Below are 55,286 nucleotides of genomic sequence, written 5' to 3'. Positions count from 1 at the left end.
CGTCGTCCTGGCCCTGGGTGTGGTCCTTCTCCAGGGTGGCGCGCATGGACTCGTACTCGCCGAACTCCTCGAGGATCTGCTCGGTGGTCCAGCCGAGAGCCTTCAGAAGGACGGTGACGGACTGCTTGCGCTTGCGGTCGATACGCACACCGACCATGTCGCGCTTGTCGATCTCCAGCTCCAGCCAGGCACCCCGGGACGGGATGACCTTGGCGGAGAAGATGTCCTTGTCGGACGTCTTGTCGATGGAGGAGTCGAAGTAGACACCCGGCGAACGGACCAGCTGCGACACCACGACACGCTCGGTGCCGTTGATGACGAAGGTGCCCTTGTTGGTCATGAGCGGGAAGTCGCCCATGAAGACCGTCTGGGACTTGATCTCGCCGGTCTCGTTGTTGGTGAACTCGGCCGTCACGAAGAGCGGGGCCGCGTACGTGAAGTCGCGGTCCTTGCACTCGTCGATGCTGTTCTTCGGAGGCTCGAAACGGTGGTCGCGGAAGGTCAGCGACATCGACCCGGAGAAGTCCTCGATCGGAGAGATCTCCTCGAAGATCTCCTCCAGACCGGACTTGGTGGGGACGTCCTGACCGGACTCCAGGGCGGCCTCGACGCGACCCTTCCAGGCGTCGTTGCCGAGCAGCCAGTCAAAGCTCTCGGTTTGCAGCGCGAGAAGGTTCGGAACCTCGAGGGGCTCCCTGATCTTTGCAAAGGAAATGCGCAGCGGGGCGGTGCTGGCGGCGTTGTTCGTATTCGCGATCGAGGCGTTGCGCGAGGCGGCCAAGAGGGGGTCCTTCCGAGGGCTCGGACTCACTACGCGCGTACCGGCTCCTCTCCTGCGCACAGAGACAGAAATCCCAGGTGGGGGATTGTCTGGTCGTCTGGCTCAAGGGAGGGCATGCCCCTGGTGACGGGCAGGGAACAGCTAACAGGCAGCGCAAAGGGTCAGTGTAGCCACTTGGCACACTGATGTCCAGTGCGGGTTTCTGGAGACCCTCGTAGTTCTCAACGCCCTCGGTCTGCTAGCCCTCAACGCACGGTGATACTGCCCTCTTTGCCGTCGATCCATGCCTCGGATTCGGATCCTTGTGACGACGCGTCCTGAGAATTGCGCGCTGCGTGCGGTTCGTCAAGGCCCCCCTGCGCGAACTCGGGCGCTGGAGACACGATGAAGATCACCATACCCCCCGGTCAAGCGGGTGCAAGGTAACCGTGGCCACGCTCCCAGGAACGCCGAAGAGCGACCACCCAGATGGATGATCGCTCTTCGGTGCGTCAGCGTTACAGCCCCGGAGGGACTGCTTCAGCCTTCACGTCCGGTCGTCGCCGACCGGGAGGTGTTACTTGACCTCGACGGAGGCGCCGGCGGCCTTGAGGGACTCGGCAGCCTTCTCGGCGGCGTCCTTGGCGACCTTCTCGAGGACGGGCTTCGGAGCGCCGTCGACGAGGTCCTTGGCCTCCTTCAGACCCAGGGAGGTCAGCTCACGCACGACCTTGATGACCTGGATCTTCTTCTCGCCGGCACCGGTGAGGATGACGTCGAACTCGTCCTGCTCCTCAGCGGCCTCGACGGCGGCCGTCGGGCCGACGGGGGCAGCGGCGACCGCGGCGGCGGCGGTGACGTCGAACTTCTCCTCGAACGCCTTCACGAACTCGGAGAGCTCGATGAGGGTGAGGTTCTCGAACTGCGCGAGCAGCTCTTCCTGGGACAGCTTCGTCGCCATGGTGGGCGATCCTTCCATTCAATTCGGCAGGTGCCGGATGTACATGTCGGCGGGCGTACGTTCGGCCCGCGTCGACCGCTACCTCAGGCAGCGGTCAAAGTGCGAGCCGAGTTACTCGGCACCGCCCTGCTCGGCCAGCTTGACGCGAAGCGCCTCCGCGGTGCGGACGAACTTCGACGGAAGCGCCTGGAAGAGCGAGGCAGCCTGAGACTGCTTGCCCTTCATGGCGCCCGCCAGCTTGGCGAGCAGAACCTCGCGGGACTCGAGGTCCGCAAGCTTCTTGATCTCGTCGGCGGACAGCGCCTTACCGTCAAGGACACCGCCCTTGATGACGAGGTTCGGGTTGTCCTTGGCGAAGTCACGAAGACCCTTCGCCGACGTCACCGGGTCACCAGTGATGAAGGCAACCGCCGTCGGACCGTTGAACAGGTCGTCGAGCGTCGAGATCCCGGCCTCGTTGGCCGCGATCTTGGTCAGCGTGTTCTTCACCACGGCGTACTGGGCGTCTTCACCGAGCGAACGACGCAGCGTCTTGAGCTGCGCCACGGTGAGACCCCGGTACTCGGTCAGCACAGCGGCGTTCGAGCTGCGGAACTGGTCCGCGAGCTCGGCTACCGCGGCAGCCTTGTCGGGCCTTGCCATAGAGCGTCGGCCTCCTTCCGGGTGATGAGGACCGCTCAGAAGGGGCTGGGACAACGAAACGCCCCGGCGCAGGCGCACGGGGCGTTGCTCGACCGAGCGAATTCCGTGGAAGGATTTCGATCCGGGAGCGTATCCACTGACACCTACGCGGGTCGTCCGCATTGCAGCGGATCCTTCGGCCACCGCCCCCTCTTGCGAGAGCACGGCAACGACCAGCGGTCTTTGGCTTCTCGAGGAGACTACGTGAACGGGGCGCCGTCAAGCAAATCCGCCCGTACGGGGCCCGGTACGGATCTCAGTTCCGGGCCTTCTTCAGCTCCTTGGCCATGTCCAGGGTGTCCGAGGTGGCCGGCGCCTTCACGGTCACGGGCTTGCCGAAGTCACGGAAGGTGAGGGTGAGGTCGAGCTCCCCGTGCCGTCCGAAGCCCTGCACCCGCAGCTGCCGCGTACGGTCCTCGGCGTCGACCCACAGGTCCATGGTGAGTTCGTCCACCCCCTGCTTCTCGTACTGGGCGAGGCTCTTCTCGGTCCGCTGCCGGACGCTCTTGTCCTCGTCCTCGTAGGAGGCGCGGATGTCGTCGACGGTGGCCGTGCCCGTGTAGTGGGTGGTGCGGACGCCGTCGACGGTCTCGGAGCCGGCCTTCTTCAGGTCGTCGGCCGCGGCGAGGAACCCGCCCTCGTGGGAGGGGTTGTCCCGGACCCGGTCCACCATCGTGCCGGTGTCGACCTTGATCCCGCTGGGGGTGTCGGAGCTGCCCGGCGCCCCGAACTTGATCCAGTGCTTGCCGTTCTCGTCGGCTTCGTCGCTGCCTACATACAGCATCCCGCCGACCAGCCGGAACTCACCCGTGCCCTGGTCGGGCCCGCTGAGCACGGTGGACTTCAGGCTCATGGCCGGCGGCTTGACGCCGATCGCCGCCTCCGCCTTGATACGGCCCTCCTCCGGCGTCCGCCCGGTCATGCGGTACCGCAGGGACACGGTCTCCTCCGCCTTCTCCGCGGCCCGGGTGACGGCGGCCGCGGCGACGGAGTCACCTCCGCTCTCCGTCCCGCCCGCCGCCCCACACCCCGCGACGAGCAGCACGGACAGCCCGAGGACACCCACGGAAGACCTCATCCAACTTCCCCCAGAACCCGATACAGCGAACACACGGTCTATTCACAGCAAGACCGTGAAGGTATCCCAGGGGATCGGGAGAGGTCCCGTGATTTACGAGCCGGTACCCGCCCCCTGCTGCTTCACCAGCTCCGAGAAGTCCGCGGTGTCACTCGCCGGAGGCACCTCGGCGGAGACCTCGGTGCCGTAGTCGGTGTAGTACGCGGTCTGAGCGTAGGCGCCCGCCGTGGTCTCGCCCTTCTCGACCTTCTTGACCAGCAGATCCCGGTCGTCGACCCAGATGTCGACCGTCTCGGTGGTGACGCCGGCCTGCTCCAGCGTCTTCCTCAGGTCGTCGAGCTGGCTCTGGCTGAGGTTGGAGTTCTTCTCGGCGAGGTCCGCCACCTCGACCGTCCCCGAGTAGTGCGTGGCCCGCTGCCCCCGCACCTTCTCCTCGCCGACCTCCCGCACGTCCCCGGAGGCCAGCAGCAGCTTCACCGACTGGTTCGGGGTGGTGTTCTGCATCTGGTCCTTCAGATACGCGCCGGAGCTGCCGCCGAGGCTCTCCAGGTCGTCGTACGCGTATCTGATCCAGTGCCTGCCGCCGGCCTGCTCCGCGAAGGTGTCGCCCATCCTCGCGTAGTAGGCGTCGGGCAGATAGCGGGCCTCCATCGACGTGGTGCCCATCTGGCGCATGGTGTCGGCCATGGTGCCGCCGGTGTACGTGATGGTGAGCGTGCCGGTGAGGCCGTCCCCCCAGCCGAGGGTGCCGTCGGCGGTCATCGCCATCACCGAGCCCATGGTCGTGGTCGACTCGACCTTCGCGGAGTCGGCGCCGTCGGTGGACTTCTCGGCGGTGCGCAGGGCCGCGATGGGGCTGAGTCGGGGGGTGCCGTCCCCGCCCTTCTCGGAGCCGCCGAAGCCGCCCGAACCCTCGGAGCCGTCGGAGCCGCCGCAGGCCGTCACCCCCGTCAGCAGAGCCGCCGCGACGATCGAGAGGCCCGCGTGGCGCAGATTCGTGCACTTCATTCGTCCCACCCCCATGGATTCCTGTCACTGAACGCTAACGCACAGCACTGACAGTCGTACGAAAAAGATACGTACGGCAAAAGGGACGAGCCCCGCACCTCGAAAGGTTGCGGGGCTCGTCACCGACTGAGGGTGAGCTGTCAGGCTCAGACCGCGGCCGGGTCCTCCTCGACGAGAAGGTTCCGGGTGCGGTTCGGGTCCACCAGGATGCCGGGGCCGATCGTGGTGCTGATCGCGGCCTTCTTGATGTAACGACCCTTGGCGGCGGACGGCTTCAGGCGGAGGATCTCCTCCAGGGCCGCGCCGTAGTTCTCCACCAGCTGGGTGTCGTCGAAGGACGACTTGCCGATGATGAAGTGCAGGTTCGAGTGCTTGTCGACGCGGAACTCGATCTTGCCGCCCTTGATCTCCGTGACGGCCTTGACCACGTCGGGGGTGACGGTGCCGGTCTTCGGGTTCGGCATCAGACCACGCGGACCGAGCACGCGGCCGAGGCGGCCGACCTTGCCCATGAGGTCCGGGGTGGCGACGACGGCGTCGAAGTCCAGACGGCCCTTCGCGACCTCGTCGATCAGTTCGTCGGAGCCGACGATGTCGGCGCCGGCGGCCTCCGCGGCCGCAGCACGGTCACCGGTCGCGAAGACCAGGACCCGGGCGGTCTTGCCGGTGCCGTGCGGCAGGTTCACGGTGCCACGGACCATCTGGTCGGCCTTGCGCGGGTCGACACCCAGGCGGAAGGCGACCTCGACGGTGCCGTCGAACTTGCTCGTGGAGGTCTCCTTGGCGAGACGGACGGCCTCGAGCGGGGCGTAGAGCTTCTCCCGGTCGATCTTGGCGTCCGCAGCGCGGAGGGACTTGCTGCGCTTGCTCACTACTGCTCCTGTGTGTCTTGAGGAGTCGTGGTATGGGCCGAGCAGGCCCTGCCACGGTGCTACGAAGGTGCTACGGGGCTGGTGATCAGCCTTCGACCGTGATGCCCATGGAGCGGGCGGTGCCGGCGATGATCTTCGACGCGGCGTCCAGGTCGTTGGCGTTCAGGTCGGGAAGCTTGGTCGTGGCGATCTCGCGGACCTGCGCCTCGGTGATCTTGGCGACCTTGGTCTTGTGCGGCTCGCCAGAGCCCTTCTCGACACCAGCGGCCTTGAGGATCATCTTCGCGGCCGGCGGCGTCTTGGTGATGAAGGTGAAGGAGCGGTCTTCGTAGACCGTGATCTCCACCGGGATCACCCAGCCACGCTGCGACTCGGTCGCGGCGTTGTAGGCCTTGCAGAACTCCATGATGTTGACGCCGTGCTGGCCGAGCGCGGGGCCGACCGGCGGCGCGGGGTTGGCCGCACCGGCGTTGATCTGGAGCTTGATGAGCCCCGTGACCTTCTTCTTCTTGGGAGGCATTGCTCTCTCCGGGTCCTAGTGAGAGTTTTCAGCCTCGTTCCGGATGATCCGGATGGAGGCATACCGCACAACGATAACGGGTATCCATGCGCGGCCAAAAACCGAGCAGGTCAGACAGGCTGTGAAAGCCTGTCTGACCTGATCGGAGGCTTGTGTTCCAGAGGAGGCTAGTTCTTCTGGATCTGGTCGAAGCTCAGCTCGACCGGGGTCTCGCGACCGAAGATCTCGACGAGGCCCTTGACCTTCTTCGAGTCGGCGTTGATCTCGTTGATCGTGGCCTGGAGCGTGGCGAACGGGCCGTCGGTGACGGTGACCGAGTCACCCACCTCGAAGTCCAGCACCTGAACCTCGACCTTGCGGGACGGAGCCGGCTTGCCCTCGGCCTCGGCGGCCTCACGCGCGGCCTTCTCCTCGGCCTCCGGGGCGAGCATCTTGACGATCTCGTCCAGGGTCAGCGGGTACGGGTCGTACGCGTTGCCCACGAAGCCGGTGACGCCGGGGGTGTTACGGACGACGCCCCAGGACTCGTTCGTCAGGTCCATGCGCACCAGCACGTAGCCGGGGAGCTTGTTCTGACGGATGGTCTTGCGGTCGCCGTTCTTGATCTGGACGACCTCTTCCTGCGGCACCTCGGCCGCGAAGATGTAGTCCTCGACGTTGAGCGAGACGGCGCGCTGCTCCAGGTTGGTCTTCACCCGGTTCTCGTAGCCGGCGTACGTGTGGATGACGTACCACTCGCCGGGGAGGGTGCGCAGCTCCTCGCGCAGGGCGACAACGGGGTCGACGGGCTCGGCCGGCTCTTCTTCCTCGGCCTCGTCGACGACGTCCTCGTTCTCGACGTCCTCGTCGGCTTCCTCGTCCTCGACGTGGAGTGCGGCTTCCTCCGCGGGTTCGCCCGCTTCGGCCTCGGCAGCCTCGAACTCGTCCACCTCGTCCGCACCCTCGACGATGTCGAGCTCGTCGTCCACGGACTCTTCCGGCTCGATGGCGTCGTTCAGGTTCTGGTCAGACACGGTGGCTGCTTCTTCCTGGATACATAGGGGTGGAACATGCGAAAGGGGCGCCGGATACCTCGGCGCCCTTCGCTCTAGGCTCAGCCAAAAACGTACTTGGCGGCGTGGCTGAGTCCATAGTCAATCACGGTCACCAGGCCGATCACGATGACGACGAAGACGATCACCACGGTCGTGTACGTCGTCAGCTGGTTCCGCGTCGGCCATACGACCTTGCGGAGCTCCGCAACGATCTGCCGATAGAAGAGCGCGAGACGCTTCAGCGGGCCCTTCTTGGCGCGCTTGCCGCCCTTGCGGGTCTTCTTCTGCGCCTCAGGCACCTCGTCCTGGGCATCAGGCGTGTCGATGGAGCCCACGGCATCCGCCATTCGTCCTCACCTGTTCCCGGGTCGTGGCCGTGCCGCGCCCGGTCTGAGCCGCACGGCGATGCATTGCTGGACGTACATGCGCTGCGCACACATCCTGGTGACGGAGTGTGTAGCAGGGCCGGAGGGACTTGAACCCCCAACCGCTGGTTTTGGAGACCAGTGCTCTACCAATTGAGCTACGACCCTTTGTGTGTTCCCCAACGTACCGCATCCGACCGGGTGCTCGGTGTGCACCTGTTGGGGCGCGGCTGTCGAAGGCCAACGACGTGTGAGTGTACGTGGTCTTGAGCGCCTCGTCGAACGGAAAGCGGCCTTGATCGTAATCACTCTGATGTTCAGTCGGCTGACCAGTCCGTGAAACCCGTGTGCCGGGGCGGTTTCCGGTCTGAAACCATGGGTGCCATGAGCGCTGCAACCCCTCCCACCGAGCGCCGGGTCTCCGCCCGCGTCGGCGCGATCTCCGAGTCCGCCACCCTTGCCGTGGACGCCAAGGCCAAGGCCCTGAAGGCCGCCGGACGTCCGGTGATCGGCTTCGGCGCGGGCGAGCCCGACTTCCCGACCCCGGACTATGTCGTCGAGGCGGCCGTCGAGGCCTGCAAGAACCCCAAGTACCACCGCTACACGCCGGCCGGTGGTCTCCCCGAGCTGAAGACCGCGATCGCCGCGAAGACGCTGCGTGATTCGGGCTACGAGGTGGACGCCTCGCAGATCCTGGTCACCAACGGCGGCAAGCAGGCGATCTACAACGCCTTCGCCGCGATCCTCGACCCGGGCGACGAGGTCATCGTCCCGGCGCCGTACTGGACCACCTACCCCGAGTCCATCCGGCTGGCCGGCGGTGTCCCGGTGGAGGTGGTGGCCGACGAGACGACCGGCTACCGGGTCTCGGTCGAGCAGCTGGAGGCGGCCCGCACGGAGAACACGAAGGTCGTGCTCTTCGTCTCCCCGTCCAACCCGACCGGCGCCGTCTACAACGCCGAGGACGCCGAAGCGATCGGCCGCTGGGCCGTCGAGCACGGCCTGTGGGTGATGACGGACGAGATCTACGAGCACCTCGTCTACGGCGACGCGAAGTTCACCTCGCTGCCGGGGATCCTCCCCGAGCTGCGCGACAAGTGCATCGTGGTCAACGGCGTCGCGAAGACGTACGCGATGACCGGCTGGCGGGTGGGCTGGATCATCGGCCCGAAGGATGTCGTCAAGGCCGCCACGAACCTCCAGTCGCACGCCACCTCGAACGTCTCCAACGTGGCGCAGATCGCCGCGCTGGCCGCCGTCTCCGGTGACCTGTCGGCCGTCGAGAAGATGCGCGAGGCCTTCGACCGGCGCCGCAAGACGATCGTGCGGATGCTGAACGAGATCGACGGCGTCCTCTGCCCGGAGCCCGAGGGCGCGTTCTACGCCTACCCCTCGGTGAAGGCGCTGCTCGGCAAGGAGATCCGCGGCAAGCGTCCGCAGGACTCGGTCGAGCTGGCCGCGCTGATCCTGGAGGAGGCCGAGGTCGCGGTGGTCCCGGGTGAGGCCTTCGGTACGCCGGGCTACCTGCGGCTGTCGTACGCGCTGGGCGACGAGGACCTCGTCGAGGGCGTGAGCCGCATCCAGAAGCTGCTGGCGGAGGCCAGGGACTGAGTTCGGACCACTCACGTGGGCAGTCTGCGGGCCGTCTCCCCTCGGGAGGCGGCCCGTTGCTTTGTGCGAGCAAGACCACGATCGGGGAAAGCGCTACCGGGACGACCGGAAGGTACGGCAGGATCCTGGAATGGAGCGTGTACGTGATGTCTCTGAGCTGCCGAAAGCCCATCTGCACCTGCACTTCACCGGATCGATGCGGGCCACCACCGTGCTGGAACTGGCCGACAAGTACGGCGTGCACCTGCCGGACGCGCTGAACGAGGCGCTGACCAGCGGGGAGCCACCCAAGCTTCGGGCCACGGACGAACGGGGCTGGTTCCGCTTCCAGCGCCTGTACGACGCGGCGCGCTCGTGCGTACGCGAGCCGGAGGACATCCAGCGGCTGGTGCGGGAGGCCGCGGAGGAGGACCTGAAGGACGGCTCGGGCTGGCTGGAGATCCAGGTGGACCCGACCTCGTACGCGCCCCGGCTGGGCGGGCTGATCCCGGCGCTGGAGATCATCCTGGACGCGGTGGAGACCGCCTCGCGCGACACCGGGCTCGGCATGCGGGTGCTGGTCGCGGCGAACCGGATGAAACACCCGCTGGACGCCCGCACCCTGGCCCGGCTGGCCGTGCGGTACGCGGACCGGGGGGTGGTCGGTTTCGGGCTGTCGAACGACGAACGCCGGGGCATGGCGAGGGACTTCGACCGGGCCTTCGCGATCGCCCGGGAGGGCGGGCTGCTGTCCGCCCCGCACGGCGGCGAGTTGACCGGCCCCTCGTCCGTCCGCGACTGCCTGGACGACCTGGACGCGAACCGGCTGGGGCACGGGGTGCGGGCGGCCGAGGATCCACGGCTGCTGAAGAGGCTCGCCGACCGGGGCGTGACCTGCGAGGTGTGCCCGGCGTCGAACGTGGCGCTGGGCGTGTACGAGAAGCCGGAGGACGTTCCGCTGCGGACGCTCTTCGAGGCCGGGGTGCCGTTGGCCCTGGGCGCCGACGACCCGCTGCTGTTCGGCGCACGCCTGGCGGCGCAGTACGACATCGCCCGCCGCCACCACGCCTTCACGGACGAGGAGTTGGCGGAGCTGGCCCGCCAGTCCGTACGGGCCTCGGCGGCGCCGGAGGACGTCAGGGCGAAGCTGCTGGCGGGCGTGGACGACTGGCTGGCGTAGCGCGGCGGGCGGAGGGGGCGGGCCGGCTAGAGCCCGGCGCCCACCATCACCGGCTCGTTGACCAGCGTGACCCCGAAGGCCTCGCGTACCCCGGCCACGACCTCGCGGGCCAGCGCCAGCAGGTCCTCCGTGGTGGCCGCGCCGCGGTTGGTGAGGGCGAGGGTGTGCTTGGTGGAGATCCGGGCGGGCCCGCTGCCGTACCCCTTGGTGAAGCCCGCCTTGTCGATCAGCCAGGCCGCGGAGGTCTTGGTGTGTCCCGCCCCCGCCGGGTAGGCGGGCGGCTCCGCGCCGTCGCCCAGCCGCTCCTTCACGCGCGCGTGGAACGCGGCGAAGTCGGCGTCGCTGAGGATCGGGTTGGTGAAGAAGGAGCCGGCCGACCAGGTGTCGTGGTCCTCCGGGTCGAGGACCATGCCCTTCCCGGCGCGCAGCTTCAGCACGGTCTCGCGGGCCTCGGCGAGCGGCACCCGGTCCCCGGGCCCCACGCCCAGCGCGCGTGCCGTCTCGGCGTACTTCAGGGGCGCCGACAGCCCGTCCGCGTCCTCGAGTGCGAAGCGGACGCGCAGGACGACATACCGCTCGGGGTCGGCCTTGAAGCGGCTGTGCCGGTAGGAGAAGGCGCACTCCTCGTTGGTGAGCGTGACCGTCCCGCCCGCCCGGCGGTCGTACGCGATCACCTCGGTGATCGTCGTGGAGACCTCCTGGCCGTAGGCCCCGACGTTCTGGATCGGGGTCGCGCCCGCCGAGCCGGGGATGCCGGCCAGGCACTCGACGCCGGCCAGCCCGGCCTCCACGGTGCGGGCGACCGCGTCGGTCCAGATCTCGCCCGCGGCCAGCTCCAGTCGTGTCCCGACGAGTTCGCAGCCGCGCGTGGCGATACGCAGGGCGGTGCCCTCGAAGCCCTTGTCGCCGATGACGAGGTTCGAGCCACCGCCGACGATCAGCAGCGGCGTACCGTCGGCGTCGGCCTCGCGTACGGCTGCGATCACCTCGGCGTCGGTCGTCGCGGTCACCAGCCTGGCGGCGGGACCGCCCAGCCGGAAGGTGGTCAGCGGGGCGAGCGGGGCATCGTGGAGTTCCTGCACGCGCCCCACCCTACGAGACACCACCGACAGCCCCGCCCGCCCGGCCCTCGACAGCCCGATCCCCCCCCTCGCCGGTCACGGCACGCGCGCGTACGGCCCCGCCGAGGTGGACGGGGCCGTACGCGCGCGTGCCGGACGGGTCCGGGCACTTCTCTGTGCCGTGTGTCTCAGCGGGCGGCGGGCTCCAGCACGGGCGCCGCCTCGGAGTTCGGCTCGGAGTCCGCCTCGGGACCCGCCTCGGAGTCCGTTCGCCGCCGGGCCGGTATCAGCAGGGTGGCGAACCCGGCGAGGGCCACCACCGCCGCGCCCGTGACCAGCGCGGGCCGCAGTCCGTCGACGAAGGTCTGGCCGGACTCGTAGCCGCCCTGCGCCGCGAAGATCGACGACATGATCGCGATGCCGAGGGCCCCGCCGACCTCCCGCAGCGCGTTGTTGGCGCCGGAGGCGATCCCCTGCTCCTGCGGTCGGACGCTGGACATCACCAGGTTGGAGGCCGGGGCGAAGAACAGCGCCATGCCGATGCCGCTGACGATCAGACCGGGCAGCTGGACGGCGTAGGAGGCGTCGACGGTCGCCACGGCGGCCATCCAGCCGAGACCGGCGGCCTGGAGGAAGAGTCCGGTGGCGACGACCGGCCGGCCTCCGACACGGTCGGAGAGGATGCCGGCGATCGGCGCGACGAGCATCGGCATACCGGTCCACGGCAGCATCCTGAGGCCCGCCTCGGTGGGCGAGTAACCGAGGACGCCCTGCATGTACTGGCTGAGCAGGAAGATCGAGCCGAACATCCCGAGGAACATCAGCAGGCTCGCGGCGTTGATCCCGGCGAAGGCGCGGGACCGGAAGAGGCGCATCGGCAGCATGGGGTTCTTGGCCCGCAGCCCGTGCAGGACGAACCCGACGAGCAGGACGGCGCCCGCGAACAGCCCGGTGAGCACGAGCGGGCTGGTCCAGCCGTCGGCCGGCCCGCGCACCAGGCCGTAGACGAGCCCGAAGAGGCCGCCGCTGGCGAGCAGGGTGCCGGGGAAGTCGAGCGGGGCACCGGTGCCGTAGGACTCGGCGAGGCGCAGCCGGGCGAGCGGCAGCAGGGCGAGGCCCAGCGGAACGTTCAGCCAGAAGATCCAGTGCCAGGACACGTGTTCGGTGAGGCTGCCACCGATGAGCGGCCCGGAGGCGACCGCGAGTCCGTTGACCGCGCCCCAGATGCCGTAGGCCATTCCGCGCTTGGCGGCGGGCACGGCCGCCGTGAGGAGGGTGAGCGTCAGCGGCATCATGACGGCCGCGCCGACACCCTGGACCGCGCGGGCGGCGATGAGGGAGTCGATGCCGGGGGCCATGGCCGCGGCGGCGGAGGCGGCGGTGAAGACGGTGAGCCCGACGAGGAACATCCGCCGGCGGCCGAACCGGTCGCCGAGCGCCGCGCCGAACATCAGGAGCACGGCGAAGGTGAGCGTGTAGGCGCTCACGGTCCATTCGAGGTCGCCCAGCCCGCCGCCGAGATCCTCGCGGATGGACGGCAGGGCGGTGGTGACGACGAGGTTGTCGAGGGCCGCCATGAACCCGGCGACGCTGGTGATGACGAGGGCCCAGACGGCTCCCCCGCGACGTGCGGTCTGCTCTGACATCGCTTCTGACATCGCTCCCCCAGCGGGTGGTCGAATTCCGGTTAGTAATTGATGACTAACTTTTGCGCCCATGAAAATGCGCCCTTCGATGGCACCGGCGACCCCGCCGCCCGCGCTATTTCTCCAGTCGGCCCTTGATCCGAGCCGAGGGATACATCCCTTCCCAGACCCGGTGTCCGGGCGCGAACCCCATGGCCACCAGGCAGTTGACGAGCATGCCGTACGCCATGAAGGTCGTCGTCTCGTTGACGTCGGCACCGAGGGGCAGATGGACGGTGTCCCAGAGCCGCATCCACCCGGCGCGCACGGCCTCCCCGAAGCCGTGGTCACCCTCCGCCTCCGCGGCGGCCACCGCGACATACGTCTGCATCTGCATCATCAGCTGTTCGGGCTGCTCCGCGATGACCCTGGTGTACGCGTTCGCCATGGCATGCAGGGCCTCTTCGCCCTCCAGCCCCCTGGCGGCCTCCGCGAACGTGCGGACGGTGTCGTCCATACAGCGCTCGGAGGCCGCGAGGAAGATCGCTTTCTTGCCCGCGAAGAGCCGGAAGAGATACGGCTGCGAGACACCCACCCGCCTGGCGATCGCCTCGGTGGAGGTGCCGTGATAGCCACCCCGGGCGAACTCGCTCGTCGCCGCGCGGATGACGCTCTCGCGCCTCTCGTCTGCGCTCATCCTGACCATGCGACCAAGTTAGTGCTCAATCACTAACTAAGTCAAGGCCCGTCAACGCGTAAGGGGCGCCTCCCCAGGGAGGGCGCCCCTTACGTCGTGCGTGCCGCCTCGGATCAGGCCAGCCGTACGACCGCCCGGGACATCCCGAGAACCTTCAGCCCGTCGCTGGTCACCGTCAGGTCGACCCGCACGGTGTTGTCGTCGAGCTTGGCGCCCACCTTGCCGGTGACCTCGATCACGGCGCCCTGGTCGTCGTTCGGGACGACGACGGGCTTCGTGAAGCGCACGCCGTAGTCGACGATCGCGCCCGGGTCGCCGATCCAGTCGGTGACGACGCGTACCGCCTCGGCCATGGTGAACATGCCGTGCGCGATGACGTCCGGCAGGCCCACCTCCTTGGCGAACTTCTCGTTCCAGTGGATGGGGTTGAAGTCCCCGGAGGCACCCGCGTACTGCACCAGCGTGGCGCGGTTCACCGGGAAGGACCGGGCCGGCAGTTCGGTGCCGACCTCGACGTCGTCGTAAGCGATCTTCGCCGTCATCGGTTCCTCACGCCTTCCCGTCCGTGGCGTCCACGGATTCCACGGATTCCGCCGCGCGGGCGACGAGCTTGGTCCAGGCGGTCACGACGTGCTCGCCGCTCTCGTCGCGGACCTCGCCGCGGATGTCCAGGATGTCGTTGCCGGCCATGGACCTGACCGCCTCGATGGTCGAGGTGACCGTGAGCCGGTCACCGGCGCGCACCGGGCGCCGGTAGGCGAACTTCTGGTCGCCGTGCACCACCCGGCTGTAGTCGAGGCCCAGCCGAGGGTCCTGGACGACCTGCCCCGCCGCCTTGAAGGTGATCGAGAACACGAAGGTCGGCGGCGCGATCACATCGGCGTACCCGAGCGCCTTGGCGGCGTCCGGGTCGGTGTACGCCGGGTTGGCGTCACCGACGGCCTCGGCGAACTCGCGGATCTTCTCCCGACCGACCTCGTAGGGATCGGTGGGCGGGTAGGTCCGCCCGACGAAGGACTGGTCGAGCGCCATGGCCTCGGCACCTCCTGGTTGCTCTGCTGCTCCGCTGTTCCGTTGCTCTGGTGCTGTACCGCTCAGCGTTGCTCTACTGACCGGTACGGGTCGCTCAACGACACGAGGCCGCCCCCGATCACTCGGGGACGGCCTCGCATACGAGCCTGATTTATCGCGTTTCGCGGTGCGCGGTGTGCGCGTTGCAACGCGGGCAGTGCTTCTTCATCTCCATTCGATCCGGGTTGTTACGCCGGTTCTTCTTGGTGATGTAGTTCCGCTCCTTGCACTCCACGCAGGCCAGCGTGATCTTCGGGCGGACGTCGGTGGCAGCCACAGGAGTGCTCCTTGACGAACGGATGGGACATATAACGCATGAAAGAGTAGCCGATCGAAGGACCGACCCCACAATCGGCTACCGTCAGTAGCGGTGACCGGACTTGAACCGGTGACACAGCGATTATGAGCCGCTTGCTCTACCGACTGAGCTACACCGCTTTGATGGGATCAGGTCCCGCCTTGCGACGGGAACCTCACCCACCAGAGCCCCAATACGGAATCGAACCGTAGACCTTCTCCTTACCATGGAGACGCTCTACCGACTGAGCTATTGGGGCGAGCGATGAAGACATTACACGGTCCGCAGCCGTTCACCCAAATCCGTTTCGCGAGGCCCTCCGGGACCGCCCGGAGGGCCGATTTCCCGAGGTCCCAGCGGCCTCCCGGGCCCCTCCCGCACGCCGGACCACACCGGTACGACTATTGCGCCCCTCCCCGCCGGCGCCGAAACGCCGTCCTAGGCTCGACTCACTCTGCGTGATCTTGCGTCCCCGCGACCGCGCGTCACCCACGTCCCCGCGCAGTCCCGAGCCGAGCCCCTGGAGCGCGATGCCCGACAGCCAGCCGCAGCCGCCCCCTTGGCCGTCGTCCTCGTCCGGCGCCATGGGAGGTTCGCCGGACCCGGCCGCCCTTCTGCTGAGCGGGGCGCGCCTGACGGACGGCCGGACCGTGGACGTACGGCTGGGCCGCGGGCGCATCGAGGCGGTCGGCACGGCGGGCAGCCTGACGACCGGCCCCGCCCGCGGCGGCACGCGCGTGGACCTCGGCGGCTACCTCCTGCTCCCCGCCCCCGCCGAGCCGCACGCGCACGCCGACACCGCGCTCACGGCCGATGCGGACGGCCCGGTCTCGTACGCCCCCGAGGACGTCCAGCGCCGTGCCACGGAGGCCGCGTTGCTGCAACTGGGCCACGGCGCGACGGCGCTGCGCGCCCATGTGCACGTGGGCGACGTCCAGGGCCTCGGCGCGCTGGCCGCCGTCCTGCAGGCCCGGCGTGCCCTGCGCGGGCTCGCCGAACTGACGGCGGTGGCGATGCCGCGGGTACTGACCGGGGCGGCCGGGGCGGACGGGCTCGCGATGCTGCGGGACGCGGTGAAGATGGGCGCATCCGTGGTGGGCGGCTGCCCGGACCTGGACCCCGATCCGATGGGCTACGTGGAGACCGTCCTGGAGGTCGCCTCCGAGCACGGCTGCCCCGTCGACCTGCACACCGACGCCGCCGACCCGGCCCGCCTCGCCCGCCTCGCCGCGATGGCCGGCGGTCTGCGCCCCGGCGTCACCCTGAGCCCCTGCGGCGGCCTCGACGACCTCCCCGCCGATACGGCCACCCGCACCGCCGACCAACTCGCCGCCGCCGGCGTGACGGTGGTCTGCCTCCCGCAGGGCGGCTGCGGCACCGCCGACCACCGGGACGCGGCGCCCGTACGGCTGTTGCGCGCGGCCGGGGTCCGGATCGCGGCGGGCAGTGGGGCGTTGCGGGACGTCTCCAACCCGGTCGGCCGCGGCGACCCCCTGGAGGCGGCCTACCTGCTCGCCTCCCGTCACGGCCTGCGTGCCGAGGACGCCTACGACGCCGTGAGCACGTCCGCGCGAGCCGCGCTGGGCCTCCCCGAGGTCCGCGTGGAGGCGGGCTTCCCGGCCGACCTCCTGGCCGTCCGCGGCGACCGATTGGCGGGCGCCCTGTCCCTGGCGTACAGCAGGATCGTGATCCACCAGGGCCGCGTGGTGGCCCGCACGAGCGCGGTCCGCGAGTACCGCAGCTCGACAGCCGCCCCGGAGTGGGGCCTGCCCAGACAGGGACGGGGACAACTGTCGTAGGACGGCGGGGCGGGCCGGGGAGTTGAGCCGGCACCCCCGGGTGAGGTCATGCGGCGGATGCGGCTGTCCGGGCGTACGGTCGGAACCATGCGCATTGTCATCGCTGGTGGTCATGGTCAGATCGCGTTGCGGCTGGAGCGCCTGCTCGCCGCGCGCGGGGTCGAGGTCGCGGGGATCATCCGCAAGGCGGAACAGGGCGACGACCTCAGGGCGGCGGGCGCCGAACCGGTCGTCCTGGACCTGGAGTCGGCGTCCGTCGAAGCGGTCGCGGAGCGGTTGCGGGGCGCGGACGCGGCGGTGTTCGCGGCGGGTGCCGGCCCGGGCAGCGAGGTGGGCCGCAAGAACACCGTGGACAAGGGCGCGGCGGTCCTGTTCGCGGACGCGGCGGTCCGGGCGGGCGTACGGCGCTTCGTGGTCGTGTCGTCCATGGGCGCGGATCCCGACCACCCGGGTGACGAGGTCTTCGACGTCTACCTGCGCGCCAAGGGCGAAGCGGACGCGTACGTGCAGGGTCTGGACTCCCTCGACTGGACGATCCTGCGCCCCGGCGCGCTCACGGACGACGTCGGCACCGGCCTGGTCCGCCTGGCGGCCCGCACGGGCCGCGGCTCCGTCCCACGCGACGACGTGGCCGCCGTGCTGGCCGAACTGCTGGACACCCCGGCGACGTCCGGCCTCACCCTGGAACTCATCAGCGGCTCGACGCCGGTGCCGGTGGCCGTCAAGGCGGTGGCGGGCAACTGAGGAAACCCGCACGCCGCAAGACGCCGTGGAGCGGCGGCACGCGAGAACGCTAGAAGAGGGGTAGCTGTCCCGGAAACTCCGGGACCACATACCCGTCCAACGACGGCTGGGCCGCGCCCAGTTGTGCCGTGCTGCGCGAGCCGGGGCAGGAGACGAGGTCCCCGGTCCCGCGCGCGCCCGGCGGGTCGTGCCGGGCGAACCGTCCGGCGACGACGGCGATCTCGCGACGGCATACGGGGCAGGTTCTACGACGACTGGACGCGCTGGACATGTCGTCAGTCTGCCCCAGTGGGCCACGCGGGTACCCCACGGCGGGACGCGCCCCGCTCACCGCGCGGAAGTGCGATCACCTCCCTAGCATCCGTACACGTGGCACATACCTTCGAGGAACTCGTGGAGAAGCAACGCGCGGCCGACGAGGCACACGCGAGGGTCGAAGCGCTGCGGGACACGTACGGCGCACCCACGGCCACCCCCTGGCCGGAGATCCAGACCGACACCTACGAAACCGCCTGGCGCGCCTGGCGCGACCTCGCCCGCGACGTACAGGCCGCGGTGACCGAACACGCCAAGGACGAGAACAGACCGCGCAACGACATCGAGGCAGAGGTGAAGAGAGCGGCGAAGACACCCTCGCCGGAGGTCTCCGAACCCCCGGATGACCCCGCCGAAGGGAAATGAAGCGGGCAGCCGCCACCCAGGTGTCTCCCTGTCCCCCTGTCCTCCTGCCCCCCCCTGTCCTCCGCACCCGAAGAAACCCCTCCGCTCTGCGTCTGCGCAGGTCGGAGGGGTTCCCTCTGTCAGTGTGACGCCACCAGGAGTCGAGCGGCCCCTGTCGGTGGCGTCGACCGCCGGACGGTGCCGCGGCTCAGCAGGTGCCGGCCCGCACGGACTGCCACGGCATGCCGCACGGGTTCAGCGACGGACCCGCAGGCTGGACGAACCGGTAGAGCGTGTGGTTCTCGCAGACCTGGACCTGTCGAAGATCCAGGCAGGCGTCGTTGTTGAAGGTGAGGGCCTGGGCCGAGCCGGACCCCATGAAGACGGCGACGCCGGCGACGCCGGTCGCGAGGGCAAGACCGATCTTGCGCATTGTTTCCCCCAAGGATTGGTAGGCGCATCGAAAGTGGCACCACCATCGTGCTGACCTGCCAGGTGGGTGCACAGGTCACGAACCGTTCACCGGTGACCGGTTGGGCTCCGGAACAACAGCGATCGCGCACTGCGCCACTTCGCCTCGACGTCGTCCGCGCCTCCATATGATCTTCGCCACGCGCCGTGGCATCCCCTGGCACAGTTCTGGAGTGCAACCGCGGCTCGTTGCGGAAAACCTGCGCCGCTCACCGGGGAACATGACGAAGGGCCCGTCACCTGCTGTGTAAGCAGGTAACGGGCCCTTCGTTCTCAGCGTGGCGGCGCCAGGATTCGAACCTGGGAAGGCTGAGCCGGCAGATTTACAGTCTGCTCCCTTTGGCCGCTCGGGCACACCGCCGGGTTTGCCACCTGTTCGAACCGCTTTTCGGCGGTGCTCCCTGGCAACGACGTAAACGATACCCGATGCCCAGGGGTGCTTCGCCACCTGATTCCTCCCCGCCCGGAGCGAGCGGGATGACTAGGCTTGTGCGGATGCGGCCCGGGATCACGCCGGGCTCGGCGGTCGCCCCCACGTACGCCGATACGCACCCGACACGCACCCCGATACAAGGAGCCACAGGACATGGCCGACTCCAGTTTCGACATCGTCTCGAAGGTCGAGCGGCAGGAGGTCGACAACGCCCTCAACCAGGCCGGCAAGGAAATCTCGCAGCGCTACGACTTCAAAGGCGTCGGCGCCTCGATCTCGTGGTCCGGTGACAAGATCCTGATGGAGGCGAACTCCGAGGACCGGGTCAACGCCGTCCTCGACGTCTTCCAGTCCAAGCTGATCAAGCGCGGGATCTCCCTCAAGGCGCTGGAGGCGGGCGAGCCCCAGCTCTCCGGCAAGGAGTACAAGCTCTTCGCGGAGATCAAGGAGGGCATCTCCCAGGACAACGCGAAGAAGGTCGCGAAGCTCATCCGCGACGAGGGCCCCAAGGGCGTGAAGGCCCAGGTGCAGGGCGAGGAACTGCGTGTCAGCTCCAAGAGCCGCGACGACCTCCAGACCGTCATCACCCTGCTCAAGGGCCAGGACTTCGACTTCGCTCTGCAGTTCGTGAACTACCGGTAGGCGGCCGGACGAACACGAGCCGGACGGACGCGAGCCGGACAGCTACGAGCAGGGGTGGGCGCCCGCGGGGTGCCCACCCTTCTCGTTCGGTCCGCCGCGGAGGCGCTCAGTCGCGTGAGTTGCCGAACAGCAGGCGATAGACGATCAGCAGCACCAGCGAACCGCCGATCGCCGCGGCCCAGGTCGCGCCGTCGTAGAAGTCCTTGGTGATGGGGTGGTCCAGCCAGCGGGCCGATATCCAGCCGCCGATGAACGCGCCCGCGACGCCGATGAGGGTCGTGCCGATGAAGCCGCCCGGGTCGCGGCCCGGCAGCAGGACCTTGGCAATGACTCCGGCCAACAACCCCAGGATGATCCAGCTGATGATGCTCATGTCCTGAACCTGCCCTTCCGTGCTGTGCCCGCGCTGTCCGGACACTGTGATGTCGCTCGCTGCGGACGGGCCGTGCTCGTTTCCGTCGCGCCCCGCGTCCCGCGTCGCACGCGGGTTCAGGTCGTGTCAATGAGGACGACGTCACCACGCCAGACGGTGGTTCCGTCGATCAGTAGGGTGCGGCTCATGACACAGTCCGGATCCCGCCCCGAGCTGCGGCGGACGCTCGGCCTCGGCGACGCCGTGCTCATCGGGCTCGGCTCGATGATCGGTGCCGGTGTCTTCGCGGCGCTCGCTCCCGCCGCGCAGGCCGCGGGCTCCGGGCTGCTGCTCGGACTCGCACTCGCCGCGCTGGTCGCGTACTGCAACGCCATGTCGTCGGCGCGACTCGCCGCCCTGTATCCGGCCTCGGGCGGCACGTACGTGTACGGGCGCGAGCGGCTCGGCGCGTTCTGGGGGTATCTGGCGGGCTGGTCGTTCGTGGTCGGGAAGACGGCCTCCTGTGCGGCGATGGCTCTGACGGTCGGTGCGTACGTCTGGCCGGCGCAGGCGCACGCGGTGGCGGTCGCGGCCGTGGTGGCGCTGACCGCGGTGAACTACGGCGGCGTCCAGAAGTCGGCCTGGCTGACGCGGGCGATCGTGGCGGTGGTCCTGGCGGTCCTCGCTTCCGTGGTGGTCGTGTGCCTCGGGTCCGGCGCGTCCGACGACGGGCGGCTGGATGTCGGGGTCTCCGGGGGTGTCGGCGGGGTGCTGACGGCCGCCGGTCTGCTGTTCTTCGCCTTCGCCGGGTACGCCCGCATCGCGACCCTGGGCGAGGAGGTGCGTGACCCGGCACGCACCATCCCCCGCGCCATCCCCCTGGCCCTGGGGATCGCTCTGGTCGTGTACGCGTGCGTGACGGTCGCTGTCCTCTCCGTGCTGGGGCCGGACGATCTCGGACGGGCGGGGGCGCCGCTGGCCGACGCGGTACGGGCGGCGGGGGTGCCCGGGCTCGTGCCCGTGGTGCGGATCGGGGCAGCGGTGGCGGCGCTGGGCTCGCTCCTGGCCCTCATCCTGGGCGTCTCGCGCACGACGCTGGCCATGGCCCGGGACCGGCATCTGCCCGGCGCCCTGGCCGCCGTGCACCCGCGCTTCCAGGTACCGCACCGGGCCGAGCTCACCGTGGGCGCGGTGGTCGCGGTCCTGGCCGCCACGGTCGACGTCCGGGGGGCGATCGGGTTCTCCTCCTTCGGTGTGCTGACGTACTACGCGGTGGCCAACGCGTCGGCCTGGACGCTCGATCCGGCCCCGGCGAAGCGGATGCTGCCCGCGGTGGGGCTCCTGGGCTGTGTGGTACTCGCGTTCGCGCTGCCGAGGACCTCGGTGGTCGTGGGGGCGGGAGTGCTGGCGGTGGGCGTGCTCGCTTACGGGGTACGACGGCGCCGGGCGGGCGCGCGGTAGCCGTACGACGGCGGCGGGCGGCGGGCGACCGGTTGCGGGTGACAGCGGGCGGGTGCCCGGGCAGAGGGTGCGCGACGGCAGGCCGGTACGCCGCTACGGCCTCGTCGCCCCGGTCGCCGCCGTGCGTATGCGGAACTCGGTCCAGGGGGTCGGTTCCAGGTCGTCGTTCAGGGTGCCGTACCAGCCCGTGCCGTCGAGCCAGGCGTACAGCCAGGCTGTGAGGCTGGGGGCGTCGACGAACCAGGCGTGGTCGGGGTCGCCGGGGTTCGGCTCGAAGAGCAGGACCGTCGCCTGCGGGGAGCGGCAGTCCACGCACGCGTACATCGCGCAGCCCCAGTGGGATATCGGCAGGACGCCCTCGGGCCAGGGCCAGTCGGGGTCTTCGCGACCGCTTGCGCGGTTGGCGAGGTACTGGGCGACGGCGGCTGGTTCACCGGCCGGAGAGCTGTCGAGCAGGGGCAGCAGGCCGTACTCCGGCCCGAATCCGCCGTCCCCTATACGCAGGTAGAGGTCGGCGAGCAGCGGCGGCAGGCGGAAGCCGAGTGCGGACTCGGCACGGGCCACGGTGGCCGCGTCCACGGGGTCGGGCAGCGAAGGCCGACCCCAGGGGCGGGTGGTGGCCGCCTCGGCCGCCACCCTTGCCCACAACTGCTCGTTCTCGGTCATGGGTTCATGATGCAGGCCGCCACTGACAACCGGCCCGGCCTGTGGACAACCCGCCGCTTGTGGACAACCGGCCAGCGGTGCGCCGCGTCGAGCGGCCGGCCGCCCCGGCTCCTGACGGGCTGTGGACGACGAGCCGATCGGGGCTCGGCCCGTCAGCGCGCCGCGAACGGCTGGTCCGTGGGCACGATTTCGCGGCCCAGCGGGAACAGCGAGACCGGAATCAGTTTGAAGTTCGCGATGCCGAACGGGATGCCGATGATGGTCAGGCAGAGGAGAAGGCCGGTGACGATGTGCCCGATGGCCAGCCACCAGCCGGCGAGGACCAGCCAGAGCACGTTGCCGAGGCAGGAGGGCGCACCCGCGTCACGGCGCTCGATCGTCGTGTAACCGAAGGGCCAGAGGGCGTAGACGCCGATGCGGAAAGCGGCGATGCCGAAGGGAATGCCGATGATCGTGATGCAGAGCAGCGCTCCCGCGGCCAGGTAGGCGAGGAACAGCCAGAATCCGCTCAGGATCAGCCAGATGACGTTCAGGATGGTCTTCACTGGTGGCGACCTGCCATTTTCTCGAGCCGGGCGATACGGTCCGCCATCGGCGGGTGCGTCGAGAACATCTTGGAGAGTCCCTGGCCCGGGCGGAAGGGATTCGCGATCATCATGTGGCTCGCGGTCTCGATGCGGGGCTCCGGGGGCAGTGGAAGCTGCTTGGTGCCCGTCTCCAGTTTGCGCAGCGCGCTCGCGAGGGCCAGTGGGTCGCCGGTGAGCTGCGCGCCCGAGGCGTCCGCCTCGTACTCACGGGAGCGGCTGATGGCGAGTTGGATGACGCTGGCGGCGAGCGGGCCGAGAATCATGATCAGGAGCATGCCGAGGATACCGGGACCGTCGTCGTCGTCCGAACGGCCGATGGGGATCAGCCAGGCGAAGTTGACCAGGAACATGATCACCGAGGCGAGCGCTCCGGCGACCGAGGAGATGAGGATGTCCCGGTTGTAGACGTGGCTGAGCTCGTGGCCGATGACGCCGCGCAGTTCGCGCTCGTCGAGGAGGCGCAGGATGCCGTCCGTGCAGCACACGGCGGCGTTGCGCGGGTTGCGGCCGGTGGCGAAGGCGTTGGGTGCCTCGGTCGGGGAGATGTACAGGCGAGGCATGGGCTGACGGGCCTGGGTGGAGAGCTCGCGGACCATCCGGTACAGCGCGGGAGCCTCGAACTCGCTCACCGGGCGGGCACGCATCGCGCGTAGAGCCAGTTTGTCGCTGTTCCAGTACGCGTACGCGTTGGTGCCGAGCGCGATCAGGACCGCGATGACCAGCCCCATGCGGCCGAAGAAGCTGCCGATGACGATGATGAGTGCGGACAGTCCCCCGAGGAGTACTGCGGTCCTGAGCCCGTTGTGCCGGCGGTGCACGGTACGCCCTCCAAGTCGTGCAGCAGGGGAACCCTTTGCTTGCGAATCTTGCTCTCGTCCGGTGGCACTGTGCCGTGGTGTCACATCCAGTGCACCTTCCCGTACTGGTCAACGCCAGGCGGGAGGCACTAGTTCCCTTGCGCCTGCGGGCAGGGGTGTGGGCCGTCCGGGTGGGGACGGGGGCATGCGCGCGCGTGCGGGCTCAGAAGAGGCCGGTGTCGGTGAAGCGCAGGACCAGCTGAGGTGCTCCGGAGAGGGCGATGCCGAGGGCCGCGGTGAGGGCGATCGCGGCGGTGAGCGGGGCGGGGACGCGGTGCTTCTCGGGCTCGCCCTCGGGGGCGCGGAAGAGCAGCGCCGTCCACTGGAGGTAGTAGTACAGGGCGATCACCACGTTGACGGCCATCACGACCGCGAGCCAGCCGAGGCCCGCGTCGACGGCTGCCGAGAACACGGTGACCTTCGCGAAGAGACCGATGATGCCTGGCGGCAGTCCGGCGAGGCAGAGCAGGAAGAAGGCCAGGAGCAGGGCTGCCGCCGGGTGCTTCGTGTAGAGGCCCCGGTAGTCCGTGATCCGGTTCGTCGCGCTGGTACGGCCCACCAGGGCGGCCACCGCGAAGGCGCCCAGGTTCACGACTGCGTACATGAGGGCGTAGGCGACGGTGGAGCCGATGGCGTGCTCGGTGTCGTCGGAGTACGCGGCGGCGGCGATCGGTACGAGGAGGTAGCCGGCCTGGCCCACGGAGGACCAGGCGAGCAGGCGTACGGCGCTGTACGCGCGCGTGGCTTGCTGGCGGAGGGCGCCGACATTGCCGACGGTCATGGTGAGGGCGGCCAGCACGGCCAGTGCGGGGCCCCAGACGTGGGCGTACGAGGGGAAGCCGATGACGGTGACGAGGATGAGTCCGGAGAAGCCGACCGCCTTGCCGACGACCGACAGGTAGGCGGCGATGGGCAGCGGGGCGCCGACGTAGGTGTCGGGGACCCAGAAGTGGAAGGGGACGGCGGCCGTCTTGAAGGCGAAGCCGATCAGGGTGAGGACCACGCCGGTCTGGGCCAGGGTGTCCAGCCGGCCGTCGACGTGCTGGATGCGGTCGGCGACCTGGGTGAGGTAGAGGGTTCCGGTCGTCGCGTACACGAAGCTGATGCCCAGGAGGCTGACGGTGGTCGCGGTGACGGACGACAGGAAGAACTTCAGGGCCGCTTCGGAGGACCTGCGGTCGCCGTGCCGGATGCCGACCAGGGCGAAGGCGGGCAGGGAGGCGACCTCCAGGGCGACGACGAGGGTGGCGAGGTCGCGGGAGGCGGGCAGCAGGGCGGCACCGGCGGCGGAGGACAGCAGCAGGAACCAGAACTCGCCTTCGGGAAGTCGCCCGCGCGCGTCCTTCAGGGCGGTGACCGACAGCAGGGCCGCCAGCAGCGCTCCCCCGAGCACCAGGAACTGGATGACGAGGGTGAAACGGTCTGCCGTGTAGCTGCACACGCGCGTGTCGCCGGTCAGGCAGAAGGTGGAGCGGTCGCCGCCCAGGAGGGGCAGGAGCAGGGCCGTGGCGGCGGCGAGTCCGGCCACCGACAGCCAGCCGAGGAGCGGCTTGCGGGCGTCGCCGACGAAGAGGTCGGCGACGAGGACCACGAGGGCGACGACCGCCGCGAGGGTGGGCGGCGCGATGGCCAGCCAGTCGACGGACTGGACCACCGACTCGGCCAGGGGCTGGGACACGGGCTGGGCCAAGGCGCTCATCGGGTGCCTCCTGCGAGGAGTTGTTGCACGGCCGGGTCGGTCAGCCCGAGGAGGGCCTTCGGCCACAGGCCGGCGACGACGGTGAGGGCGACGAGCGGGGCCCAGGCCGCGAACTCGTAGGTCTGCACGTCGGCGAGGCGCGGAGCGTCCTGCGGGACGACGCCCATGCAGACGCGGCGGACCACGGAGAGCAGGTACGCAGCCGTCAGCAGGGTGCCGAACGCGGCGATCGCCGCGAAGGTGAGGAACGCGGGCCGGCTGAGGTCGTCGGCGGGGTTGAAGGCGCCGAACAGGGCCAGCATCTCGCCCCAGAAGCCGGCGAGGCCCGGCAGGCCGAGGGAGGCGACGGCGGCGAAGGCGAGGAGGCCGCCGAGGCGGGGCGTCCTGCCGTACAGCGCGGCGCCGGTCTGCTCGGCGAGGGTGTCCAGATCGGTGGTGCCGGTGCGGTCCTTCAGCGCTCCGACCAGGAAGAAGAGGAGGCCGGTGATGAGGCCGTGGGCGATGTTGGCGAACAGGGCGCCGTTCACGCCGGTCGGGGTCATGGTCGCGATGCCGAGCAGGACGAAACCCATGTGACCGACGGAGGAGTAGGCGATGAGGCGTTTGAGGTCGCCCTTCGCGCCCCGCTTGGCGAGGGCCAGGCAGGCCAGGGATCCGTAGATGATCCCGACGACGGCGAAGGCGGCGAGGTAGGGCGCGAAGGTGCGGAAGCCGTCCGGCGCGACGGGCAGCAGGATCCGGACGAACCCGTACGTGCCCATCTTCAGCAGCACTCCCGCCAGCAGGACCGAACCGACGGTCGGGGCGGCGGTGTGGGCGTCGGGCAGCCAGCTGTGCAGCGGCCACATCGGGGTCTTGACGGCGAGCCCGATCCCGATCGCGAGAACGGCGATGACCTGCACGGACGTGGTGAGCGACCGGCCGTTGTCAGTGGCGAGTGCCACCATGTCGAAAGTGCCCGCCTTGATTCCGATCAGGAGCAGGCCGAGCAGCATGACCACGGATCCGAGCAGCGTGAACAGGATGAACTTCCAGGCGGCCTGGGTCCGGCCCGCGCCGCCCCAGCGGGCGATGAGGAAGTACATCGGGATCAGGACCATCTCGAAGGCGAGGAAGAACAGCAGCAGGTCGAGGACGGCGAAGGCCGCGAGGGTGCCGGACTCCAGGACGAGTACGAGCGCGACGAAGGCTTTCGGGGACGGGTCCGCGGTCTGCTGCGTCGGCGGCTGTTGCTGCCGCCTGAAGTAGGAGTACACCGCGCACAGGAAGGTCAGCAGCGCGGTCAGGACCAGCAGGGGGAGGGAGATGCCGTCGATGCCGAGGTGGATGCGCACGTCGAGTGCGGGGATCCAGCTGATGTCCGTGGTGGCCTGCATCTTCGACGGATGGTCGTGGTCGAAGCCGAGCGCGAGGACGATCGCGGCGACGAGCATGGCGCCGGTCACGGTCATGCCGTGGCGCAGCACGGCCTGCTCGGGTGACTTCCCCTTCAGCCCGGGCGGAGCCGGCAGCAGAGCGGCGGCGGCGCCGAGGAGTGGGCCGACCACGATGAATGCCAGAAGGAACTGCATCACGGACTCGTTGATATCGATCACGCCCGCTCACGCTCCCGAAGCGACGAGAAGGGCGGCGACCGCCAGGACGACGGTGCCGGCGAGCAGCGCGCTCACATAGGTCTGGACGTTGCCGGTCTGGGCGCGCCGTACGGCTGCCCCCAGCCAGCGGGGCAGGGCGCCCGCGCCGCGTACGTAGGTGTCGACGACCTCGCGGTCGAGGAACCGGACGAGACTCGCGCCGGCCTGGACCGGGCGGACGAACAGCGTCCGGTACACGGCGTCGAGGTGGAAGCCCACGGCCGCGTGGCGGTGCAGCGGGCCGAGCAGGAGACGCCCGGGGTCCGCCGGGTCGAGGGCGGAGGCCACGTCTCCGTAGGCCGGCGCGTGCGTGGCGATCGCCTCGGCCTCGACCAGTCCCGCGTCGCCCTCGGGGTGGGCGGCGACCGCGCCCAGGGGGACGCGGGCGGCGAGCCCGGCGAGATGGCGCCAGGCGGCGTATGTGACGAGCCCGCCGGCCAGGGCCACTCCCGTGCCCAGGACGGACGTGGTGAGGGTCGGGGCGAGGTCGTTGCCGTCGAACCAGTCGGGGAGGGTGCGGTAGGCGAGCCCGCCGAGGGCCAGGGACGGGATGGCCAGGACCCACAGCACCACGGTCATGGTCAGTGGCTGGCGGCCGTGGTCGGGGGCCTCGGCGCCCCGGCCGTGGAAGGTCAGCAGCCACAGGCGGGTCGCGTAGGCCGCCGTGAGGAGGGCGGTGAGCAGGCCGGCGACGAGGACGATCCAGCCCGTGGCACCGGGCGCGTGCTCGGTATGGCCCGCGGTGATGTGCTCGGCGGCGCCGAGCACCGACTCCTTGGAGAAGAAGCCGCTGAACGGCGGGATCGCGGCGAGCGCGAGAAGCGCCACGGTCATCGTCCAGTAGGCGTCGGGGACGCGGTCGCGCAGGTGGCTCATGCGGGACATGGCGGCCAGCGAGTTGGTGCCGGCGGCGTGGATGATCACGCCGGCCGCGAGGAAGAGCAGCGCCTTGAACGCGCCGTGCGAGAGGAGGTGGAAGACGGCGGCACCACGGTCGCCGACGGCGAGGGCACCGGTCATGTAGCCCAGCTGGCCGATCGTCGAATAGGCGAGGACGCGCTTGATGTCGTCCTGGGCGAGGGCGGCCAGGCCCGAGCCGACCATGGTGATGGCGGCCATCACGGCGAGGGTCACCATCGCGGCCGAGGACGCCTCGAAGACCGGGAGGAGACGGGCGATGAAGTAGACGCCGGCGGCGACCATCGTCGCGGCGTGGATCAGCGCGGAGACGGGGGTGGGGCCCGCCATCGCGTCCGGGAGCCAGGTGTGCAGGGGGAACTGCGCGGACTTGCCGGCCACGCCCGCGAGGAGCAGCAGGGCGATGAGCGTCGGGTGGTCGAGCCCGCCGTGGGCGACGGTGGCGAGGACCTTCGTGATCCGGAAGGACCCGGCGTCGGTGGCGAGGGCGAACAGGCCGATGAGGAAGGGGACGTCGCCGAGTTTGGTGACGAGGAAGGCCTTGATGGAGGCGGCGCGGGCTTCCGGGGTCTCCCAGTAGTGACCGACCAGGAAGTAGGAGCAGATGCCCATGACTTCCCAGCCGACCAGCAGCACGATCAGGTCGCCGGAGTAGACGACCAGGAACATCGCGGAGGTGAAGAGGGAGACGAGCGCGGCGTACGAGGGGTAGCGCGGGTCCTCGCGCAGGTAGCCGGTCGAGTAGATCTGCACGCAGGTGGCGACGAGGCCGACCACGACGGCGACGAGGGCGGCGAAGCCGTCGATGTACAGCGCCAGTTCGATCGGGATCGAGCCGGTGGGGGTCAGTTCGGTGGCCGCGGTGACGGAGCCGTCTCCGCCCTGGCGTACGGCGACGATCGCGGCCAGTACGAGCGCGGCGAGGGTCGGCAGGACGGCGAGCGGGCGCACGAAGCCGGGAGCGGTGCGGCCCAGGAGCAGTCCGGCGGCCGCGCCCAGGAACGGCAGGAGGGGGACGAGGACGGCGAGGGTGGTCGTGGTCACGCGCTGGCCTCAGCCTTCTCGGCGGCCGTTCCGGTCGCGGGGGTGTCGCTGTCGGGGCCGTCGGTCGCGGGGCTCTCGTGGCCTTCGGCGGTGTCGCGGAGGCGGTCGATGTCAGCGGTGCCTCGGTTGCGGTGGACGGCGAGGACGATCGCCAGGCCGATGCCGATCTCGGCGGCTGCGATGGCGATGGTGAACAGGGTCAGGGCCTGACCGGAGTGCAGGGTCTCCTCGGCGGTCCTGCTGAGCCAGACGTCGAAGGCGACCAGGTTGAGGTTGACGGCGTTGAGCATCAGCTCGACGGACATCAGAACGAGGATCGCGTTGCGGCGGGCGAGAACGCCGTACAGGCCGGTGCAGAACAGCAGGGCGGACAGGACGGCGGGATAGGCGAGGTGCATCAGCGGGTGCCTTCCTGCTCGGCCGGGTCTTCCCGGGCGTCCGGAACAGAGTGGGAACTCTCCGTGACGGATCGGGAACTCTTGGTGACGTCCCGGGAGTTCAGAGGGGGAGAGCTCGACTCCGCCTTCGCCCTGCGGGACAGGACGATCGCGCCGACCAGTGCCGCGAGGAGGAGGACGGAGAGGGCCTCGAAGGGCAGGACCCAGTTCTGGAACAGGCTCGCGCCGGTGACCTCGGTGGAGCCGGCGGCCGGACCGTCCAGATCGATCCAGGTGGCGCGGAAGGCGTCGACGACCACCCAGACGAGTGCGGCGACCGCGGCGACGGCCACCGTGAGAGCGGCCCAGCGGTTGCCGGAGTCCGCGTCCGGGGAGCGGCCGATGGGGGCCTTGGTGAGCATCAGACCGAAGAGGAGGAGCACGACGACGGAACCGACGTAGATGAGGACCTGCACCCAGGCGATGAACTCGGCGGTGAGCAGGAGGTACTCGACGGCGAGGCCGCCGAGGGCGACCACGAGCCACAGGGCGGCGTGCACCAGTTGCTTGGTGGTCACGGTGACGAGGGCGGCGCCGAAGGTGACCAGCCCGACGAGCAGGAAGGCGATCTCGACGCCGGTCGGGGAGAGGAAGCCGTGGTGTGCCTGGGCGAGGGTCACGATTCTCCTCCCTGGGGTGTGTTCGACTCGGGTGGCTGGGGGGCGTTCGACGTGGCCTGGGCCGCCGCCAGTTTCTCGGCCGCCTTGCGGGCGGCCACGAGTTCCTTCGGCTCCTCGGCGGCGGGGTCGAGGGCGGGTGGGGCCGGGACGGTCCACATCCACTCGCGGAGCTTGTCGCGTTCGTGGGTGAGTTCGTGGATGTCGGTCTCGGCGTACTCGAACTCCGGGGACCAGAACAGGGCGTCGAAAGGACAGACCTCGATGCAGATACCGCAGTACATACACAGGGAGAAGTCGATGGCGAAGCGGTCGAGGACGTTGCGGCTGCGCTCGCGGCCGCCCGGGGCGGCGGGCGGGACGGTCTCCTTGTGGGAGTCGATGTAGATGCACCAGTCGGGGCACTCACGGGCGCAGAGCATGCAGACCGTGCAGTTCTCCTCGAACAGGCCGATGACGCCACGGGTACGGGGCGGGAGTTCGGGCTGGGCGTCCGGGTACTGCTCGGTGACGGTCTTGCGCGTCATCGTGCGGAGGGTGACGGCCAGGCCCTTGGCGAGGCCACTACCGGGGATGGGGGCCATTACCGGATCACCACCTTGACGATGCCGGTGAGGGCGATCTGGGCGAGGGAAAGAGGGACGAGGAGGGTCCAGGAGAGCTTCTGAAGCTGGTCCTCGCGCAGGCGGGGGTAGGTGACGCGGAGCCAGATCACGAGGAAGGCGAGGACGGCAGCCTTGAGGAGGGTCCAGACCCAGCCGAGGCCGTCGGCGCCCCAGGGGCCGTGCCAGCCGCCCAGGAAGAGGACGGTGGTCAGACCGCACAGGACGACGATTCCGGCGTACTCGGCGAGGAGGAAGAGGGCGAAGCGCAGGCCGGTGTACTCGGTGTACGCACCGAAGATGATCTCCGAGTCGGCGACGGGCATGTCGAAGGGGGGCCGCTGCAGTTCGGCGAGGCCGGCGACGAAGAAGACGATCGCGCCGATGATCTGCCAGGGCAGCCACCACCACTCGAAGGCGTCGACGATGCCGGGCAGGGAGACCGTGCCTGCCGCCATCGCCACCGAGGCGGCGGTGAGCAGCATCGGGAGTTCGTAGGCGAGGAGCTGGGCGGCGGTGCGCAGGCCGCCGAGAAGGGAGAACTTGTTGGCACTGGCCCAGCCGGCCATGAGGGAGCCGAGCACGCCGACGCCCATCACCGCGAGCACGAAGAAGATGCCCGCGTCCACGACCTGGCCGACGGCGCCTTCGCCCGGGCCGATGGGGATGGCGAGGAGCACCAGGAGATACGGGAGGAGGGCCACGGCCGGCGCGAGCTGGAAGATACGGCGGTCCGCACCCGAGGGGACGATGTCCTCCTTCTGCACGAACTTGACGCCGTCCGCGACGAGCTGTGCCCAGCCGTGGAAGCCGCCCGCGTACATCGGCCCCAGGCGGCCCTGCATATGGGCCATCACCTTGTGCTCGGTCTGACCGACGATCAGGGGGAAGGTGAGGAAGACGACGAAGACGACCAGGAGTCGCAGGGCGACGTCGAGAGCGTCGTTCACTGCGGGCCTCCTGTGGGGTCCTCGGGGGCGGGGGGTTCCGCGCGGTCGGTACGGGCGGGCGTGCCGCGGTCGGGCGAGGGCTTCTCGACGGGGCCCGCCTGCTTGGGCGCGGCCGTCCCCGGGGGTACCTGCTCAGGGCCGGCCGAGCTCGGCTCCGGGCCGGGCTCCAGGGCCTGAGCCTGCTCCGGGGCCTGAGCCTGCTCCGGGTTCGGGTCCGACTCCGGGTCCCGGTCCCGGTGCGGGTCCTGAGCGGACTCCGGGTTCTGATCGGGCTCCGGGGCCGGCGTCCGGTCTGGTCCCGGCTTCTGGCCCGGCTCCGACTCGCGGCCTGGCTTCGGCTCCCGGCCCGGCTCCGACTCGCGGCCTGACTTCGGCTCCTGGCCCGGCTCCGACTCGCGGCCTGACTTCGGCTCCTGGCCCGATTCCGTCTCCCTGCCTGGCTTCGGCTCCTGCTCCCCGTTCGGTGCCGGTGCCGGTGCCGGTGCCTGGGCCGGTTCGGGGGCCTGCTCCCGCTTCGGTTTCTGTTGCTCGCTCGGCTCTGGGGTCCGCTGTGGCTCGGCGAACGCTGGGCGGGCGTGGTGCCACGGGGCGTCGGAGCTGCGGGGGGCCTTGGAGGGGCGGGCGGGGGTGTCGGGGGATGTCGTCGGGGCCTGGGTGTGCTGGGAGGCGGAGCCTTGGGAGGCGCTGCGCGTGCGGCGCGGTCCTGCCGGAGGTTGCGGGGTCGACTCGGGGGCCGTCGGTTCCGTCGGCGCGGCGGGCTCGGTTCCTGCGGCACCCGTGGACTCCGTGGCACCTGCCCGCTGTGACGCCGAGCCCGCGCTCGCGCTTCGGGCGCGGCGGGGTCCGGCAGGCGTCGCCGGAGCCGAGGGAGCCTCCGGGCCTGAAGGAGTCGCCGGAGCCGAGGAAGTCGTCGGAGCCGAGGAAGTCGAAGGAACCGGCGAGGTCGGAGAGGTTGGTGAGGCTGGTGGGGTCTCTGTGGTCGGGGGGGTCGGCTGGGTTGCTGAGCCCTCCGATGCCGTGCGGGCGCGGCGGACCAGGCGGTCGCCTGCCGCTCGTCCTGCCGCTGCTCGGGCCGGGCGGGCCGGGGCGGGCGGGAGTTGACCCTTCAGGGGGCCCCATTCGTTGGGGTCGGGGACGCCTGGGGGGAGCATCTGGCGGCGCTTGGGGCCGCCGTGCTCGGACTCTCCGGGCTCCTTCGCGCCGGGCCAGGCCTTGGCGACGCGGGCGGCGAGGACGAAGTCCTTGCGCAGGGGGTGGCCTTCGAAGGTCTCCGGGAGGAGGAGGTGGTTCAGGGCGGGGTGGCCCGCGAAGGTGACGCCGAACATCTCGTGCGTCTCGCGTTCGTGCCAGGCCGCGCCGGCGTAGACGTCGACGGCGGAGGCGAGGGTCGGTGCCTCGTGCGGGATCGTCGTGCGCAGCAGCAGGCGGCGCACGGGGGACAGTGCCACCACGTGCGCCGAGACGCGGAAGCCCGTGCCCGGTTCGTCGACCGCGCTCAGCCAGTCGAAGTAGGTGCAGGTCAGGCGGTCGCGGGCCACGCGCAGGGCGTCGGTCCAGGATGAGGGAGGGACATCGACCGTCAGGACGTCGTACGACTCCTCGGCCGTGGCCTGCGGACCGAAGAGCTCGTCGGCGGGGGCGGGGAGCCAGCCGATCGTGGTCATCGGCCCTCCCCCGACGGCGCGGCGGGGGACTCGGCGGCCGGGGGCCGCACCAGGCCGCTCTGCAGGGCGGCCGGCGAGGGGCGGGAGACGGCCGGGCGGGACGGGGTCGGGCCGTAGCGCTCGCGCAGGGACTCCCGGGCGATCTTCTCCTGGAGCTTGAGGATGCCCTGGAGAAGCGCCTCCGGGCGCGGCGGGCAGCCCGGCACGTACACGTCCACCGGAATGATCTGGTCGACGCCCTTCGTCACCGAGTACGAGTCCCAGTAGGGCCCGCCGCAGTTGCTGCACGCGCCGAAGGAGATGACGTACTTCGGCTCGGGCATCTGCTCGTAGAGACGCTTCAAGGCCGGGGCCATCTTGTCCGTGACCGTGCCGGAGACGACCATCAGGTCGGCCTGACGGGGGCCCGGCGCGAAGGGGATGACGCCGAGGCGGATGAAGTCGTGGCGGGCCATCGACGCGGCGATGAACTCGATCGCGCAGCAGGCCAGGCCGAAGTTGAAGACCCAGAGCGAGTAGCGGCGGCCCCAGTTCAGGATCACCTTCATCGGCTCGGGGGCCAGGCGGGCCAGGGTGCCCAGGCGCTTCGGCTCCGGCAGCGGTACGGGTTCCGAGAGCACCTGTTCCGACTGCTCCGACTGCTCCGCGTGCTCCGGGTGCTCCGGGTGCTCCGGGTGCTCCGACTCTTGCGGTTGTTCCGGGTGCTCCGGGTGTTCCGGCGCATTCACTTTCGGCGTCACGTCCATGTCAGGACGCCCTTCTTGTATGCGTACAGCAGGCCCACGGCCAGGAAGCCGAGGAAGATGAACATCTCCACGAGCGTGGCCGCGCCGTAGCCAGGGGCCGCGAAGACCGTCGCCCAGGGGAAGAGGAAGATCGAGTCGACGGCGAAGATCACGTAGAGGAAGGCGTAGACGTAGTAGCGGACCTGGGTGTGGGCCCAGCCCTCGCCCACGGGGTCGACGCCGCACTCGTACGTCAGGAGCTTCTCCGGGGTGGGGACCACCGGGCGCAACAGGCGCCCGGCGCCGAAGGCCACGGCGACGAACAGCACGCCGACGACGGCGAGCAGCCCGACGACGGAGTAGGACTGGAAATAGTCCGCCGCGAATTCCGCCGCGACATCGACGGTCCGTTCCCGCACGCCCGTCCCTCGCTCCCTGACCTCAGTCTCTTCGACGACAGGCCCGTTCGACGATCTGTACGCACGGGAGTCTAGGCCCTGATAAAGGGACGGTAAGCAGCCCGTCACGCCTCGTCTTGCGAGGCGGGGGTTTTCCCCCGGTCGAGGAAGGCAGCAGACCTCATGGCGCGGCGCCGTGCGGCGCGGCAGGCTAGCCCATATGACCGCTTCCGCCAGCCGATCCGCCTCCGACCCGAACACCTCCGACAAGGGGGGTTCCCACCCGGACGGCTTTCAGCCGGGCGGCTCCCACCCGAGAGCCGCTCCCCTCACGACCACCCTGCCGGGCACGGCCGGGCAGGACGCCGAGCGTCTGCCGCCGGCTCGTCTCGCCTACGACCCGCAGACGTGGAAGGAGATCGCGCACCTTCTGACGAACCTGCCGATGTCGTTGATCGGGTTCACCTATGTGATGACGGTGATCGTCACCGGCGCCGCGATGACGGTCACCGTGATCGGGTTCCCGCTGCTCGCGCTCGGGCTGGCCGGGGCACGGCTGCTGGGCCGGTTCGAGCGGGGGCGCGCGCGTCTGCTGCTCGGGGTGCGCATCGACGAGCCGAGCCCGTTGCCGCTGCGCAGGGCGGGCGGGCTCTTCCAGCGGTTGTGGCTGGTGCTGAAGGACCCGGTGGCCTGGCGCACGGTGCTGTACGACCTCATCCGGCTGCCCTGGGGAGTCCTGACGTTCAGCGTGGTCGTTCCCTCGCTGTTCGTGCTGTGGCCGGTGCTGCCGTTCGTGGCGCGGGGGCTGACCAACGCGGACCGGGCGATGGTGCGGGCCCTGTTGTCCCGTTCCGACGAGCTGGAGCGGCGGATCGCGGAGCTGGAGTCGGACCGGGGGGTCGTGGTCGACACGGCGGCCGCCGATCTGCGGCGCATCGAGCGTGATCTGCACGACGGGGCGCAGGCCCGGCTGGTCAATCTGGCGATGGGGCTGGGCCTGGCGAAGGAGAAGTTGCTGGAGGGGCAGGCCGACGACGTCGTGGCGGCGATGGTGGAGGAGGCGCACGGCGAGGTGAAGCTCGCGCTCCAGGAGCTGCGGGACCTGGCACGCGGAATCCATCCGGCCGTCCTGACCGACCGGGGCCTGGACGCGGCGCTGTCCTCCGTGGCCTCGCGCTGCACGGTGCCGGTGAAGGTGACCGCCGACCTGACGTCCCGGCCGGCGCAGGCCATCGAGGGCATCGCCTACTTCACCGTCTCCGAGCTGCTTCAGAACGTCAGCAAGCACAGCGCGGCGCGGTCGGCCTCGGTCGACGTGTGGCGGACCGACGACCGGCTGCTCATCCAGGTGTGGGACGACGGCCGGGGCGGGGCGCGGCTCGACGGCGGGTCGGGGATGCGGGGACTGGCGGAGCGGCTGGACGCCGTCGACGGGCTGTTCATCGTGGAGTCGCCGGTGGGAGGTCCCACGACGGTGACGGCGGAGTTGCCCTGGCGGAATCGCGGACAGAGCGGATAGCGGACCGGCGGACGGGCGGATGGCGGACGGGCGGACCGTGGACGGGGATGCGCGGTCGGTGGGGTGTGGGGGTAGGGAAAACCCCCCTTCCAAGACGCCGACGGACTCCATGGTCCACGCGCTCGCCGCCGAGCAGGGTGGGAGGTACGGATCGACAGCTGCGCGACGAGCAGGACGAGTAGAACGGACGACGCCGATGGCCACGCAGTACGGGCAGTACGGGCAGCCTGACCAGTACGGGCGGTACGGGCGCCATGACCAGTACGACCCGGAGTACGGGCACCGCGACGGCGGGCGCCGTCACCTGTTGCCGACGGGGCTGCGTGAGCCGCTCACGGCGCGCCACTGGCGGGAACTCGTCTATGTCCTGCTCGGCCTGCCCATCGGCATCGTGCTGTTCACCTTCATGATCACGATGCTGTCGCTGGGGGCCGGCCTGCTGGTGACGTTCCTCGGGATTCCGGTGCTGGCGGCGGGACTGGCCGCGGGCCGGGGCTTCGGAGCGCTGGAACGCGCCCGGGCGCGTGGGCTGCTCGGCCTGGAGGTCGCCGATCCCGAGCCGCTGCGGCCTCGGGGCAAGGGTGCGATGGCCTGGATGGCCGCCGTCCTCAGGAGCGGAACGTCGTGGCGGCAGGCGCTGTACGCGGTGGTGCAGTTTCCGTGGGCGGTGTTCTCCTTCTGCGTCGCGCTGACCGTGTGGTCGTTCGGCTGGACCATGCTGACGTACCCGCTGTGGTTCTGGATCTTCCCCATGTACGGCGGCCAGGGCGGGCTTCAGCTGTACGGCGACGAGCAGCACAGCGTCTACCTCGACAACCCCTTCGAGATCACCGTGACGGCGCTGGTGGGACTGTTGATCACGCTGTCCACGCCGTGGATCGTGCGGGCGCTGACGACGGTGGACCGGCTGCTGGTGCACGGGCTGCTCGGACCGTCGTCGCTGGGGGCGCGGGTGGTGGAGCTGGAGTCCGACCGGGGGGTCGTGGTGGACACGGCGTCCGCCGATCTGCGGCGCATCGAGCGCGATCTGCACGACGGGGCGCAGGCCCGGCTGGTGGCGCTGGCGATGGATCTGGGGCTGGCGAAGGAGAAGCTGCGGGAGGATCCGCGGGAGGCGGCGCGGATGGTGGACGAGGCGCACGGTGAGGTGAAGACGGCGTTGCAGGAACTGCGGGACCTGGCGCGCGGGATCCATCCGGCGGTGCTGACGGACCGGGGGCTGGACGCGGCGCTGTCGGCAGTGGCGTCGCGGTGCACGGTGCCGGTGCGGGTGGATGTGGATCTGGCGGAGCGGCCGGCGCCGGCGATCGAGGGGATCGCCTACTTCACCGTCTCGGAGTTGCTTCAGAACATCAGCAAGCACAGTGGGGCGCGGTCGGCCTCGGTCGATGTGTGGCGGGTGGAGGATCGGCTGATGCTGCAGGTGGGGGATGACGGGGTGGGCGGAGCGGATGCCTCCGGCGGGGGGTCGGGGTTGGCCGGGCTCGCGGGGCGGCTGGACGCGGTGGACGGGATTCTGGTGGTCGATTCGCCGGCGGGCGGGCCTACCCGGGTGACGGCGGAGTTGCCCTGGCGCGGGAACGGCGTCTGAGGGGCTGGTTTCCTCGCCCCCGCCGCCCTTGCCCTTCCCACCCCTGGGGGCTACCGCCCCCAGACCCCAGCCTGAGGACCCGGGCCACGGGGCGCGTCCCGGGCCCCCGGGCGCCGACCTCCCCAGCCCAGGCCCAGGGGCCGCGCCTCCCGGCCGAGCCCCCCGGGCCTTGGGCCTCCGGCCCAGACCCTGAAGCCTTCGGCCACACCTCGGGCCCCTAGGCCCCCAGCTCGGGCCCCCGGCCCCCGCTCAGCCCCAGACTCACGCGCGAGGCCTCCCCGGCCCAGACCTCCGGCCCCTGGGCCCCGGACCCCGACCCAGACCCACAGGCCAAGCCTCCCCAGCCCAGACCCCCGGACCCCGGACCCCGGCCCAGACCCAAGGGCGAAGCCTCCCCGGCCCAGACCCCGGACCCCCAAATCCCACCCAGACCCCCGAGCCCCAGACCACCCAGCCTCGGGCCCCCGAGCCCCCGGGCCCCCAGCCCCCGGCCCGGGTCCATACGCCGCAGGCTCCGAGTTTCCGCCCCCCGAATCCGGCCCTGAACGGGTCGGTCCCTCGTCTTCGCGCTCGCCCGGCCAGGGTCGCGCTCGCCCGGCCAGGGTTGTGCTCGGGTGGGTGGCTGTCGGCGTGCTGTTTCCGTGCGGTGGGGCCTTCCGAGGCCGAAACCGGGTGGGTCAAGGCCTGATTCGCGCCGTCCTCGTCGTGGTCGGGCTCCTCGGCGGGTACAGACGGGCCCGTTGCTGGAATGCTTGACTGGTTCTGCCAACGGGGTGGACGGCTGGGGGGCCGAGGATCGTGGAGGACAGGGTGCGGGTGGTCATCGCCGAGGATTCGGTGCTGTTGAGGGAGGGGCTGACCCGGTTGCTGACCGATCGGGGGCATGAGGTGGTGGCCGGGGTCGGGGACGCGGACGCTCTGGTCAAGACCATTACGGAGCTCGCCGACGAGGGCGCGTTGCCCGATGTCGTCGTCGCGGACGTGCGGATGCCGCCGACGCACACCGACGAGGGGGTGCGGGCCGCCGTACAGCTGCGCAAGGCGCACCCGGGGCTCGGGGTGCTGGTTTTGTCGCAGTACGTGGAGGAGAGGTACGCCACCGAACTGTTGGCCGGTTCCAGTCGTGGGGTCGGGTATCTGCTCAAGGACCGCGTGGCCGAGGTGCGGGAGTTCGTGGACGCCGTGGTGCGGGTCGCGCAGGGCGGTACCGCCCTGGATCCGGAGGTCGTCGCGCAGCTGCTCGGGCGGAGCAGGAAGCAGGATGTGCTGGCCGGGCTCACCCCGCGGGAGCGGGAGGTGCTGGGGCTGATGGCCGAGGGGCGGACGAACTCCGCGATCGCCCGGCAGCTGGTCGTCAGCGACGGGGCCGTCGAGAAGCATGTCAGCAACATCTTCCTGAAACTCGGCCTGTCACCGAGTGACGGGGATCACCGCCGCGTACTGGCGGTTCTCACCTATCTCAATTCCTAGCGAGATGGCACTGTGCCTTGCGTCGAGCGGGGGAACTCGGTGGAGGCGGGGAACAGGCGGTGGAGAACCGTGGTGTGATCCGGAGCGTCTACCGGATTCGCGCCGGGCGGCGGGAAATCATGAAAAGCGGGGGTGCCGGGCCGTCTCGGGACAACGACCGTCATACGAATGGCCGAGGTAAGGCGACCCTTACAGACGTAGGGTTGATCCGTGGAGGGCCTTCGGGAAGGCCCTCCGGGACAGCCACCTCGAGGGAGGTCCAGTTCAGTGACCAGTCAGGTCAGCAGCCCAGCGGAACAGGACGACGGAACCGACGGAACCGACGGGACCGTCGTGGGAGAGCAGCGCAAACCGGGTGGGACGAAGGACGTCCGTCGTCTCGACCGGGTGATCATCAGGTTCGCGGGCGACTCGGGTGACGGTATGCAGCTCACCGGCGACCGCTTCACCTCGGAGACCGCGTCGTTCGGCAACGACCTCTCCACCCTGCCGAACTTCCCCGCCGAGATCCGCGCGCCCGCCGGCACCCTCCCCGGCGTCTCCTCGTTCCAGCTGCACTTCGCCGACCACGACATCCTCACTCCGGGTGATGCGCCCAATGTGCTGGTCGCCATGAACCCGGCGGCGCTGAAGGCCAACATCGGCGATGTGCCGCGCGGTGCGGAGATCATCGTCAACACGGACGAGTTCACCAAACGGGCGATGCAGAAGGTGGGGTACGCGGCCTCGCCGCTGGAGGATGGCTCCCTCGACGGTTATCAGCTCCACCCGGTCCCGCTGACCACCCTGACCGTCGAGGCACTCAAGGAATTCGACCTCACCCGTAAAGAGGCCGAGCGCAGCAAGAACATGTTCGCGCTCGGCCTCTTGTCATGGATGTACCACCGGCCCACCGAGGGCACCGAGAAGTTCCTGAAGTCGAAGTTCGCGAAGAAGCCCGACATCGCGGCCGCCAACCTCACCGCTTTCCGTGCCGGGTGGAATTTCGGCGAGACGACCGAGGACTTCGCCGTCAGTTATGAGGTCGCCCCGGCCGCGAAAGCGTTCCCCGTCGGCACCTACCGGAACATCTCCGGGAATCTCGCTCTGGCGTACGGGCTGATCAGCGCGTCTCGGCAGGCCGATCTGCCGCTGTTCCTGGGGTCGTACCCGATCACGCCGGCCTCCGACATCCTGCACGAGCTCAGCCGGCACAAGAACTTCGGCGTGCGGACGTTCCAGGCCGAGGACGAGATCGCGGGGATCGGCGCGGCGCTGGGGGCGGCCTTCGGGGGGTCCCTCGCCGTCACCACCACCTCGGGGCCCGGGGTGGCGCTGAAGAGCGAGACCATCGGGCTCGCGGTCTCGATGGAGCTGCCGCTGCTGATCGTGGACATCCAGCGGGGCGGCCCTTCGACCGGCCTGCCGACCAAGACCGAGCAGGCCGACCTGTTGCAGGCCATGTTCGGGCGCAACGGCGAGGCGCCGGTGCCGATCGTGGCGCCCCGCACGCCCGCGGACTGTTTCGACGCGGCCCTGGAGGCGGCCCGGATCGCGCTCACCTACCGCACACCGGTGATGCTCCTGTCCGACGGCTACCTGGCCAACGGCTCCGAGCCCTGGCGGATCCCGGAGCTGGACGAGCTCCCGGACCTGACCGTGCAGTTCGCCCAGGGGCCCAACCACACCCTGGACGACGGCAGTGAGGTCTTCTGGCCGTACAAGCGCGACCCGCGGACGCTGGCCCGGCCGTGGGCGGTCCCGGGCACGCCGGGGCTCGAGCACCGCATCGGCGGGATCGAGAAGGAGGACGGGACCGGGAACATCTCCTACGCCCCGGCCAACCACGAGTTCATGGTCCGCGTCCGGCAGGCCAAGATCGACGGCATCGACGTCCCCGACCTCGAGGTCGACGACCCGCACGAGGCGAGCACCCTGGTGCTGGGCTGGGGGTCCACCTACGGGCCGATCACCGCCGCGGTCCGGCGGCTGCGCGCCGCGGGCGAGGCCGTCGCGCAGGCCCATCTGCGGCATCTGAACCCGTTCCCGCGCAACCTGGGCGCGGTGCTGGAGCGCTACGACAAGGTCGTCATCCCCGAGATGAACCTCGGCCAGCTCGCCACTCTCGTACGGGCGAAGTACCTGGTCGACGCCCGTTCGTACAACCAGGTCAACGGCATGCCGTTCAAGGCGGAGCAGCTTGCCGCGACGCTCAAGGAGGCCATCGATGGCTGAGACCTCGACGGAAGGCACGGGCACGATCGAGGCGCTCTCGCTCGTCCCCAAGGCCGTGGCCCGGCAGTCCATGAAGGACTTCAAGTCCGATCAGGAAGTGCGCTGGTGCCCCGGCTGCGGTGACTACGCGATCCTGGCGGCCGTCCAGGGCTTCATGCCGGAGCTGGGGCTGGCCAAGGAGAACATCGTCTTCGTGTCGGGCATCGGCTGCTCGTCGCGCTTCCCGTACTACATGAACACGTACGGCATGCACTCCATCCACGGGCGGGCGCCGGCCATCGCGACCGGCCTCGCCGCCTCCCGGCGCGATCTGAGCGTGTGGGTGGTCACCGGCGACGGCGACGCGCTGTCCATCGGCGGCAACCATCTGATCCACGCCTTGCGGCGGAACGTGAACCTGAAGATCCTGCTGTTCAACAACCGGATCTACGGGCTCACCAAGGGCCAGTACTCGCCCACCTCCGAGGTCGGCAAGATCACCAAGTCGACGCCGATGGGCTCGCTGGACGCGCCCTTCAACCCGGTGTCGCTGGCGCTCGGCGCGGAGGCGTCGTTCGTCGCACGGACCATCGACTCCGACCGCAAGCATCTGACGGAGGTGCTGCGCCAGGCGGCCGCCCACCCCGGCACGGCGCTGGTCGAGATCTACCAGAACTGCAACATCTTCAACGACGGCGCGTTCGAGGCGCTGAAGGACCGGCAGTCGGGCGAGGAGGCGGTGATCCGGCTCGAGCACGGGCAGCCGATCCGGTTCGGGGCGGACCGCGCGCGGGGCGTCGTGCGCGACCCGGCGAGCGGTGACCTGCGGGTCGTCACGGTGACCCCGGAGAACGAGGCGGACGTCCTGGTCCACGACGCGCACGCCGCGTCCCCGACCACCGCCTTCGCGCTGTCCCGGCTGGCCGACCCGGACACCCTGCACCACACGCCGATCGGTGTGCTGCGCTCGTTCGAACGGCAGGTCTACGACACCCAGCTGGCGGACCAGCTGGACGCGGCGATCGAGCAGCACGGCAAGGGCGACCTGGGGGCGCTGCTGGCGGGCGGCGACACCTGGACGGTCGTCGGCTGAGGCGGGAAACCGCTGGTCGAGGACCGGTTCACGAGGCCCGGGAGCGGAGTTCCCGGGCCTCGTCGTATGTCCGGCGGGCCTGCTCCACGTCCGGCATCCGGGTGTGCGTCCACAGGGCGAGCGCGCGCACCTGCTCGGCCGCCTCCCGGCCGAGGTCGGTCAGGGAGTAGTCGACGCGCGGCGGGATGACCGGCTTGGCGTCGCGGTGCACCAGGCCGTCGCGTTCGAGCGTCTGGAGGGTCTGGGTGAGCATCTTCTCGCTGACCGGCCGGCCTACCCCGCCGATCGCCCGGCGCAGCTCGCTGAACCGGTACGAGCGGTCGAGCAGCTCGATCAGCGCGAGGACACCCCAGCGGCTGGTGACATGTTCGAGGACGAGTCGGTGCGGGCACATGCCCTCCGCTTCGACCGTTCCCACCTGCATACTTACTGCCATGCCAGTACCTTACTTCAAAGTGGGTACTTTCGCTCGGTTAGTGCTTCTCCTAGGGTCGGTGCCAGACCCGCAGCCCCCACTAGGAGTTCTGAGCCATGAGCATCGTCGTCACCGGAGCCACCGGACACCTCGGCCGTCACGTCGTGGAGCAGTTGCTGGAGAAGGTTCCGGCGGAGCAGATCACGGCCGTCGTGCGCGACGAGGCCAAGGCCGCCGACCTCGCGGCCCGCGGCGTACGACTCGCCGTCGCCGACTACAACGCCCCCGAGACCTTCGGCAGCCTGTTCGCCTCCGGCGACAAGGTGCTGCTGATCTCGGGCAACGAGTTCGACAAGGGCCGCCCGGCACAGCACCAGGTCGTCATAGACGCCGCCAAGGCGGCCGGGGTCGCGCTCCTCGCGTACACCAGCGCGCCGGGCAGCCTGAGCGCGGCACTGGCGGACGACCACCGCACCACCGAGAAGGCGCTGCTCGCCTCCGGCCTGCCGTACACCCTGCTGCGCAACGGCTGGTACCACGAGAACTACACCGAGCAGCTCGCCCCGGTGCTGGAGCACAACGCCGTCGTCGCCGCCGCCGGTGAGGGCCGGGTCTCCTCCGCCTCCCGCGCCGACTACGCGGCCGCCGCCGTCGCCGTGCTGACCGGCGAGGGTCACGAGAACCAGACGTACGAGCTGGGCGGCGACGAGGCGTGGAGCTTCGCCGAGTACGCGGCCGAGCTGAGCCGGCAGACCGGCAAGGAGATCGTCTACAACTCCGTGCCCGGCGAAGTGCTCACCGGCATCCTGACCGGCGCCGGCCTGCCCGAGGGGTTCGCCACGATCCTGGTCGGGGTGGACGCGTCGATCGCGAAGGGTGAGCTGGTCGTCTCCAGTGGCGACCTGTCCCGGCTGGCGGGCCGCCCGACCACTCCGCTCGCCGATGCGATCACGGCCGCGCTCAAGGACTGACCCTCCCCCGAGGACCCTCACGCCGCACCGCGCCACCCCTGGATGTCATGACCGTATGGCGATACGGGCATGACAGACAGGGGTGCTCGGCGTTACCTTCGTCCACGCATGCCTGAACGTGAGAAGGAGGGGCCCCGTGGCCGGGACGTCGAAGAGTGAAGGCCGGACAGGCCTGCTGAACGGCCTCGCGGCGTACGGGATGTGGGGGCTGGTCCCCCTCTTCTGGCCCCTGCTCAAGCCCGCCGGGGCGACCGAGATCCTCGCCCATCGCATGGTGTGGTCCCTCGCCTTCGTCGCCGTCGCACTGCTCGTCGTACGGCGTTGGGCGTGGGCCGGTGAGCTGCTGCGGCAGCCGCGCAGGCTCGGGCTCGTCGTGATCGCCGCGGCCGTCATCACCGTGAACTGGGGCGTCTACATCTGGGCCGTGAACAGCGGCCACGTCGTCGAGGCGTCCCTCGGCTACTTCATCAACCCGCTGGTCACCATCGCCATGGGTGTGCTGATCCTCAAGGAACGGCTGCGGCCCGTGCAGTGGGCGGCGGTCGGCGTCGGCTTCTCGGCGGTACTGGTCCTGACCATCGGCTTCGGCCGCCCGCCGTGGATCTCCCTCACCCTCGCCTTCTCCTTCGCCACCTACGGGCTGGTGAAGAAGAAGGTCAACCTCGGCGGGGTCGAGTCGCTGGCCGCCGAGACCGCCGTCCAGTTCCTGCCCGCGCTGGGCTATCTGCTGTGGCTGTCCGCGCACGGCGGCCTCACCTTCGCGACCGAGGGCATCGGACACGCGGCTCTCCTTGCCTCCACCGGTCTCGTCACCGCGCTCCCCCTCGTCTGCTTCGGCGCGGCGGCGATCCGCGTGCCGCTGTCCACGCTGGGTCTGCTCCAGTACCTGGCGCCGGTCTTCCAGTTCCTGCTCGGCGTCCTCTACTTCGGCGAGGCCATGCCCCCCGAGCGCTGGGCCGGCTTCGCGATGGTGTGGCTGGCGCTGGTGCTGCTCACGGGCGACGCGCTGCGCACCTCACGCCGGGCGGCCCGCACGCTCGGCCCCGCGATCACCGAGAGCAAGCCGCCCGCGGTGGCTGGCGCGACCGACCCGGCCGCCGCGACCGCCGCGACCGGCGCCGTTCGGGAGGCGGAGAGCGTGGCCTCCGGCATACCCGGCGGTGCGGCCGTCGCCGCCGTCTCCGGCGCGCCCGGCGCCCCCGCTCCGGAGGCGGGAGTCCCTCCCCTCACCAAGCAGTAGACCGACGTCACCTCCGTCTCCACCTCCGTCACCGCCCGTCACCGCCGTCCGCAGGCATGGACGGTGGGCGGCGGGCGGCGGCGACGGGAGTCGCCGGGTGGCGTGGGATCGGAGCGCGACGGTCCGGTTCGACCGCCCCGGCGGAGTTCGGCGCGCGGGAGGCCCACCCGGTGCGGGCCTGCTAGAAGTGGCTGCATGACCGAGACATCTGGAGTACCCGAGGCCGGGCCCACACCCGTGCACTGGAAGCTCGTCGTCGACTCAGCCGACCCGCACGCGCAGGCCGATTTCTGGGCCGGAGCGCTGCACTACGAGGTCGAGGACAACAGCGCGCTCATCGAGCGGCTGCTGGAGCTCGGCGCGCTGCCGGGGGCGGCGACGCTGGAGTTCCACGGCCGCCCGGCCTTCCGGGACCTGATCGCCGTACGCCACCCCGACGACCCGTTCGACGCCGAGAGCGGGACCGGGCTCGGACGGCGGCTGCTGTTCCAGCGGGTCCCGGAGGCGAAGACCGTGAAGAACCGGCTCCACCTCGATCTGCATCCCGGTGCGGAGCTGCGCGCCACAGAGGTCGAACGGCTGACGGCGCTGGGGGCGAGCGTGCTGCGCGAGGTGAAGGAGCCGTCCGGGCAATGGGTGGTCATGGCGGATCCGGAGGGCAACGAGTTCTGCGTGCACTGAGGGACACCACGGGCTTCGCTATGTGAACCCGCTGTCCGGATAGCGCTCTTGACGGAGCGTTGGCCTCGGCTTCACCATCCAGTCACCCCATTCACTGTGGATTACCTGTGGGCGTCCAGGTGCTCGACGGTCGCCCACGGGTGTCCCGCTGGAATTCGGAGCCCCCCACCATGAAGCTCCCCGTTTCCGGGCGGGCGACGGTCACCGCCGTCGTCGCAGCCGTCACCCTGCTCGCCACCGGATCCATAGCCGGGGCGGCACCCACCCCCGAGCCCGGGGCGATCGCCGCCGCGCCCGACCTCCCGGTGGCCAACGTCAAGGCCCACCTGACCCAGCTGCAGTCCATCGCCACCGCCAACGGCGGCAACCGTGCGCACGGCCGCACCGGCTACAAGGCGTCGCTCGACTACGTGAAGGCCAAGCTGGACGCCGCCGGATACACCACCACCATCCAGCAGTTCACCTCCTCCGGCCGTACCGGCTACAACCTCGTCGCCGACTGGCCCGGCGGCGACACCGGCCAGGTGCTGATGGCCGGGTCCCATCTGGACTCCGTGACAGCGGGCGCCGGCATCAACGACAACGGCTCCGGCTCGGCGGCCGTCCTGGAGACGGCGCTCGCCGTGTCCAGAGCCGGCTACCACCCCACCAAGCACCTGCGGTTCGCCTGGTGGGGCGCGGAGGAGCTGGGCATGGTCGGGTCCCGGTACTACGTCAACAACCTCTCCTCGGCGAACCGGGCCCGCATCAGCGGCTACCTGAACTTCGACATGATCGGCTCGCCGAACCCCGGCTACTTCGTCTACGACGACGACCCGGCCATCGAGAAGACCTTCAAGGACTACTTCACCGGCCTCGGCATCCCGACGGAGATCGAGACCGAGGGCGACGGCCGCTCCGACCACGCTCCCTTCAAGAACGCGGGTGTGCCGGTGGGCGGCCTGTTCAGCGGCGCCGACTACCTCAAGACGGCGGCGCAGGCGGCCAAGTGGGGCGGCACGGCCGGGCGGGCCTTCGACCGCTGCTACCACTCCTCCTGCGACACCACGGCCAACATCGACGACACGGCCCTGGACCGCAACGCGGACGCGCTGGCGTACGCGGTCTGGACCCTGTCCTCCTGATCGGCCGGGTGGCCGCTACGCGCCCGACTTCCGGGCGCGTTCGGCCAGCCGGAGCATGCGCGCGCGGGCCGACTCCAGTTCCTCGACGTCGTCGGCGGCCGGGCCCTCCTCGGTGGTGAGCTCCGTCCACAGGCCGAGGAGTTCGGTCCCCAGGTTCAGTCCCTGCAAGGGGTCGCGTACGGCACGCCAGGCCGTCGCCGCGCTCTGCACGTTGCCGTACGCGGCCTCCGCGTCCCGGGTCCGGCGGTGGATGCGGGCCAGGTCGAGGGAGGTGTGGAAGGAGCGCAGCGGGTCGCCCGCCAAGTAGGCGATGTACGCGGTGAGTTCGCGCAGCCGGAGCACCTCGGGGTGCTCCGGTCCCAGCGTCGCGGACGCCTCCAGCACGGTCCGCTCGGCGAGTGCGGCCGCCGTGTCCGTACGGCCCGCCCGCACGGCCTCGTTGATCCGCGCGAGCGGTTCCGCGAGGAGGGCCGGGGGGCCGCCGTCGCCGTGGAGGGTACGGGGGTCGTCCCCGAGCACCGCCTCCGCGACGGCGTCGAAGCCCCGGGCGGGGGTGGGCTTGAAGCCGGGATCCGGTTCGAGGGCCGCGTCGGAGACGAGGTCGTCGGGGAGGAACGGGGTCGGCATGGAGCCGGACTTGGTGGTCGCCGTGGGGGCGGAGGCTGGCGTCGGGAGCGGCAGCGGGATCGGGGCCGAGGTGGGGACCGGGGTCGGGGTCGAGGCAGGGGACGAGGTGGGAACCGCGTCCTGGGTCGGCTGCGCGTCCATCTTCGGGGGCGGGCCGAACACGCCCGTCGGGGCGGTGACCGTACCGGGAGCCGGGGTGTCCCCCGCCGCGTACACGGGTGCCGGCGCCGGAGCCGACGGGGCTTCCCGCTCCGCTCCCCGCTCCGTTTCCTGCTCGGGCACCGCGCGCAACGGGAACGTCGGCGCCGCGTCCCGCACCGGTTCGGACACCGAGCGCAGCAAATGCGTGGGCTCATCGCGTCGCGGCCGAGCGGACTGTTCGTCTTCGACGGGCACCGGCGTGTCGGCGGGCGCGGGGCCCGCGGCCGACGCGGGCGGGTCGGCGGGCTCGGAGACTGGGGCGGGCGCGGGCGGGTCGGCCGAGGCAGCGACCGGCGCGGGCATGCCGACCGGCGCGGGCATGCCGACCGGGGCAGGCGTGGCGGCGGGCGCGGACGTGCCGGCCGGGGTGGGCATACCGGCCGGGGCGGCCGTGCCAGTGGGCTCGGGCATGCCGGTGGGCGCGGTGCTCCGCGTGTCCGGTGCTGTCTCCCCCCGTGCCACCACCAACGGCGTCGCGGCCGAAGGGTTCGCGGCCGGAGGCGTCCGCAGGGGGTCTGCCGTGAAGTGGCTGGAACCGTCCGGGTCCATGCGCAGGGCGACGACGTAACCGATGCGTTCGTCGTGGACCTTGGCGAGGACCGGGTGCCCGGTGGCAAGGGCGATGCGGTGGAGGTGGCTCAGGACGGCGCGCTGGATCTCCTCGCCGTCGGCCGCCACGACCGGTACACCGCCTATCGTCGCCGTCCCGCCCCCGCGGACATGGACATCGAGCGGGGCCACCACGACGGCCGTGGGGCCGGCGTACTTCTGTTCCCGCTTCTTCTCGCGGCTGAGTCGAGACATCGGTTCCTCACTCGGATGCGTCGTCACGATCCGGTCGTCCAGGCACGTGTACGTGGACACGTACTGTTGAGTCTCTCCGAGCGCTCCCGGTCCACGCGTCACCGCGACGTCACAGCCTCGTTCCAGGAACCCACGCCCCGCTCCCGGGGCAGCCCCGGGACCACCGTGATCAGGGGCGCCCCGGGGGACGGCGACGACTGGGAGGAACACGGGCCATGGGGACGACGGACGGGCAGCGGGGGCCGGAGATCTGGATCCGCGGGCCGGTGGCCGCACCGGATCCGGTACCGATGCCGTACGCCTCGACCGCCGCGCCCCGGCGCTTCTCCTGGGTCTGTACGCACGGCGGGGCCGGCGGCTCCACGCTCGCCGCGGTCTACGGTGGCCACGACTGCGGACGCGCGTGGCCCGGCGCCGGGGATCCCCCGTCCGTGTTGCTGGTCGCCCGCACCCACGCGGCCGGGCTGGACTCCGTCCTGCGGACCCTGGAGGTCTTCCGGCGCGGCGAGGCTCCGCGCGGGCTCGACCTGGACGCGGTGGTGCTCGTCGCGGACGCGCCGGGCCGGCTGCCCCGGCCGCTCGTCCAGCGGGTGAAGGTGATCGAGTCGGTCGTCGACGTGTACCGCGTCCCGTGGGTGACGGACTGGCGCCTCGGCGAACTGGGCGGGGCCCCGCCACGCGAGACGGAACCGCTGTCCCGGCTCACCGGGGCGCACTGACCAGGCGCGGGAGGACGGGGTGGGGTCCGGGCCGCTGCCGTGGCCGCCGGCCGTGGAGATCGCCGCGGCCGTGCGGGCGGGGCGGCTGTCTGCCGTGGACGTGACCGGCGAGGCGCTCGCGCGGATCGTGCGGGTCGACCGTTCGCTGTGCGCCTTCGCCGAGGTGTGGGAGGAGCGGGCGCGGGCGTGGGCGTGTGAGGTCGATGCCCGGGTCGCCGCGGGCGAGCGGCTGCCGCTGGCCGGGGTGCCGATCGGCGTGAAGGGGCGTCACGGGCTGCGCGCGGCGGGCCCGCTGGTCGCCGCCGGATGCGTGCCGGTGGGGGCCACGGCCGTACCGGGACCCGGCACCCCCTGGCAGACCTGGGGCGTCGGCGCCCACGGCCGGACCGTCAATCCCTGGCGCGCCGACCGTACGCCGGGTGGCTCCTCGGCCGGGTCCGCGGCGGCGGTGGCCGCCGGTCTGGTCCCTCTGGCGACCGGCAGCGACGGCGCGGGCTCGGTGCGGATCCCGGCCGCTTGGTGCGGCGTGATCGGCCTGAAGACCACGAACCGCCGGCCGCCGCCCGGGGAGGGATCGGCCTCGGCCGCCCGGGACCGTGCGGGGCTGGCGGCGCCCGGCGTACTCGTACACCACGCGGCGGACGCCGGGGCGTACTGGCAGGTCATGGCTCCGAGGGCGGGCCCCGTGCCCTCACCGGGTCGTGTCCCGCCGGTCGCCGTCTTCTCCGCCGACCTCGGCTTCGCCGATCCCGACCCGGAGCCGCTCGCCCTGGCCCGTGCCGCCGCCGGACGCCTCGCCGAGGCGGGTGTCGTACGGCTGCCGCTGTCCTCCGACGCACCGCTGGGGCTGGCGGACCCCGCGCCGGCCTGGCTCGCGTTGCGCACCCCGGGGGCGGACCTCCGCGCGGCCGAACACGTCCGGAACGTCAACGACGGTCTGCTGGCCGACCTCTTCTCCCGCGTCGACCTGCTGCTGACCCCGACGACGCCGAACGCCGCGCACGGTCACGAGGGGCCGGGCGACCGGTACTCGACCGCGCTCACCTGGGCGTTCAACCTGAGCGGGCATCCGGCGGTCAGCGTCCCGGCGGGGGTCGGCGCGGACGGTTGTCCCGTGGGGCTGCAGCTGGTCGCGGCACACGGCGGCGAGACGGCACTCCTGGCCACCGCCCGAGCCGCCCAAGCCGCCCAAGCTGTCCACGCCGAACACGCCGTCCACCCCTCGGCGTGCTACCCGACCTGGCCGTAGCCCTCCACCTCCGCCCTCCACCTCCGCCCTCCCTCTTCGACGAACGCCCGCAGATACTTGCGCACACATATAATGCAGGTGCAGACTATCGTCGTACGCCGACTACCTGGGGGATGGATCATGACCCGTCGCAGTTTCCTGTTCGTACTGGGCAGCAGCCGTCCGGACGGCAACACCGAGTTGCTGGCCCGCGCGGCCGCCGAGCAGTTGCCCTCCGACGTCGAGCAGACGTGGATCAGCCTGGCCCGGCACCCGCTGCCCGACTTCGAGGACCAGCGGCACGACAGCGACCACGTCCGCCCCACCGAGGGCAACACGGCGCTGCTGCTCGACGCCACACTCGCCGCGACGGACATCGTGATCGCGTCCCCGCTGTACTGGTACTCGGTCTCCGGCCAGACCAAGCGCTACCTGGACCACTGGTCGGGCTGGCTGCGCACCCCCGGCCTCGACTTCAAGGCGACGCTCGCCGGGCGCACCCTCTGGGGTGTCACCGCGCTCGCCGACGACCAGCCCGTGGTCGCCGATCCGCTCGTCGGGACGCTCAACAACTCGGCCGCGTACATGGGGATGTCCTTCGGCGGAGTGCTGCTCGGCAACGGCAGCAAGCCCGGTGACGTCCTCGGGGACACGGAGGCGCTGACCCGCGCGAAGACGTTCTTCGCGGGAGAGACGCCGGCGGCGCGCTTCCTGTGGGAAACCCGCTGAGACCTACGCCTGAGACCTACGACCGAGACCCACATCTGATGTCTGGGCCGCGTGCCGCCTGGGCCGTGCCGCCTACGCCGTGATGTCCCTGGTCGTGAAGCGTGCCCAGGCCGCCGAGCCGAAGACGGCCGCGTACAGGGCCTGGAGGCCGAGGTTCTTCTCCAGGTCGTCCCAGTAGACCGGCTCACGCATCAGGTCGGCGAAGGACAGCCAGTGGTGTGAGAAGAAGTACGGCTGCAAGGCGTGCAGTTGGGGGATCTGGTCGAGGATCTGGACCGTGATCAGCAGGCCCACCGTCGTCGCCATCGCCGCGATGCCGCTGCTGGTGAGGGTGGAGACGAACAGTCCGAGCGCCGCCACCCCGGTCAGGGAGGCGGCGACGACCAGGGCGATCAGCAGCGCCCGCAACAGCCCGTCGCCGAAGCCGATCCGGGTACCGGAGATCGTCGTCAGGTCGCCCAGCGGGAAGAGCAGCGCCCCGACCGTCAGCGCCGAGACGGCGACCACCAGCGTGGCCACCAGGCAGAAGATCATGACGGTCGCGTACTTGGCGAGCAGCAGGCGGGTGCGACCGGCCGGGGCGACCAGCAGATAGCGGAGCGTGCCCGCGTTCGCCTCGCCGGCGATCGAGTCGCCCGCGATGACACCGATCGCCATCGGCAGGAAGAACGGCAGGGTCACGGCGAGCGCGGTGAAGACCAGGAACAGCCCGTTGTTGGTCACCTGCGAGATGAAGGCCGGACCCTCGCCGCCGCCCCCTCCCCCGCCGGGTCCGCCGGACGAGTTGTCGCTCGTCTCGATCTTCACGGCGATCCCGACCAGCACCGGCACGGCCGCCAGCACGCCCAGCAGCGCGAGGGTGCGCCAGCGCCGGAAGGTGGTCAGCAGCTCGCTGCGGAGCAGCCCGAAGGTCCAGGTCCAGTTCGCCGTCCGCACCGACGCCGAGGTCGGCGTCAAGGACCGTTCCGGTTCCGGCGTCCGGTTCCGGTCGTCCACCGTGTCAGCCCGCGACATCGAATCCCTCCCCCGTGAGAGCCACGAACGCGTCCTCCAGGGAGGCCCGCTCGACGGCGAAGCCGCGGACGCGGACGCCCGCCGTCACCAGCGCGGCGTTCAGGTCGGCGAGATCCCGGTCCGGGGGCGGGGCCTCGGCGCTCACCCGGTCCTCGCCGAGGACGACATCGTCCGCCCCCTGCTCCTTCAGCACCCGGGCCGCGTCCGCCGGGTCCGGCGTCGTCACGACCAGTCGGCCGCGGGCCCCCGCGGCGAGGTCCGCCACCGGGCCCTGGACGAGCAGCCGGCCCTGGGCCATCACCGCCGCGTGCGTGCACACCTGCTCGATCTCGTCGAGCAGGTGCGAGGAGAGGAAGACGGTCGTGCCCTCCGCGGCCAGTTCCCGGATCAGCGAGCGGATCTCCCGCATGCCCTGCGGGTCCAGGCCGTTGGTCGGCTCGTCGAGGACGAGCAGCCGACGGGGCTGGAGCAGGGCGGCGGCAAGGCCCAGACGCTGCTTCATACCGAGGGAGTACGCCTTCGCCTTCTTGCCGGCGGCGGCCGTCAGGCCCACCCGCTCCAGCGTCGCCGAGACCCGCGCACGCCGGGTCCGCGGATCGGCGGTCGGGTCGGCGGCGTCGTAGCGGAGCAGGTTGTCGCGGCCGGAGAGGAAGCCGTAGAGAGCGGGGCCCTCGATGAGGGTCCCGACGTGGGGCAGTACGGCTCGCGCGGCCCGCGGCATGGGTAGCCCCAGGACGCGGGCCGAGCCGGCCGTGGGCTCGATGAGTCCCATCAGCATGCGGATGGTGGTGGTCTTGCCGGAGCCGTTGGGGCCGAGGAAGCCGAAGACGCTCCCCGCCGGAACGGTCAGGTCGAGGCCGTCCACGGCGAGCTGTCCGCCGCGATAGCGCTTGGTGAGGCCGCGGGTGTGGATGACGGCGCCGTCGTCCACAGGCACCCGTACGGGCTCCGGCACGAGCTCCGGAACCGACTCCGGCACGGTCTCCCGCGCTGACTCCGCCATCGGCTTCCCCCTCCGGCCTGACCGGCCTCCGGTGTTCGGAGGCCGGCCGCTGCCCTACGTCACCCGCGCCGCCACTTCACCACTTCACCACTCGACCGCTGCGCATGCTTGGGCCGTTCGGCCTACTTCGCCGCGTTCGCCGCCTTCACCAGGGCGTCCTTGGTGACCGCGCCGACGTAGACCTTGCCGTCGTCCGTCATCAGGGCGTTGATCAGGCGGGTGGAGAAGACGGTGCCGGAGCCGAACTTGCCGGTCACCTTGTCGCCGAACGAGCCGAGGAAGCCGCCGAGGTCGCCGCCGGCCTCCGCGCCCGAGGGCAGGCCCTCGCCACCGGAGTCGAAGACGGCGACGGACGTCCAGCCCTCGCCGAGAACGTTGAGTCCGTCGAGCCCGTCGAGGCCTTCCGCGCCCTCGACACCCTCGACGCCTTCGAGGTCCTTCGCGAGGTCGTCGGGCTTGCCCGAGTGCCCGGGGGCGCTCTCCCCAACCTTGTCGCCCTCGGTGACCTTCGCGCCCTTGGGGGCGGTGAAGTCGAAGGTGGACGCGGCGGGCTTGGCGAAGCTGACCTGGGTGAAGCCCGCGTCCACGACGGCGGCGCCGCCGCTCGCCGGGGTCAGCGTGAACTTCAGCGGCAGGCCCGTCTTCGCGTCCACGGCCACACTGATCGCGCCGACCGTGGAACCGGACTGCTTCGGCTTGACCAGCAGCTTGTAGGCGTCACGACCGGCGACCTGGACTGTGCCGTCGACGGTCACGGAGGTCGTGTCGTCGACCGCCTTCAGGGCGTCCTCGGTGAGCTCCTTGGGCGTGGCGGGGACCGGGGTCTCCGCCTTGCCGGAGCCCTTGTCGGCACCCTCGCCGGAGCTCTCGTCGGCGGTCGAGTGGTAGACCTCGTTGGAGGCGCTGTCGTACCCCCACACGTCCTTGCCGTTGTGGATGACGCTGTACTCGGCGGCGTTCTCCAGCAGCGAGAGCTTCTGCCGGTCCGGGCCGTCGGCGGCGACGCGCAGGGTGTGCGTGCCGGCGGCGAGCTCGGTGAGCTTGGTGGACGGGTCGGCGGACGAACCGTCGCCGCCCTGGGTGGCCCCCGAGAGGAGGCCGCTCTCCAGTCCGCCGAGGTCGGGCAGCCCGAGGTCGGTACTGATCTTCACCGTCCCGGACAGCTGCTGCACGTCCGAAGCGGCGATCTTGTCGAGGAGCTGCTGTGCGGTGATCTTCGGCAGGTCGGGGTCGCCGGAGTCGGCGAGCGCCGGGACCAGCCCGATCGTCGCCGCCGCCACACCGATCACGGTGACCGGGACGATGTACCGTGCGGCCTTGCGCCGTCCGAGGCGCAGGTCGTCGGCTTCCGCGCCGGTCGACTCCCCGCCGGTCGTGGTGTCGTCGGATGCCTTCGGTGCCATGTGTGCCTTACCTCCGTCGTCGGCGGCGGCTGGTCATCTCACGCCTGAACGTCCCCACCCCAAGCCGCCATTCTCACCCGAATCGGTGAGGAGTGGTGTTTTCCGTGGTTCCCATCTGACCAAATCAGCCAGGGGGAAGCGTCAACCCGAGGGCTCAACTCCACATACGCCTGCGGTATGACACGAAGGTGACTAGGCGGCATCCGACCCGTAGGGGTCCCCGGGGTCAGCCCGCCCGGTGGACCACCGCGTCGCAGAGTTCCATCAGCGCCGCCTTCGCGTCGCACTCCCGCAGCGGCGCCAACGCGGACCGCGCTTCCTTCGCGTACCGCACGGTGTCCCGGCGGGCCTGCTCCAGCGCCGGGTGGGCCCGGAGCGCCTCCAGCGCCTCGGTGTGCCGGGCGTCGTCGGTCAGGTCGGAGTCCAGCAGCTCGCACAGGGCGATGTCCTCGGGCAGCGACAGCCGCGCCGCCCGCTCCCGCAGGCGCAGCACGGGCAGCGTGGGAACGCCCTCGCGCAGGTCCGTCCCCGGCGTCTTGCCCGACTCGTGCGAGTCGGAGGCGATGTCCAGGACGTCGTCCGCCAGCTGGAAGGCGACGCCGAGTCGCTCGCCGTACTGCGTGAGCACGTCGACGACCGTCTCGTCGGCGCCGGACATCATCGCCCCGAAACGGCAGGCCACCGCCACCAGCGAGCCGGTCTTGCCGCCGAGCACGTCGAGGTAGTGGTCGACCGGGTCCCGCCCGTCCGTCGGCCCCGCGGTCTCCAGGATCTGCCCGGTGACCAGCCGCTCGAACGCCTCCGCCTGCACCCGCACCGCCTCGGGCCCGAGGTCGGCCAGGATGTGGGAGGCACGCGCGAAGAGGAAGTCACCCGTGAGGACGGCGACGGAGTTCCCCCAGCGGCTGTTCGCGCTGGACACCCCGCGGCGCACGGCCGCCTCGTCCATCACGTCGTCGTGGTACAGCGTGGCCAGGTGGGTCAGCTCCACCACGACGGCCGAGGGCACCACACCCGGCGCGTACGGGTCACCGAACTGCGACGCGAGCACCACGAGCAGCGGCCGGAACCGCTTCCCGCCCGCGCGCACGAGATGCTGG

56 protein-coding genes and 4 tRNA genes (2 of these 60 cut by a window edge) are annotated in these 55,286 nt (G+C 70.7%); 19 read left to right on the top strand and 41 right to left on the bottom strand.

Features of this window, described 5'->3' with window-relative positions; translation table 11 throughout:
* The 10 genes from rpoB to ACFVYS_RS07750 all read right to left on the bottom strand — a co-directional run.
* A protein-coding gene (gene rpoB, locus ACFVYS_RS07795; protein ID WP_389499837.1) for a DNA-directed RNA polymerase subunit beta crosses the window boundary here: on the bottom strand, positions 1-781 show its 5' end (the start). It extends 2,705 nt beyond the left edge of the window; the window shows 781 of its 3,486 coding nt (coding positions 1-781); the start codon lies at positions 779-781; the stop codon falls past the left edge of the window.
* A gap of 556 nt (positions 782-1,337) precedes the next feature.
* The gene (rplL, locus tag ACFVYS_RS07790; protein WP_389499835.1) at positions 1,338-1,721 is read right to left on the bottom strand and encodes a 50S ribosomal protein L7/L12; all 384 of its coding nucleotides are present in this window, start codon (positions 1,719-1,721) and stop codon (positions 1,338-1,340) included.
* Positions 1,722-1,832: 111 nt separating this feature from the next.
* Positions 1,833-2,363, bottom strand: a complete 531-nt coding sequence (rplJ, locus tag ACFVYS_RS07785; RefSeq protein WP_020132671.1) for a 50S ribosomal protein L10 — start codon at positions 2,361-2,363, stop codon at positions 1,833-1,835.
* Between the two features lie 295 nt (positions 2,364-2,658).
* Positions 2,659-3,480 (bottom strand): LppX_LprAFG lipoprotein, encoded by an 822-nt coding sequence (locus ACFVYS_RS07780; protein ID WP_389499833.1) that lies wholly within the window; start codon positions 3,478-3,480, stop codon positions 2,659-2,661.
* Positions 3,481-3,573: 93 nt separating this feature from the next.
* Entirely contained in the window at positions 3,574-4,488 is a 915-nt protein-coding gene (locus ACFVYS_RS07775; protein ID WP_389499831.1) for a hypothetical protein, read from the bottom strand.
* Positions 4,489-4,634: 146 nt separating this feature from the next.
* A complete protein-coding gene (gene rplA, locus ACFVYS_RS07770) occupies positions 4,635-5,360 on the bottom strand; it encodes a 50S ribosomal protein L1 (protein ID WP_389499829.1) in 726 nt (241 codons plus the stop codon).
* 85 nt (positions 5,361-5,445) lie between these two features.
* Positions 5,446-5,880 (bottom strand): 50S ribosomal protein L11, encoded by a 435-nt coding sequence (rplK, locus tag ACFVYS_RS07765; protein WP_020132675.1) that lies wholly within the window; start codon positions 5,878-5,880, stop codon positions 5,446-5,448.
* 167 nt (positions 5,881-6,047) lie between these two features.
* Positions 6,048-6,893, bottom strand: a complete 846-nt coding sequence (gene nusG, locus ACFVYS_RS07760; protein WP_389499827.1) for a transcription termination/antitermination protein NusG — start codon at positions 6,891-6,893, stop codon at positions 6,048-6,050.
* 80 nt (positions 6,894-6,973) lie between these two features.
* A complete protein-coding gene (gene secE, locus ACFVYS_RS07755) occupies positions 6,974-7,261 on the bottom strand; it encodes a preprotein translocase subunit SecE (protein WP_389499825.1) in 288 nt (95 codons plus the stop codon).
* A 113-nt stretch (positions 7,262-7,374) separates the two neighbouring features.
* Positions 7,375-7,447: transfer RNA gene (locus tag ACFVYS_RS07750), tRNA-Trp, on the bottom strand.
* Positions 7,448-7,663: 216 nt separating this feature from the next.
* Between ACFVYS_RS07750 and ACFVYS_RS07745 the strand changes: the two genes are divergently transcribed.
* Both ACFVYS_RS07745 and ACFVYS_RS07740 read left to right on the top strand, forming a co-directional pair.
* Positions 7,664-8,890, top strand: a complete 1,227-nt coding sequence (locus ACFVYS_RS07745; protein ID WP_389499823.1) for a pyridoxal phosphate-dependent aminotransferase — start codon at positions 7,664-7,666, stop codon at positions 8,888-8,890.
* 130 nt (positions 8,891-9,020) lie between these two features.
* Complete coding sequence (locus ACFVYS_RS07740; protein WP_389499821.1) at positions 9,021-10,049, top strand: adenosine deaminase; 1,029 nt, start codon at positions 9,021-9,023, stop codon at positions 10,047-10,049.
* 26 nt (positions 10,050-10,075) lie between these two features.
* Here ACFVYS_RS07740 and ACFVYS_RS07735 read toward each other — a convergent pair whose 3' ends face one another.
* The 8 genes from ACFVYS_RS07735 to ACFVYS_RS07700 form a co-directional block, all read right to left on the bottom strand.
* Positions 10,076-11,131 (bottom strand): UDP-N-acetylmuramate dehydrogenase, encoded by a 1,056-nt coding sequence (locus tag ACFVYS_RS07735; protein WP_389499819.1) that lies wholly within the window; start codon positions 11,129-11,131, stop codon positions 10,076-10,078.
* Between the two features lie 167 nt (positions 11,132-11,298).
* A complete protein-coding gene (locus ACFVYS_RS07730; RefSeq protein WP_389499817.1) occupies positions 11,299-12,756 on the bottom strand; it encodes a DHA2 family efflux MFS transporter permease subunit in 1,458 nt (485 codons plus the stop codon).
* 115 nt (positions 12,757-12,871) lie between these two features.
* Positions 12,872-13,441: a TetR/AcrR family transcriptional regulator gene (locus tag ACFVYS_RS07725; protein ID WP_389499815.1), complete on the bottom strand. Its 570-nt coding sequence runs from the start codon at positions 13,439-13,441 to the stop codon at positions 12,872-12,874.
* Between the two features lie 104 nt (positions 13,442-13,545).
* Positions 13,546-13,974, bottom strand: a complete 429-nt coding sequence (locus ACFVYS_RS07720; protein ID WP_389499813.1) for a MaoC family dehydratase — start codon at positions 13,972-13,974, stop codon at positions 13,546-13,548.
* A 7-nt stretch (positions 13,975-13,981) separates the two neighbouring features.
* On the bottom strand, positions 13,982-14,464 hold the full coding sequence (locus ACFVYS_RS07715; protein WP_389499811.1) for a MaoC family dehydratase N-terminal domain-containing protein: 483 nt from the start codon (positions 14,462-14,464) through the stop codon (positions 13,982-13,984).
* Positions 14,465-14,615: 151 nt separating this feature from the next.
* Positions 14,616-14,780 (bottom strand): 50S ribosomal protein L33, encoded by a 165-nt coding sequence (rpmG, locus tag ACFVYS_RS07710; protein WP_018834916.1) that lies wholly within the window; start codon positions 14,778-14,780, stop codon positions 14,616-14,618.
* An 88-nt stretch (positions 14,781-14,868) separates the two neighbouring features.
* Positions 14,869-14,941 (bottom strand) — tRNA-Met (locus tag ACFVYS_RS07705).
* 46 nt (positions 14,942-14,987) lie between these two features.
* A tRNA-Thr gene (locus ACFVYS_RS07700) sits at positions 14,988-15,060 on the bottom strand.
* Between the two features lie 271 nt (positions 15,061-15,331).
* On the opposite strand from ACFVYS_RS07700, the gene ACFVYS_RS07695 reads away from it, so the two are divergent.
* Together ACFVYS_RS07695 and ACFVYS_RS07690 are read left to right on the top strand one after the other, a co-directional pair.
* Positions 15,332-16,600, top strand: coding sequence for a hydrolase (locus ACFVYS_RS07695; protein ID WP_389499810.1), 1,269 nt, complete (start codon positions 15,332-15,334; stop codon positions 16,598-16,600).
* Between the two features lie 87 nt (positions 16,601-16,687).
* On the top strand, positions 16,688-17,344 hold the full coding sequence (locus ACFVYS_RS07690) for an SDR family oxidoreductase (RefSeq protein WP_389499808.1): 657 nt from the start codon (positions 16,688-16,690) through the stop codon (positions 17,342-17,344).
* A gap of 49 nt (positions 17,345-17,393) precedes the next feature.
* On the opposite strand, the gene ACFVYS_RS07685 is transcribed toward ACFVYS_RS07690, so the two are convergent.
* On the bottom strand, positions 17,394-17,615 hold the full coding sequence (locus tag ACFVYS_RS07685) for a hypothetical protein (protein ID WP_078616067.1): 222 nt from the start codon (positions 17,613-17,615) through the stop codon (positions 17,394-17,396).
* Between the two features lie 98 nt (positions 17,616-17,713).
* On the opposite strand from ACFVYS_RS07685, the gene ACFVYS_RS07680 reads away from it, so the two are divergent.
* On the top strand, positions 17,714-18,025 hold the full coding sequence (locus tag ACFVYS_RS07680) for a hypothetical protein (protein ID WP_389499806.1): 312 nt from the start codon (positions 17,714-17,716) through the stop codon (positions 18,023-18,025).
* Between the two features lie 187 nt (positions 18,026-18,212).
* Here the strand turns inward: ACFVYS_RS07680 and ACFVYS_RS07675 are convergent, their stop codons facing one another.
* Both ACFVYS_RS07675 and ACFVYS_RS07670 read right to left on the bottom strand, forming a co-directional pair.
* Positions 18,213-18,437, bottom strand: coding sequence for a hypothetical protein (locus ACFVYS_RS07675; protein WP_389499804.1), 225 nt, complete (start codon positions 18,435-18,437; stop codon positions 18,213-18,215).
* A gap of 317 nt (positions 18,438-18,754) precedes the next feature.
* A tRNA-Tyr gene (locus ACFVYS_RS07670) sits at positions 18,755-18,836 on the bottom strand.
* 225 nt (positions 18,837-19,061) lie between these two features.
* Between ACFVYS_RS07670 and ACFVYS_RS07665 the strand changes: the two genes are divergently transcribed.
* Positions 19,062-19,550 carry a YajQ family cyclic di-GMP-binding protein gene (locus ACFVYS_RS07665; RefSeq protein ID WP_020132689.1) on the top strand — a complete coding sequence of 163 codons (489 nt, stop codon included), beginning with the start codon at positions 19,062-19,064 and terminating at the stop codon, positions 19,548-19,550.
* A 106-nt stretch (positions 19,551-19,656) separates the two neighbouring features.
* Here ACFVYS_RS07665 and ACFVYS_RS07660 read toward each other — a convergent pair whose 3' ends face one another.
* Positions 19,657-19,923 (bottom strand): GlsB/YeaQ/YmgE family stress response membrane protein, encoded by a 267-nt coding sequence (locus ACFVYS_RS07660; protein ID WP_020132690.1) that lies wholly within the window; start codon positions 19,921-19,923, stop codon positions 19,657-19,659.
* Between the two features lie 186 nt (positions 19,924-20,109).
* Between ACFVYS_RS07660 and ACFVYS_RS07655 the strand changes: the two genes are divergently transcribed.
* Entirely contained in the window at positions 20,110-21,363 is a 1,254-nt protein-coding gene (locus ACFVYS_RS07655; RefSeq protein ID WP_389499802.1) for an APC family permease, read from the top strand.
* A gap of 93 nt (positions 21,364-21,456) precedes the next feature.
* Here ACFVYS_RS07655 and ACFVYS_RS07650 read toward each other — a convergent pair whose 3' ends face one another.
* The 13 genes from ACFVYS_RS07650 to ACFVYS_RS07590 all read right to left on the bottom strand — a co-directional run bounded on the left by ACFVYS_RS07650 (position 21,457) and on the right by ACFVYS_RS07590 (position 34,182).
* Positions 21,457-22,029, bottom strand: a complete 573-nt coding sequence (locus ACFVYS_RS07650; RefSeq protein ID WP_389499800.1) for an SMI1/KNR4 family protein — start codon at positions 22,027-22,029, stop codon at positions 21,457-21,459.
* A gap of 152 nt (positions 22,030-22,181) precedes the next feature.
* A complete protein-coding gene (locus tag ACFVYS_RS07645; protein WP_351757594.1) occupies positions 22,182-22,574 on the bottom strand; it encodes a YccF domain-containing protein in 393 nt (130 codons plus the stop codon).
* The gene (gene htpX, locus ACFVYS_RS07640; RefSeq protein ID WP_020130197.1) at positions 22,571-23,434 is read right to left on the bottom strand and encodes a zinc metalloprotease HtpX; all 864 of its coding nucleotides are present in this window, start codon (positions 23,432-23,434) and stop codon (positions 22,571-22,573) included. Before htpX ends, ACFVYS_RS07645 begins: the two co-directional genes overlap by 4 nt.
* Positions 23,435-23,636: 202 nt before the next feature.
* Positions 23,637-25,172, bottom strand: coding sequence for an NADH-quinone oxidoreductase subunit N (locus ACFVYS_RS07635; RefSeq protein WP_389499798.1), 1,536 nt, complete (start codon positions 25,170-25,172; stop codon positions 23,637-23,639).
* On the bottom strand, positions 25,169-26,767 hold the full coding sequence (locus ACFVYS_RS07630) for a NuoM family protein (RefSeq protein WP_389499796.1): 1,599 nt from the start codon (positions 26,765-26,767) through the stop codon (positions 25,169-25,171). Before ACFVYS_RS07630 ends, ACFVYS_RS07635 begins: the two co-directional genes overlap by 4 nt.
* A 6-nt stretch (positions 26,768-26,773) precedes the next feature.
* Positions 26,774-28,768 (bottom strand): NADH-quinone oxidoreductase subunit L, encoded by a 1,995-nt coding sequence (locus ACFVYS_RS07625; protein WP_389499794.1) that lies wholly within the window; start codon positions 28,766-28,768, stop codon positions 26,774-26,776.
* Positions 28,765-29,166 (bottom strand): NADH-quinone oxidoreductase subunit NuoK, encoded by a 402-nt coding sequence (gene nuoK, locus ACFVYS_RS07620; protein WP_362568075.1) that lies wholly within the window; start codon positions 29,164-29,166, stop codon positions 28,765-28,767. Before nuoK ends, ACFVYS_RS07625 begins: the two co-directional genes overlap by 4 nt.
* The gene (locus ACFVYS_RS07615) at positions 29,166-29,825 is read right to left on the bottom strand and encodes an NADH-quinone oxidoreductase subunit J (protein ID WP_389499792.1); all 660 of its coding nucleotides are present in this window, start codon (positions 29,823-29,825) and stop codon (positions 29,166-29,168) included. The genes nuoK and ACFVYS_RS07615 overlap by 1 nt, the downstream gene beginning before the upstream one ends.
* The gene (locus ACFVYS_RS07610) at positions 29,822-30,406 is read right to left on the bottom strand and encodes a NuoI/complex I 23 kDa subunit family protein (RefSeq protein WP_389499790.1); all 585 of its coding nucleotides are present in this window, start codon (positions 30,404-30,406) and stop codon (positions 29,822-29,824) included. Before ACFVYS_RS07610 ends, ACFVYS_RS07615 begins: the two co-directional genes overlap by 4 nt.
* Positions 30,406-31,374, bottom strand: coding sequence for an NADH-quinone oxidoreductase subunit H (locus tag ACFVYS_RS07605; RefSeq protein WP_389499788.1), 969 nt, complete (start codon positions 31,372-31,374; stop codon positions 30,406-30,408). Before ACFVYS_RS07605 ends, ACFVYS_RS07610 begins: the two co-directional genes overlap by 1 nt.
* The gene (locus tag ACFVYS_RS07600; RefSeq protein ID WP_389499786.1) at positions 31,371-33,038 is read right to left on the bottom strand and encodes an NADH-quinone oxidoreductase subunit C; all 1,668 of its coding nucleotides are present in this window, start codon (positions 33,036-33,038) and stop codon (positions 31,371-31,373) included. Before ACFVYS_RS07600 ends, ACFVYS_RS07605 begins: the two co-directional genes overlap by 4 nt.
* Complete coding sequence (locus ACFVYS_RS07595; protein ID WP_389499784.1) at positions 33,035-33,784, bottom strand: NADH-quinone oxidoreductase subunit B; 750 nt, start codon at positions 33,782-33,784, stop codon at positions 33,035-33,037. Before ACFVYS_RS07595 ends, ACFVYS_RS07600 begins: the two co-directional genes overlap by 4 nt.
* On the bottom strand, positions 33,775-34,182 hold the full coding sequence (locus tag ACFVYS_RS07590; RefSeq protein ID WP_020130187.1) for an NADH-quinone oxidoreductase subunit A: 408 nt from the start codon (positions 34,180-34,182) through the stop codon (positions 33,775-33,777). The genes ACFVYS_RS07595 and ACFVYS_RS07590 overlap by 10 nt, the downstream gene beginning before the upstream one ends.
* A 319-nt stretch (positions 34,183-34,501) precedes the next feature.
* Here ACFVYS_RS07590 and ACFVYS_RS07585 point away from each other — a divergent pair, with 319 nt between their 5' ends.
* The 5 genes from ACFVYS_RS07585 (at position 34,502) to ACFVYS_RS07565 (ending at position 42,027) form a co-directional block, all read left to right on the top strand.
* Complete coding sequence (locus ACFVYS_RS07585) at positions 34,502-35,680, top strand: sensor histidine kinase (protein ID WP_389499930.1); 1,179 nt, start codon at positions 34,502-34,504, stop codon at positions 35,678-35,680.
* A 196-nt stretch (positions 35,681-35,876) separates the two neighbouring features.
* On the top strand, positions 35,877-37,271 hold the full coding sequence (locus ACFVYS_RS07580; RefSeq protein ID WP_389499782.1) for a sensor histidine kinase: 1,395 nt from the start codon (positions 35,877-35,879) through the stop codon (positions 37,269-37,271).
* Between the two features lie 810 nt (positions 37,272-38,081).
* Complete coding sequence (locus ACFVYS_RS07575) at positions 38,082-38,741, top strand: LuxR C-terminal-related transcriptional regulator (RefSeq protein ID WP_389499929.1); 660 nt, start codon at positions 38,082-38,084, stop codon at positions 38,739-38,741.
* A gap of 267 nt (positions 38,742-39,008) precedes the next feature.
* Entirely contained in the window at positions 39,009-40,955 is a 1,947-nt protein-coding gene (locus ACFVYS_RS07570; protein WP_389499780.1) for a 2-oxoacid:acceptor oxidoreductase subunit alpha, read from the top strand.
* Positions 40,948-42,027, top strand: a complete 1,080-nt coding sequence (locus tag ACFVYS_RS07565; RefSeq protein WP_389499778.1) for a 2-oxoacid:ferredoxin oxidoreductase subunit beta — start codon at positions 40,948-40,950, stop codon at positions 42,025-42,027. The genes ACFVYS_RS07570 and ACFVYS_RS07565 overlap by 8 nt, the downstream gene beginning before the upstream one ends.
* 28 nt (positions 42,028-42,055) lie before the next feature.
* Here ACFVYS_RS07565 and ACFVYS_RS07560 read toward each other — a convergent pair whose 3' ends face one another.
* Complete coding sequence (locus ACFVYS_RS07560) at positions 42,056-42,463, bottom strand: winged helix-turn-helix transcriptional regulator (protein ID WP_389499776.1); 408 nt, start codon at positions 42,461-42,463, stop codon at positions 42,056-42,058.
* Between the two features lie 95 nt (positions 42,464-42,558).
* Between ACFVYS_RS07560 and ACFVYS_RS07555 the strand changes: the two genes are divergently transcribed.
* The 4 genes from ACFVYS_RS07555 (at position 42,559) to ACFVYS_RS07540 (ending at position 46,458) form a co-directional block, all read left to right on the top strand.
* Positions 42,559-43,413, top strand: coding sequence for an SDR family oxidoreductase (locus ACFVYS_RS07555; protein WP_389499774.1), 855 nt, complete (start codon positions 42,559-42,561; stop codon positions 43,411-43,413).
* A gap of 136 nt (positions 43,414-43,549) precedes the next feature.
* The gene (rarD, locus tag ACFVYS_RS07550) at positions 43,550-44,653 is read left to right on the top strand and encodes an EamA family transporter RarD (RefSeq protein WP_389499772.1); all 1,104 of its coding nucleotides are present in this window, start codon (positions 43,550-43,552) and stop codon (positions 44,651-44,653) included.
* A 195-nt stretch (positions 44,654-44,848) separates the two neighbouring features.
* A complete protein-coding gene (locus ACFVYS_RS07545) occupies positions 44,849-45,334 on the top strand; it encodes a VOC family protein (protein ID WP_389499770.1) in 486 nt (161 codons plus the stop codon).
* A gap of 170 nt (positions 45,335-45,504) precedes the next feature.
* Positions 45,505-46,458 carry a M28 family metallopeptidase gene (locus ACFVYS_RS07540; RefSeq protein ID WP_389499768.1) on the top strand — a complete coding sequence of 318 codons (954 nt, stop codon included), beginning with the start codon at positions 45,505-45,507 and terminating at the stop codon, positions 46,456-46,458.
* 15 nt (positions 46,459-46,473) lie between these two features.
* On the opposite strand, the gene ACFVYS_RS07535 is transcribed toward ACFVYS_RS07540, so the two are convergent.
* Entirely contained in the window at positions 46,474-48,090 is a 1,617-nt protein-coding gene (locus ACFVYS_RS07535) for a tetratricopeptide repeat protein (protein ID WP_389499766.1), read from the bottom strand.
* Between the two features lie 215 nt (positions 48,091-48,305).
* On the opposite strand from ACFVYS_RS07535, the gene ACFVYS_RS07530 reads away from it, so the two are divergent.
* The 3 genes from ACFVYS_RS07530 to ACFVYS_RS07520 all read left to right on the top strand — a co-directional run bounded on the left by ACFVYS_RS07530 (position 48,306) and on the right by ACFVYS_RS07520 (position 50,766).
* A complete protein-coding gene (locus ACFVYS_RS07530; protein WP_389499764.1) occupies positions 48,306-48,809 on the top strand; it encodes a hypothetical protein in 504 nt (167 codons plus the stop codon).
* 19 nt (positions 48,810-48,828) lie between these two features.
* Positions 48,829-50,058 (top strand): amidase family protein, encoded by a 1,230-nt coding sequence (locus tag ACFVYS_RS07525; protein WP_389499762.1) that lies wholly within the window; start codon positions 48,829-48,831, stop codon positions 50,056-50,058.
* 120 nt (positions 50,059-50,178) lie between these two features.
* Entirely contained in the window at positions 50,179-50,766 is a 588-nt protein-coding gene (locus tag ACFVYS_RS07520) for a flavodoxin family protein (protein ID WP_389499760.1), read from the top strand.
* Positions 50,767-50,838: 72 nt separating this feature from the next.
* On the opposite strand, the gene ACFVYS_RS07515 is transcribed toward ACFVYS_RS07520, so the two are convergent.
* The 4 genes from ACFVYS_RS07515 to ACFVYS_RS07500 all read right to left on the bottom strand — a co-directional run.
* Complete coding sequence (locus tag ACFVYS_RS07515; RefSeq protein ID WP_389499758.1) at positions 50,839-51,780, bottom strand: ABC transporter permease; 942 nt, start codon at positions 51,778-51,780, stop codon at positions 50,839-50,841.
* A complete protein-coding gene (locus ACFVYS_RS07510; protein WP_389499756.1) occupies positions 51,767-52,783 on the bottom strand; it encodes an ABC transporter ATP-binding protein in 1,017 nt (338 codons plus the stop codon). Before ACFVYS_RS07510 ends, ACFVYS_RS07515 begins: the two co-directional genes overlap by 14 nt.
* A gap of 122 nt (positions 52,784-52,905) precedes the next feature.
* The gene (locus ACFVYS_RS07505; RefSeq protein WP_389499754.1) at positions 52,906-54,186 is read right to left on the bottom strand and encodes an outer membrane lipoprotein carrier protein LolA; all 1,281 of its coding nucleotides are present in this window, start codon (positions 54,184-54,186) and stop codon (positions 52,906-52,908) included.
* 226 nt (positions 54,187-54,412) lie between these two features.
* Positions 54,413-55,286, bottom strand: the 3' portion of a protein-coding gene (locus tag ACFVYS_RS07500; RefSeq protein ID WP_389499752.1) for a polyprenyl synthetase family protein. 137 nt of this gene lie beyond the right edge of the window; only the last 874 of its 1,011 coding nucleotides appear in the window; its start codon lies beyond the right edge, outside the window — the gene reads right to left on this strand; it ends in the stop codon at positions 54,413-54,415.

The organism is Streptomyces sp. NPDC058295 (assembly GCF_042880655.1).
GTDB classification, from domain to species: Bacteria; Actinomycetota; Actinomycetes; order Streptomycetales; family Streptomycetaceae; genus Streptomyces; species Streptomyces coriariae.
The sequence above is the reverse complement of the archived record's forward strand: the minus strand, read 5'-3'. Positions and strand labels throughout refer to the sequence as shown.

Coding starts and splice junctions, on each gene's coding strand:
- ACFVYS_RS07655 (WP_389499802.1), top strand. CDS start 20,110: ATGACACAGTCCGGATCCCGCCCCGAGCTGCGGCGGACGCTCGGCCTC.
- ACFVYS_RS07600 (WP_389499786.1), bottom strand. CDS start 33,038: ATGACCACGATCGGCTGGCTCCCCGCCCCCGCCGACGAGCTCTTCGGT.
- ACFVYS_RS07665 (WP_020132689.1), top strand. CDS start 19,062: ATGGCCGACTCCAGTTTCGACATCGTCTCGAAGGTCGAGCGGCAGGAG.
- ACFVYS_RS07775 (WP_389499831.1), bottom strand. CDS start 4,488: ATGAAGTGCACGAATCTGCGCCACGCGGGCCTCTCGATCGTCGCGGCG.
- ACFVYS_RS07715 (WP_389499811.1), bottom strand. CDS start 14,464: ATGGCGCTCGACCAGTCCTTCGTCGGGCGGACCTACCCGCCCACCGAT.
- ACFVYS_RS07745 (WP_389499823.1), top strand. CDS start 7,664: ATGAGCGCTGCAACCCCTCCCACCGAGCGCCGGGTCTCCGCCCGCGTC.
- ACFVYS_RS07540 (WP_389499768.1), top strand. CDS start 45,505: ATGAAGCTCCCCGTTTCCGGGCGGGCGACGGTCACCGCCGTCGTCGCA.
- rplL (WP_389499835.1), bottom strand. CDS start 1,721: ATGGCGACGAAGCTGTCCCAGGAAGAGCTGCTCGCGCAGTTCGAGAAC.
- ACFVYS_RS07695 (WP_389499810.1), top strand. CDS start 15,332: ATGCCCGACAGCCAGCCGCAGCCGCCCCCTTGGCCGTCGTCCTCGTCC.
- ACFVYS_RS07510 (WP_389499756.1), bottom strand. CDS start 52,783: ATGGCGGAGTCAGCGCGGGAGACCGTGCCGGAGTCGGTTCCGGAGCTC.
- ACFVYS_RS07685 (WP_078616067.1), bottom strand. CDS start 17,615: ATGTCCAGCGCGTCCAGTCGTCGTAGAACCTGCCCCGTATGCCGTCGC.
- ACFVYS_RS07740 (WP_389499821.1), top strand. CDS start 9,021: ATGGAGCGTGTACGTGATGTCTCTGAGCTGCCGAAAGCCCATCTGCAC.
- ACFVYS_RS07690 (WP_389499808.1), top strand. CDS start 16,688: ATGCGCATTGTCATCGCTGGTGGTCATGGTCAGATCGCGTTGCGGCTG.
- ACFVYS_RS07725 (WP_389499815.1), bottom strand. CDS start 13,441: ATGGTCAGGATGAGCGCAGACGAGAGGCGCGAGAGCGTCATCCGCGCG.
- ACFVYS_RS07650 (WP_389499800.1), bottom strand. CDS start 22,029: ATGACCGAGAACGAGCAGTTGTGGGCAAGGGTGGCGGCCGAGGCGGCC.
- ACFVYS_RS07515 (WP_389499758.1), bottom strand. CDS start 51,780: ATGTCGCGGGCTGACACGGTGGACGACCGGAACCGGACGCCGGAACCG.
- nuoK (WP_362568075.1), bottom strand. CDS start 29,166: ATGCACCTCGCCTATCCCGCCGTCCTGTCCGCCCTGCTGTTCTGCACC.
- ACFVYS_RS07635 (WP_389499798.1), bottom strand. CDS start 25,172: ATGAGCGCCTTGGCCCAGCCCGTGTCCCAGCCCCTGGCCGAGTCGGTG.
- ACFVYS_RS07535 (WP_389499766.1), bottom strand. CDS start 48,090: ATGTCTCGACTCAGCCGCGAGAAGAAGCGGGAACAGAAGTACGCCGGC.
- ACFVYS_RS07730 (WP_389499817.1), bottom strand. CDS start 12,756: ATGTCAGAGCAGACCGCACGTCGCGGGGGAGCCGTCTGGGCCCTCGTC.
- secE (WP_389499825.1), bottom strand. CDS start 7,261: ATGGCGGATGCCGTGGGCTCCATCGACACGCCTGATGCCCAGGACGAG.
- ACFVYS_RS07530 (WP_389499764.1), top strand. CDS start 48,306: ATGGGGACGACGGACGGGCAGCGGGGGCCGGAGATCTGGATCCGCGGG.
- ACFVYS_RS07780 (WP_389499833.1), bottom strand. CDS start 3,480: ATGAGGTCTTCCGTGGGTGTCCTCGGGCTGTCCGTGCTGCTCGTCGCG.
- ACFVYS_RS07505 (WP_389499754.1), bottom strand. CDS start 54,186: ATGGCACCGAAGGCATCCGACGACACCACGACCGGCGGGGAGTCGACC.
- ACFVYS_RS07660 (WP_020132690.1), bottom strand. CDS start 19,923: ATGAGCATCATCAGCTGGATCATCCTGGGGTTGTTGGCCGGAGTCATT.
- ACFVYS_RS07555 (WP_389499774.1), top strand. CDS start 42,559: ATGAGCATCGTCGTCACCGGAGCCACCGGACACCTCGGCCGTCACGTC.
- ACFVYS_RS07545 (WP_389499770.1), top strand. CDS start 44,849: ATGACCGAGACATCTGGAGTACCCGAGGCCGGGCCCACACCCGTGCAC.
- ACFVYS_RS07720 (WP_389499813.1), bottom strand. CDS start 13,974: ATGACGGCGAAGATCGCTTACGACGACGTCGAGGTCGGCACCGAACTG.
- rplJ (WP_020132671.1), bottom strand. CDS start 2,363: ATGGCAAGGCCCGACAAGGCTGCCGCGGTAGCCGAGCTCGCGGACCAG.
- ACFVYS_RS07675 (WP_389499804.1), bottom strand. CDS start 18,437: ATGCGCAAGATCGGTCTTGCCCTCGCGACCGGCGTCGCCGGCGTCGCC.
- rplK (WP_020132675.1), bottom strand. CDS start 5,880: ATGCCTCCCAAGAAGAAGAAGGTCACGGGGCTCATCAAGCTCCAGATC.
- ACFVYS_RS07580 (WP_389499782.1), top strand. CDS start 35,877: ATGGCCACGCAGTACGGGCAGTACGGGCAGCCTGACCAGTACGGGCGG.
- ACFVYS_RS07520 (WP_389499760.1), top strand. CDS start 50,179: ATGACCCGTCGCAGTTTCCTGTTCGTACTGGGCAGCAGCCGTCCGGAC.
- ACFVYS_RS07565 (WP_389499778.1), top strand. CDS start 40,948: ATGGCTGAGACCTCGACGGAAGGCACGGGCACGATCGAGGCGCTCTCG.
- ACFVYS_RS07610 (WP_389499790.1), bottom strand. CDS start 30,406: ATGGCCCCCATCCCCGGTAGTGGCCTCGCCAAGGGCCTGGCCGTCACC.
- ACFVYS_RS07560 (WP_389499776.1), bottom strand. CDS start 42,463: ATGGCAGTAAGTATGCAGGTGGGAACGGTCGAAGCGGAGGGCATGTGC.
- ACFVYS_RS07595 (WP_389499784.1), bottom strand. CDS start 33,784: ATGGACGTGACGCCGAAAGTGAATGCGCCGGAACACCCGGAGCACCCG.